Origin of the sequence: Pseudomonas sp. TH37, assembly GCF_016650735.1 — a bacterium.
Classification (GTDB): domain Bacteria; phylum Pseudomonadota; class Gammaproteobacteria; order Pseudomonadales; family Pseudomonadaceae; genus Aquipseudomonas; species Aquipseudomonas farris.
The window spans coordinates 803,736-860,782 of record NZ_JAEKFD010000001.1; the positions used below are offsets into that span (position 1 = coordinate 803,736).

54 protein-coding genes and 1 pseudogene (1 of these 55 only partly in view) are annotated in these 57,047 nt (G+C 59.3%); 34 read left to right on the plus strand and 21 right to left on the minus strand.

Annotated elements, in window-relative coordinates; translation table 11 throughout:
- Positions 1–297 precede the first annotated feature (297 nt).
- Positions 298–1,773, plus strand: a complete 1,476-nt coding sequence (locus tag JFU11_RS03805) for an inorganic phosphate transporter (RefSeq protein ID WP_123719761.1) — start codon at positions 298–300, stop codon at positions 1,771–1,773.
- A 59-nt stretch (positions 1,774–1,832) separates the two neighbouring features.
- On the opposite strand, the pseudogene JFU11_RS03810 reads toward JFU11_RS03805, so the two are convergent.
- From JFU11_RS03810 to JFU11_RS03825, 5 genes and pseudogenes are all read right to left on the minus strand, one after another.
- A pseudogene (locus JFU11_RS03810) lies at positions 1,833–3,086 on the minus strand (IS3 family transposase).
- A 257-nt stretch (positions 3,087–3,343) separates the two neighbouring features.
- On the minus strand, positions 3,344–3,457 hold the full coding sequence (gene ccoM, locus JFU11_RS28265; RefSeq protein WP_010462558.1) for a cytochrome c oxidase subunit CcoM: 114 nt from the start codon (positions 3,455–3,457) through the stop codon (positions 3,344–3,346).
- Between the two features lie 144 nt (positions 3,458–3,601).
- On the minus strand, positions 3,602–3,763 hold the full coding sequence (locus JFU11_RS03815; RefSeq protein ID WP_007906621.1) for a hypothetical protein: 162 nt from the start codon (positions 3,761–3,763) through the stop codon (positions 3,602–3,604).
- A 104-nt stretch (positions 3,764–3,867) separates the two neighbouring features.
- The gene (locus tag JFU11_RS03820) at positions 3,868–4,209 is read right to left on the minus strand and encodes an aspartate-semialdehyde dehydrogenase (RefSeq protein WP_123719762.1); all 342 of its coding nucleotides are present in this window, start codon (positions 4,207–4,209) and stop codon (positions 3,868–3,870) included.
- 4 nt (positions 4,210–4,213) lie between these two features.
- Positions 4,214–4,369, minus strand: coding sequence for a hypothetical protein (locus JFU11_RS03825; RefSeq protein ID WP_187326389.1), 156 nt, complete (start codon positions 4,367–4,369; stop codon positions 4,214–4,216).
- A gap of 69 nt (positions 4,370–4,438) precedes the next feature.
- Here JFU11_RS03825 and rapA point away from each other — a divergent pair, with 69 nt between their 5' ends.
- On the plus strand, positions 4,439–7,285 hold the full coding sequence (gene rapA, locus JFU11_RS03830; RefSeq protein WP_201059828.1) for an RNA polymerase-associated protein RapA: 2,847 nt from the start codon (positions 4,439–4,441) through the stop codon (positions 7,283–7,285).
- A 186-nt stretch (positions 7,286–7,471) separates the two neighbouring features.
- On the opposite strand, the gene JFU11_RS03835 is transcribed toward rapA, so the two are convergent.
- Positions 7,472–8,821 carry an MFS transporter gene (locus JFU11_RS03835; RefSeq protein WP_038979255.1) on the minus strand — a complete coding sequence of 450 codons (1,350 nt, stop codon included), beginning with the start codon at positions 8,819–8,821 and terminating at the stop codon, positions 7,472–7,474.
- A 288-nt stretch (positions 8,822–9,109) separates the two neighbouring features.
- Here JFU11_RS03835 and JFU11_RS03840 point away from each other — a divergent pair, with 288 nt between their 5' ends.
- Positions 9,110–11,392, plus strand: a complete 2,283-nt coding sequence (locus JFU11_RS03840) for a bifunctional diguanylate cyclase/phosphodiesterase (protein WP_123719765.1) — start codon at positions 9,110–9,112, stop codon at positions 11,390–11,392.
- On the opposite strand, the gene JFU11_RS03845 is transcribed toward JFU11_RS03840, so the two are convergent.
- A complete protein-coding gene (locus tag JFU11_RS03845; RefSeq protein WP_201121223.1) occupies positions 11,283–12,179 on the minus strand; it encodes an NAD(P)-dependent oxidoreductase in 897 nt (298 codons plus the stop codon). The genes JFU11_RS03840 and JFU11_RS03845 overlap by 110 nt on opposite strands.
- Positions 12,180–12,378: 199 nt before the next feature.
- On the opposite strand from JFU11_RS03845, the gene JFU11_RS03850 reads away from it, so the two are divergent.
- On the plus strand, positions 12,379–14,574 hold the full coding sequence (locus JFU11_RS03850; RefSeq protein WP_123719767.1) for a hypothetical protein: 2,196 nt from the start codon (positions 12,379–12,381) through the stop codon (positions 14,572–14,574).
- Between the two features lie 301 nt (positions 14,575–14,875).
- Here the strand turns inward: JFU11_RS03850 and JFU11_RS03855 are convergent, their stop codons facing one another.
- Positions 14,876–15,181 carry a DUF2288 domain-containing protein gene (locus JFU11_RS03855; RefSeq protein ID WP_038979251.1) on the minus strand — a complete coding sequence of 102 codons (306 nt, stop codon included), beginning with the start codon at positions 15,179–15,181 and terminating at the stop codon, positions 14,876–14,878.
- A 350-nt stretch (positions 15,182–15,531) separates the two neighbouring features.
- Here JFU11_RS03855 and JFU11_RS03860 point away from each other — a divergent pair, with 350 nt between their 5' ends.
- The 9 genes from JFU11_RS03860 (at position 15,532) to JFU11_RS03900 (ending at position 23,261) form a co-directional block, all read left to right on the plus strand.
- Entirely contained in the window at positions 15,532–16,659 is a 1,128-nt protein-coding gene (locus JFU11_RS03860) for a branched-chain amino acid ABC transporter substrate-binding protein (protein WP_123719768.1), read from the plus strand.
- Positions 16,660–16,892: 233 nt separating this feature from the next.
- Positions 16,893–17,816, plus strand: a complete 924-nt coding sequence (gene livH, locus JFU11_RS03865) for a high-affinity branched-chain amino acid ABC transporter permease LivH (protein WP_030128345.1) — start codon at positions 16,893–16,895, stop codon at positions 17,814–17,816.
- Positions 17,813–19,069 carry a high-affinity branched-chain amino acid ABC transporter permease LivM gene (locus JFU11_RS03870; RefSeq protein WP_201059831.1) on the plus strand — a complete coding sequence of 419 codons (1,257 nt, stop codon included), beginning with the start codon at positions 17,813–17,815 and terminating at the stop codon, positions 19,067–19,069. The genes livH and JFU11_RS03870 overlap by 4 nt, the downstream gene beginning before the upstream one ends.
- A complete protein-coding gene (gene livG, locus JFU11_RS03875) occupies positions 19,066–19,833 on the plus strand; it encodes a high-affinity branched-chain amino acid ABC transporter ATP-binding protein LivG (protein ID WP_123719770.1) in 768 nt (255 codons plus the stop codon). Before JFU11_RS03870 ends, livG begins: the two co-directional genes overlap by 4 nt.
- Positions 19,834–20,535 (plus strand): ABC transporter ATP-binding protein, encoded by a 702-nt coding sequence (locus tag JFU11_RS03880; protein ID WP_007906649.1) that lies wholly within the window; start codon positions 19,834–19,836, stop codon positions 20,533–20,535.
- 300 nt (positions 20,536–20,835) lie between these two features.
- Positions 20,836–21,141: a DUF2282 domain-containing protein gene (locus JFU11_RS03885; RefSeq protein WP_201059833.1), complete on the plus strand. Its 306-nt coding sequence runs from the start codon at positions 20,836–20,838 to the stop codon at positions 21,139–21,141.
- A gap of 25 nt (positions 21,142–21,166) precedes the next feature.
- Positions 21,167–22,021, plus strand: coding sequence for a DUF692 domain-containing protein (locus JFU11_RS03890; protein ID WP_123719772.1), 855 nt, complete (start codon positions 21,167–21,169; stop codon positions 22,019–22,021).
- Entirely contained in the window at positions 22,018–22,779 is a 762-nt protein-coding gene (locus JFU11_RS03895) for a DNA-binding domain-containing protein (protein ID WP_201059835.1), read from the plus strand. The genes JFU11_RS03890 and JFU11_RS03895 overlap by 4 nt, the downstream gene beginning before the upstream one ends.
- On the plus strand, positions 22,776–23,261 hold the full coding sequence (locus JFU11_RS03900) for a DoxX family protein (protein WP_123719773.1): 486 nt from the start codon (positions 22,776–22,778) through the stop codon (positions 23,259–23,261). Before JFU11_RS03895 ends, JFU11_RS03900 begins: the two co-directional genes overlap by 4 nt.
- 182 nt (positions 23,262–23,443) lie before the next feature.
- Here JFU11_RS03900 and JFU11_RS03905 read toward each other — a convergent pair whose 3' ends face one another.
- Entirely contained in the window at positions 23,444–24,358 is a 915-nt protein-coding gene (locus tag JFU11_RS03905) for a LysR family transcriptional regulator (protein ID WP_123719774.1), read from the minus strand.
- A gap of 106 nt (positions 24,359–24,464) precedes the next feature.
- Between JFU11_RS03905 and JFU11_RS03910 the strand changes: the two genes are divergently transcribed.
- The 3 genes from JFU11_RS03910 to JFU11_RS03920 all read left to right on the plus strand — a co-directional run bounded on the left by JFU11_RS03910 (position 24,465) and on the right by JFU11_RS03920 (position 27,533).
- Positions 24,465–25,064 carry a short chain dehydrogenase gene (locus tag JFU11_RS03910; protein ID WP_038979242.1) on the plus strand — a complete coding sequence of 200 codons (600 nt, stop codon included), beginning with the start codon at positions 24,465–24,467 and terminating at the stop codon, positions 25,062–25,064.
- A gap of 94 nt (positions 25,065–25,158) precedes the next feature.
- A complete protein-coding gene (locus tag JFU11_RS03915) occupies positions 25,159–25,824 on the plus strand; it encodes a hypothetical protein (RefSeq protein ID WP_123719775.1) in 666 nt (221 codons plus the stop codon).
- A 95-nt stretch (positions 25,825–25,919) separates the two neighbouring features.
- A complete protein-coding gene (locus JFU11_RS03920) occupies positions 25,920–27,533 on the plus strand; it encodes an NAD(P)/FAD-dependent oxidoreductase (RefSeq protein WP_052966952.1) in 1,614 nt (537 codons plus the stop codon).
- A gap of 143 nt (positions 27,534–27,676) precedes the next feature.
- Here JFU11_RS03920 and JFU11_RS03925 read toward each other — a convergent pair whose 3' ends face one another.
- Entirely contained in the window at positions 27,677–28,774 is a 1,098-nt protein-coding gene (locus JFU11_RS03925) for a PLP-dependent cysteine synthase family protein (protein ID WP_201121235.1), read from the minus strand.
- Positions 28,775–29,022: 248 nt separating this feature from the next.
- Here JFU11_RS03925 and nhaA point away from each other — a divergent pair, with 248 nt between their 5' ends.
- The 4 genes from nhaA (at position 29,023) to JFU11_RS03945 (ending at position 32,107) form a co-directional block, all read left to right on the plus strand.
- The gene (gene nhaA / locus JFU11_RS03930; protein ID WP_123719777.1) at positions 29,023–30,210 is read left to right on the plus strand and encodes a Na+/H+ antiporter NhaA; all 1,188 of its coding nucleotides are present in this window, start codon (positions 29,023–29,025) and stop codon (positions 30,208–30,210) included.
- 121 nt (positions 30,211–30,331) lie between these two features.
- Positions 30,332–31,558, plus strand: coding sequence for a colicin E3/pyocin S6 family cytotoxin (locus JFU11_RS03935; protein ID WP_201121224.1), 1,227 nt, complete (start codon positions 30,332–30,334; stop codon positions 31,556–31,558).
- A gap of 7 nt (positions 31,559–31,565) precedes the next feature.
- A complete protein-coding gene (locus JFU11_RS03940; RefSeq protein ID WP_201059961.1) occupies positions 31,566–31,820 on the plus strand; it encodes a colicin E3-like toxin immunity protein in 255 nt (84 codons plus the stop codon).
- Between the two features lie 56 nt (positions 31,821–31,876).
- Entirely contained in the window at positions 31,877–32,107 is a 231-nt protein-coding gene (locus tag JFU11_RS03945) for a hypothetical protein (protein ID WP_201059838.1), read from the plus strand.
- Between the two features lie 66 nt (positions 32,108–32,173).
- On the opposite strand, the gene JFU11_RS03950 is transcribed toward JFU11_RS03945, so the two are convergent.
- The gene (locus JFU11_RS03950) at positions 32,174–32,638 is read right to left on the minus strand and encodes a glycine zipper 2TM domain-containing protein (RefSeq protein WP_095054089.1); all 465 of its coding nucleotides are present in this window, start codon (positions 32,636–32,638) and stop codon (positions 32,174–32,176) included.
- Positions 32,639–32,807: 169 nt separating this feature from the next.
- Between JFU11_RS03950 and JFU11_RS03955 the strand changes: the two genes are divergently transcribed.
- Positions 32,808–33,044, plus strand: a complete 237-nt coding sequence (locus JFU11_RS03955) for a hypothetical protein (RefSeq protein WP_052966960.1) — start codon at positions 32,808–32,810, stop codon at positions 33,042–33,044.
- Positions 33,045–33,049: 5 nt separating this feature from the next.
- Here the strand turns inward: JFU11_RS03955 and pdxH are convergent, their stop codons facing one another.
- From pdxH to dinG, 5 genes are all read right to left on the minus strand, one after another.
- On the minus strand, positions 33,050–33,697 hold the full coding sequence (gene pdxH, locus JFU11_RS03960) for a pyridoxamine 5'-phosphate oxidase (RefSeq protein ID WP_123719781.1): 648 nt from the start codon (positions 33,695–33,697) through the stop codon (positions 33,050–33,052).
- Between the two features lie 24 nt (positions 33,698–33,721).
- Positions 33,722–34,825, minus strand: coding sequence for an OmpA family protein (locus JFU11_RS03965; protein ID WP_201059840.1), 1,104 nt, complete (start codon positions 34,823–34,825; stop codon positions 33,722–33,724).
- Between the two features lie 112 nt (positions 34,826–34,937).
- Positions 34,938–36,083, minus strand: a complete 1,146-nt coding sequence (locus tag JFU11_RS03970; RefSeq protein ID WP_201059842.1) for a serine hydrolase domain-containing protein — start codon at positions 36,081–36,083, stop codon at positions 34,938–34,940.
- Positions 36,084–36,355: 272 nt separating this feature from the next.
- Positions 36,356–38,884, minus strand: coding sequence for a hypothetical protein (locus JFU11_RS03975; protein ID WP_201059844.1), 2,529 nt, complete (start codon positions 38,882–38,884; stop codon positions 36,356–36,358).
- A gap of 96 nt (positions 38,885–38,980) precedes the next feature.
- A complete protein-coding gene (dinG, locus tag JFU11_RS03980; protein ID WP_008005800.1) occupies positions 38,981–41,125 on the minus strand; it encodes an ATP-dependent DNA helicase DinG in 2,145 nt (714 codons plus the stop codon).
- A 99-nt stretch (positions 41,126–41,224) separates the two neighbouring features.
- Between dinG and JFU11_RS03985 the strand changes: the two genes are divergently transcribed.
- Positions 41,225–41,689, plus strand: a complete 465-nt coding sequence (locus JFU11_RS03985) for a CopD family protein (RefSeq protein WP_201059846.1) — start codon at positions 41,225–41,227, stop codon at positions 41,687–41,689.
- 154 nt (positions 41,690–41,843) lie between these two features.
- Here the strand turns inward: JFU11_RS03985 and JFU11_RS03990 are convergent, their stop codons facing one another.
- From JFU11_RS03990 to JFU11_RS04005, 4 genes are all read right to left on the minus strand, one after another.
- The gene (locus tag JFU11_RS03990; protein WP_201059848.1) at positions 41,844–42,602 is read right to left on the minus strand and encodes a hypothetical protein; all 759 of its coding nucleotides are present in this window, start codon (positions 42,600–42,602) and stop codon (positions 41,844–41,846) included.
- A complete protein-coding gene (locus JFU11_RS03995) occupies positions 42,595–42,873 on the minus strand; it encodes a DUF1145 domain-containing protein (protein WP_123719787.1) in 279 nt (92 codons plus the stop codon). The genes JFU11_RS03990 and JFU11_RS03995 overlap by 8 nt, the downstream gene beginning before the upstream one ends.
- Positions 42,874–43,033: 160 nt before the next feature.
- Positions 43,034–43,747 (minus strand): OmpA family protein, encoded by a 714-nt coding sequence (locus tag JFU11_RS04000; RefSeq protein ID WP_201059849.1) that lies wholly within the window; start codon positions 43,745–43,747, stop codon positions 43,034–43,036.
- Between the two features lie 90 nt (positions 43,748–43,837).
- Positions 43,838–44,533 (minus strand): OmpA family protein, encoded by a 696-nt coding sequence (locus JFU11_RS04005; RefSeq protein ID WP_201059851.1) that lies wholly within the window; start codon positions 44,531–44,533, stop codon positions 43,838–43,840.
- A gap of 202 nt (positions 44,534–44,735) precedes the next feature.
- On the opposite strand from JFU11_RS04005, the gene JFU11_RS04010 reads away from it, so the two are divergent.
- The 4 genes from JFU11_RS04010 (at position 44,736) to JFU11_RS04025 (ending at position 46,620) form a co-directional block, all read left to right on the plus strand.
- A complete protein-coding gene (locus JFU11_RS04010) occupies positions 44,736–45,233 on the plus strand; it encodes a DUF6231 family protein (protein ID WP_123499293.1) in 498 nt (165 codons plus the stop codon).
- 4 nt (positions 45,234–45,237) lie between these two features.
- Complete coding sequence (locus JFU11_RS04015; RefSeq protein WP_123719790.1) at positions 45,238–45,714, plus strand: YchJ family protein; 477 nt, start codon at positions 45,238–45,240, stop codon at positions 45,712–45,714.
- Between the two features lie 205 nt (positions 45,715–45,919).
- Complete coding sequence (locus tag JFU11_RS04020) at positions 45,920–46,405, plus strand: LEA type 2 family protein (protein WP_201059853.1); 486 nt, start codon at positions 45,920–45,922, stop codon at positions 46,403–46,405.
- Between the two features lie 5 nt (positions 46,406–46,410).
- Positions 46,411–46,620, plus strand: coding sequence for an SEC-C metal-binding domain-containing protein (locus tag JFU11_RS04025; RefSeq protein ID WP_007906737.1), 210 nt, complete (start codon positions 46,411–46,413; stop codon positions 46,618–46,620).
- Positions 46,621–46,807: 187 nt separating this feature from the next.
- On the opposite strand, the gene JFU11_RS04030 is transcribed toward JFU11_RS04025, so the two are convergent.
- Positions 46,808–47,365, minus strand: coding sequence for a cysteine hydrolase family protein (locus JFU11_RS04030; protein ID WP_201059855.1), 558 nt, complete (start codon positions 47,363–47,365; stop codon positions 46,808–46,810).
- Positions 47,366–47,511: 146 nt separating this feature from the next.
- On the opposite strand from JFU11_RS04030, the gene JFU11_RS04035 reads away from it, so the two are divergent.
- The 8 genes from JFU11_RS04035 to JFU11_RS04070 all read left to right on the plus strand — a co-directional run.
- On the plus strand, positions 47,512–48,156 hold the full coding sequence (locus JFU11_RS04035; protein ID WP_201059857.1) for a glutathione binding-like protein: 645 nt from the start codon (positions 47,512–47,514) through the stop codon (positions 48,154–48,156).
- A gap of 353 nt (positions 48,157–48,509) precedes the next feature.
- Positions 48,510–50,960, plus strand: coding sequence for a penicillin acylase family protein (locus JFU11_RS04040; RefSeq protein WP_201059859.1), 2,451 nt, complete (start codon positions 48,510–48,512; stop codon positions 50,958–50,960).
- A gap of 342 nt (positions 50,961–51,302) precedes the next feature.
- Positions 51,303–52,334 (plus strand): ligase-associated DNA damage response exonuclease, encoded by a 1,032-nt coding sequence (locus JFU11_RS04045; RefSeq protein ID WP_123719795.1) that lies wholly within the window; start codon positions 51,303–51,305, stop codon positions 52,332–52,334.
- Positions 52,331–54,019, plus strand: coding sequence for an ATP-dependent DNA ligase (locus JFU11_RS04050; RefSeq protein ID WP_201059861.1), 1,689 nt, complete (start codon positions 52,331–52,333; stop codon positions 54,017–54,019). Before JFU11_RS04045 ends, JFU11_RS04050 begins: the two co-directional genes overlap by 4 nt.
- Before the next feature lie 396 nt (positions 54,020–54,415).
- A complete protein-coding gene (locus JFU11_RS04055) occupies positions 54,416–55,198 on the plus strand; it encodes a transporter substrate-binding domain-containing protein (protein ID WP_038979216.1) in 783 nt (260 codons plus the stop codon).
- A 56-nt stretch (positions 55,199–55,254) separates the two neighbouring features.
- Positions 55,255–55,983, plus strand: coding sequence for an ABC transporter permease (locus JFU11_RS04060; RefSeq protein ID WP_201059863.1), 729 nt, complete (start codon positions 55,255–55,257; stop codon positions 55,981–55,983).
- A complete protein-coding gene (locus JFU11_RS04065; protein WP_052966409.1) occupies positions 55,980–56,690 on the plus strand; it encodes an ABC transporter permease in 711 nt (236 codons plus the stop codon). The genes JFU11_RS04060 and JFU11_RS04065 overlap by 4 nt, the downstream gene beginning before the upstream one ends.
- A 12-nt stretch (positions 56,691–56,702) precedes the next feature.
- Positions 56,703–57,047, plus strand: partial view of a succinylglutamate desuccinylase/aspartoacylase family protein gene (locus JFU11_RS04070; RefSeq protein ID WP_123719799.1) — the start only. Its footprint extends 774 nt past the window's final position; only the first 345 of its 1,119 coding nucleotides appear in the window; the start codon lies at positions 56,703–56,705; its stop codon lies beyond the right edge, outside the window.

The following is a 57,047-nucleotide window of genomic DNA, read 5'->3' on the forward strand; positions in this document are numbered from 1 at the left end:
CTACAAGCGGGCAGCGGTCCCCCTCATCCGTTGGATGAGGCAAATGGCTCCTGTCTGACCCTCTTCCAAGATATTTCACACAAGCGTTCAAGCCTCTCGCTCCGTCGGGAGAAACCCTTGTGGCTCCGGCCTTTCCAAGTAAATTCAACGACTTGTAAAACCCCGAAAAAACCCGGGCCCAGGGGGATTTCCACGAATTAATTCGTTGAAGAATGTTACCGATGAGCAGCAAGTGCATCGATTAGCAGTCTTTTCTGGCATAATCGCGCCCCCTTACGACCGGGTCAGAAAACCTTCATGATCGATTTATTCAGCGGACTGGATGCTTGGGTGCTTGTGAGCCTCTTGCTCGCCCTGGCCTTTGTCCTCGCCTTCGAGTTCATCAACGGCTTTCATGACACCGCAAACGCGGTGGCCACTGTTATCTACACCAAAGCCATGCCGCCTCATCTGGCGGTGTTCTTTTCCGGTGTGTTCAACTTCCTCGGCGTGCTGCTGGGCGGTGTTGGCGTGGCGTATGCCATCGTCCATTTGCTGCCGGTAGAACTGCTGATCAATGTGAACACCGGTCACGGACTGGCCATGGTGTTCTCGTTGCTCGCCGCCGCCATCACCTGGAACCTGGGCACCTGGTACTTCGGTATCCCTGCCTCCAGCTCCCACACGCTAATCGGTTCGATCCTCGGTGTCGGCCTGGCCAACGCCCTGATCAACGACATTCCGTTGGCCGATGGTGTGAACTGGCAGAAGGCGATTGATATCGGTGCGTCCCTGGTGTTCTCGCCGATGGCTGGTTTCCTGATCGCAGCCCTGGTGCTGATCGGCCTTAAATGGTGGCGTCCGCTGTCCAAGATGCACAAGACACCGGAACAGCGCCGCAAGATCGACGACAAGAAACACCCGCCGTTCTGGAACCGTCTGGTGCTGGTGATTTCGGCGATGGCAGTCAGCTTCGTGCACGGCTCCAACGATGGCCAGAAAGGTATCGGCCTGATCATGCTGGTGCTGATCGGTATCGTGCCGGCGCAGTTCGTTCTCGACCTGAACAGCACCACCTACCAGATCGAACGTACTCGCGATGCGACCCTGCACTTGAGCCAGTTCTACGAGCGCAACCGCGAATCCCTGGGTGAGTTCCTGGCACTGGGTAAAAGCGTGAAAGGCGATCTGCCGGAGAAATTCCGTTGCAACCCGCAACAGACCGAACCGACCATTGCAGCGCTGCTTGGCACCCTTAAAGGTGTAGCGGACTACCATTCGTTGCCGTCGGAAAGCCGCATCGAAGTACGTCGCTACCTGCTCTGCCTGGACGACACCGCAAAGAAAGTCGCCAAGCTGCCAGGCCTCGCTGCCCGTGAAAAAGCTGACCTGGACAAGCTGCGCAAAGACCTCACCACCACTACCGAATACGCCCCGTTCTGGGTGATTCTGGCGGTCGCACTGGCCCTCGGCCTGGGTACCATGGTCGGCTGGAAACGCGTGGTACTGACCATCGGCGAGAAGATCGGCAAGCAAGGCATGACCTACGCCCAAGGCATGTCGGCGCAGATCACCACCGCGTGCATGATCGGCATGGCCAACATCTTCAGCCTGCCGGTTTCCACCACCCACGTCCTGTCTTCAGGCGTGGCCGGCACCATGGTCGCGAACAAAAGCGGCCTGCAAGGCGGTACTGTCAGAACCATCCTGCTGGCCTGGGTCCTGACACTGCCAGCTACCGTGGCCCTGTCGGCTGGCCTGTTCTGGCTGGCGTCGAAGGCACTGGGTAGCTGATACACCGCTACTGAAAAAGGCGCGTTCCGTGAGGTTCGCGCCTTTTTTATTGCCGCTGTCTAGTCCTGAAATAGGTTTACACCTGTTTCACCCTAACGCCCGATGCACCGCATCGGGCGTTTTGTATTTCAAAGACAGGTGCGGTCGCTCGCCGTTGTAGATCGATACCGACTCACTCACCATCTTCTTCGCTTGCGTCAAATCCTGCGGCCGCTGAAGCATAAGCTCTGTCTTCAGTATCCCGTTGACCCTCTCTGCCAAGGCATTTTGGTAGCAGTCATAGTCATCCGTCATTGAACATCGAATGCCGTATTTCGCGTGCAACGCTTGGTACATCCCCGAGCAATATTGGATACCTCTATCTGAGTGGTGCACCAACGGCTGCTCTGTCCGACGGTGCTTTACCGCCCAGCTCAGCGCGTGTGCTACCGACTCGGCATGAAGGCTTTCATGGACGTGATAGCCCACGATCTTTCGCGAAAAAGCATCCGTCACAAGGCTCAGATAAGCCACACCTTCCTGAGTTGGCAAATAGGTTATGTCAGCCACCCAGACTTGTTCCGGGCCGCAGGGAACAACCTGATCAGGACCTGGTTTGAGCAGGTTCGGGTGGCGGTGAAAGCGATGATGACTATTGGTCGTCTTGTGATAAGCCCGCTTGCGAGCCACCAATAAACGCCGTTCACGCAGAATCGAAAACAGCCGATCTCGCCCCACTTGCAGCTCAAGTCGAGGCTGGCATTGCAGCAAGTAATACAGCTTTCGGGTGCCCAGCCGCGGCTGCCGCAGGCGCTTTTGTTGAACGAAATCGGCAACTTTCTGATCCAGAACCAGACGAGCTGCATCGGCGCGATTGCGTTTGTAGTAAGCCTGGCGGCTTATCCCCATGAACTGGCAAGCCCTGCTGATGCTCAGGTTTTGGATTCGTTTTTGCGCGAGGACTTGCCGGGACGCTTTTTTACGACAGAGAGACCGTAGTCATTTTTCAAGACATCCACGACCGCCTCGAAAAACTGCGCTTTCTGATTGGACAGCGCCAACTGTTCTTCAAGCTCTTTGATGCGTTGTTCTGGCGTTAATGGTCGGTTTTTGTCGGGCATAGACCCCATCCTCGGCGAGCCAATGTATGTGCCTGGGCTCCAATCCTGCCGACCGTGCTTGCGTAACCACGTCAGAACGGTCGTTTTGCCTTGAATCCCGTAGCGCTCCTGAGCCTCTTTATAGCTCAGCTCGCCTTTTTCGACCTGATCGACTACCGACAATTTAAAGGTCAGCGTGTAGTCTCGCTGACTACGCCTTTTTGCTGATTCCATTACGTCCTCCTGAAAAACAGATCAGAAGGTGTAAACCTTATTCAGGACGGGACACGCAATCACACCACTGATCCCTGTGGGAGCGGGCTTGCCCGCGATGACGGCGGCAGATCCGACATTGATGTAACAGACATACCGCTATCGCGGGCAAGCCCGCTCCCACAGTAGTTCTGTACATCTGGCAGATTGTTGCAGGCAAAAAAAAGGGCGACCGAAGTCGCCCAAAATGCCTTGCGTGCTCATTGCTCCAGAAAGACCTACGGTTTGCGCTTATGCGAATCCTTCCAGATAAAAAATCCAAACCCTGCAAAAAACAGAACCATGAGGCCGACTGTCAGCACTCCGGCGATCACCACGTTGTCGAAAAACATGACTAGCCTCCTGCACTTGCCCTGTTGCGATGGGGCTAAGTTAACCAATCGGGCAGGAGAGAAAATTGACCGGGATCAATGCCGCCCTAGACGGGCGTAAAAGGAAGGGAAATAACTGACCTGCATCAACCGATGCAGGGTGTTTCAACGCTTTTTCGGTTTGTTCTTCGGTTTTTTCTTCGCTTTGCCCAACGGCATCGCCTGCTCGAACGCCTGGCGTACTTCGTTCAGGCGCTTTTCATTAAGGTCATGAACCCGCTTGGCGCGTTCGGTGTTGAGGTCAATCAGCTTGTCATCTTGGCTCATGGCGTTCAGTGCATCGCTTGGAAATGAATTCAACTGCCGGTAAAGGCGACAGGATTACGCCAATAATGCGGTCTGGCGCGGGCGCTGACCAGTGATCCGACACTTCAGATCTCGATATCGACCCACAATCCCTGACGTGGCTGATCCTCCATCAACGGCACCACCGGTACGGTGTTGTCGGCATTGAGCTCATTACCGGGGATCGCCAGGTGCTCTTCGGGATCTTCATCGGCCTCACGACGGCGCCGCTCCCGTTCCTGCTGCCGACGCTGTTCCTCGCGCAGTTGCAGGCCCGCCTCTTCCGGATCGCGTTTTTGCAGGTCGATGGTGCTTTCGTTGGAGCTTTCCTGCACCGACACCACGGGCGGAATATCCGGGCGCTGGCGAATCGGATCCTGCTGTGAAGTGATTGGTACGGCGCTCAAGGGGAGCATCGGTGGCAACATATTATTAGTCTCCTGTCAGCAGGCTGTCGGCTGCGGGGATGGCGACTTGAGCCATCGGTCGCAAACTTGTGACCCGCCTGGCACCGTAGTAGCTGGTGCAGCCTGCGATCTTTTGATCTTCATCTCCTGAAAAGTTCGCATCCTCCATCAGCGCGCGCATGTAATCCTTTGGTCCTGAAGGCTCATTCCGTTAAGATAGCCCGCTTTTTCAAGGTGGGAGTCAGGCAGCATGGCGCAGCAGTATCAACCGGGGCAACGCTGGATCAGTGACAGCGAAGCCGAGCTGGGTTTGGGCACCGTTCTGGCACAGGACGGCCGCTTGTTGACCGTGCTCTACCCGGCCACTGGCGAGACTCGCCAGTACGCGCTACGGAATGCGCCCCTCACCCGCGTGCGGTTTTCACCGGGTGACAGCATCACTCACTTCGAAGGCTGGAAACTGACCGTACAGGAAGTCGACGACGTCGATGGCCTGCTGGTCTACCACGGCCTCAACGCGCAAAACGAAGTGGTTAGCCTGCCGGAAACCCAGCTGTCGAACTTCATTCAGTTCCGTCTGGCCAGCGACCGTTTGTTCGCCGGACAGATCGACCCGCTGGCCTGGTTCTCCCTGCGCTACAACACCCTGGAACACACCAGCCGCCAGTTGCAGTCCTCGCTCTGGGGCTTGGGCGGCGTGCGTGCGCAACCGATCGCGCACCAGCTGCACATTGCCCGTGAAGTCGCCGACCGCATCGCGCCGCGCGTTCTGCTGGCAGACGAAGTGGGCTTGGGCAAGACCATCGAAGCCGGTCTGGTGATCCATCGCCAACTGCTCTCGGGCCGCGCCAACCGGGTATTGATCCTGGTGCCGGAAAACCTCCAGCACCAATGGCTGGTGGAGATGCGCCGCCGCTTCAACCTGCAAGTCGCGCTGTTCGACGAAGAACGCTTCATCGAAAGCGATGCCGCCAACCCGTTCGAAGACACCCAGCTTGCATTGGTTGCGCTCGAATGGCTGGTGGACGACGAAAAGGCCCAGGACGCATTGTTTGCGGCCGGCTGGGATTTGCTGGTGGTCGACGAAGCGCACCACCTGGTGTGGCACGAAGACCAGGTCAGCCCTCAGTACTCCTTGGTGGAGCAACTGGCCGAAGTCATTCCCGGCGTATTGCTGCTGACCGCGACCCCGGAACAACTGGGTCAGGACAGCCACTTCGCCCGTCTGCGCCTGCTCGACCCGAACCGTTTCCATGACCTGCACGCCTTCCGCGCCGAGAGCGAAAACTATCGCCCGGTGGCCGAAGCCGTTCAGGAGCTGCTGGACAAAGGGCGTCTGTCGCCTGAAGCGCACAAGACCATCCACGGTTTCCTCGGCAACGAAGGCGAAGCCCTGCTGACCGCCGTCAATGATGGCGACACCGAAGCCAGCGCTCGTCTGGTCCGCGAACTGCTGGACCGTCACGGCACCGGCCGCGTGCTGTTCCGTAATACCCGCGCCGCCGTGCAGGGTTTCCCGGAGCGCAAACTGCACCCGTACCCGCTGCCGTGCCCGGCCGAATACCTCGAACTGCCATTGGGCGATCACGCCGAGTTGTACCCGGAAGTCAGCTTCCAGGCCCAGCCGGACGCCAATGAAGAAGAGCGCTGGTGGAAATTCGACCCGCGTGTCGAGTGGCTGATCGACACCCTGAAAATGCTCAAGCGCACCAAAGTGCTGGTGATCTGCGCCCACGCCGAAACCGCCATGGACCTGGAAGACGCCTTGCGCGTACGTTCCGGCATTCCGGCCACGGTCTTCCACGAAGGCATGAACATCCTCGAGCGTGACCGCGCCGCCGCCTACTTCGCCGACGAAGAGTTTGGTGCTCAGGTGCTGATCTGCTCGGAAATCGGCAGTGAAGGTCGCAACTTCCAGTTCTCGCACCATCTGGTGCTGTTCGATCTGCCGTCGCACCCGGACCTGCTGGAGCAGCGTATCGGTCGTCTCGACCGGATCGGTCAGAAGCACATCATCGAGCTGCACGTGCCGTACCTGGAAACCAGCCCGCAAGAGCGGCTGTACCAGTGGTATCACGAAGCGCTGAACGCGTTCCTCAACACCTGCCCGACCGGCAACGCCTTGCAGCATCAGTTCGGCCCGCGCCTGCTGCCGCTGCTGGAAAACGCCGATGACGGCGAGTGGCAAGCGCTGATCGACGAAGCCCGTGCCGAACGTGAGCGTCTGGAAGCCGAACTGCACACCGGTCGCGACCGCTTGCTGGAACTCAACTCCGGCGGTGCTGGCGAAGGTGATGCGCTGGTCGAGGACATCCTCGAACAAGACGATCAGTTCGCCCTTCCGATCTACATGGAAACCCTGTTCGACGCCTTCGGCATCGACAGCGAAGACCATTCGGAAAACGCGCTGATCCTCAAGCCAAGCGAAAAAATGCTCGACGCCAGCTTCCCGCTGGGCGACGACGAAGGCGTGACCATCACCTACGACCGCAACCAGGCGTTGTCTCGCGAAGACATGCAATTCATCACCTGGGAACACCCGATGGTTCAGGGCGGCATGGACCTGGTCCTGTCCGGTTCGATGGGCAACACCGCCGTGGCGTTGATCAAGAACAAGGCGCTGAAACCAGGCACCGTGTTGCTGGAACTGCTCTACGTCAGCGAAGTGGTTGCCCCGCGCTCGCTGCAACTGGGCCGTTACCTGCCGCCGGCCGCGCTGCGCTGCCTGCTCGACGCCAACGGCAACGACCTGTCGACCCGAGTGTCGTTCGAAACCCTGAACGACCAATTGGAAAGCGTACCCCGCGCCAGCGCCAACAAGTTCATCCAGGCCCAGCGCGACCAGCTGACGCCACGGATCAACGCCGGCGAAGAGAAAATCACCCCGCGTCACGCCGAGCGCGTGGCCGAGGCGCAACGTCGCCTGGCAGCGGATACCGACGAAGAACTGGCACGCCTGACCGCGTTGCAAGCGGTCAACCCGACCGTGCGCGACAGCGAACTAGTTGCCCTGCGCAAGCAACGTGAGCAAGGCCTGGCCATGCTCGACAAAGCGGCGCTGCGACTGGAAGCGATCCGAGTGTTGGTGGCGGGTTAACAACCCTCCCCCACCGCTATAAAAAGAAGGCCTGCAGCGATGCGGGCCTTTTTTTGTCTGCTTGATTGTTGCGCTGTTGCTGATGGCCTCATCGCGGGCAAGCCCGCTCCCACAGGGATTGGTGTTGAATATGAAATCTATCAGCAACCAAATTTACTGTGGGAGCGGGCTTGCCCGCGATGGCGATTAGGCAGTCGCCGCAGAACCCACAGGCTCAACCACCGCCACCAACCCTTCCTTCATCCGCTTGGCATCCCTAACAAAACACCGCGAGGCCAAAAACAGAAACACCATGGTAAAGAACAGCGCCACCGGAATCAGGTACATCGCGTCATGCAAACCAACAGCCTTGAACGCTTCGGTCATCTGCTCGGCGCCGGCCGAGAGCATCGCCGTGTGCGCGAAGTGATCCGACAATCCGCCCACCACCACCGGCCCCAATCCCCCACCCAGCAGATATAACCCGGCAAAGAACAGCGCCATCGCCGTGGCTCGCAGGCGCGGTTCGACCACGTCCTGGATCGCCGTGTACACACAGGTATAGAAGTTGTAGGCAAACAACCACCCCAGGCTGAACACCGCGACAAATACCCCGATCTCGATCCGTCCGGCATGCAGCGCCCAAGCCGTGCACACGGTCGAAATGATCAGACTGAATGCCGCGAACAGCAGCCGACCATTGGCCACGCGCTGGTGAATCTTGTCGGCGATCCAGCCGCCGAGCGTCAGGCCGAACAACCCGGTCACCCCAACGATCACCCCGGTCGCCACTGCTGCGTCCTGCAACGGCATCAGGAAATAGCGCTGCAGCATCGGCACCAGAAACGAGTTGCAGGCATAGGTCGCGAAGTTGAAGCACAGCCCCGCCATCACCAGCCACAGGAAAGTCGGCACCGCCAGCACTCGACGGATCGGCCGGTCCACGCGCTCCTGAGACACTTGCACGCTTTCCGCTGCGCCGCGTTTCGGCTCTTTTATGAAGAACATGAAGACCGCCAGGATCAGCCCCGGCACCGCAGCGATGAAGAACGGCGCGCGCCAGCTGTCGAACGCCTTGACCATCCAGCCGATGGTGAAGAACGCCAGCAACAGGCCCAACGGCAAACCGAGCATGAAAATGCCCATGGCCCGAGCCCGACGATGAGCCGGGAACAAATCGCCGATCAGCGAGTTGGCGGCCGGCGCGTAACTGGCTTCACCGATGCCGATGCCCATGCGCACGATCAGGAAACTCCAGAAACTGCCCACCAGCCCGTTGACCGCGGTCAGCCCACTCCACGCCGCCAGACCCCAGCCCATCAATTTGCTTCGCGAACCGGTATCGGCCAATCGCCCCAGGGGCAGGCCGGCAATGGCGTAAACAATGGTGAATGCGGTCCCGATGATCCCCAGTTGAAAGTCGCTGAGGTGCCACTCCATGCGGATCGGCTCGATGATGATGGCCGGGATGGTGCGATCGAAGAAGTTGAACAGGTTGGCGAGGAACAGCAGGAACAGAATGCGCCAGGCATTCGCCGCTTGGGTCGAGTTCTGCATGGGTCCGTCTCTTTATTGTTATTGGGGCTTCACTGCCAACGCATTCGAGCCCGGAGCCGTCAATCTAGTCAGGCCCGCCAGTGCTGTCTGTAATTATTCGTAATCCTGATACCCCTCCATGGCCACCAATGCGGGCCATGAAACAATTTATTTCCAATCGTTCTAAAAGCCATTCCAAAAACATTGGCATTAATAGGCCACCACCCCTTGCGCTCCATGCAAGGCCTCTATACTGCAAGCATTCGCCAGCGTACATGGCGCAGGATGATTCAGAGATGGGGCAATGCTATGGAGTGGCTTGGTTTGCATTTCATGACCGGGCTACCGGAGAGCGGGCAGGTCATACTCGATTGCACCCATAACCCTTTTCTGGTGCTGCTGGCCTATCTGGTGGCTTGCGTGGCCGGCTTCGCCACGCTGGACATGACCGAGCGGGTCGGCCATGTGGAAAAATCCGCCTCCCAACGACTCTGGCGCTGGGTCGGTGCCGGGTGTCTGGCAGGCGGTATCTGGGCCATGCATTTCATCAGCATGCTGGCGTTCCAGGCGCCGATCGAAATCCATTACCACCTGCCCACGACCCTGCTCTCGCTGTTGTTCGCCCTGACCGCCTCATGGCTGGCCATGCACACCCTCAGCCATCCTCAGTTGAATTTCTGGCAATACCTGCGAGCCGCAGTGTGGATCGGCCTGGGCATCGCAACCATGCATTACGTGGGTATGGCCGCCCTGCGCTCGAATGCGATGGCCTACTACCAACCCGTGCTGTTCGTGCTTTCCATCGTGATCGCCATCGGTGCCAGCCTGGCCGCCCTGTTGATTTCCAGTCACCTGCGCGATGGCGCCGGCGTGTTTCATCAATTGCTCAAATACACCGCCAGCCTGGTGCTCGGAGCCGGCATCTTCAGCATGCATTTCACCGGCATGGCGGCGTTCAGCCTAGTGCTGCCCGCTGGCAGCCTTGAGCCCCTGCCCAGCGACAACAATCACCTGCAATTGGGGCTGACGGTAGCGGTCATGACGCTGCTGATCATCGGCAGCGGCATCAGCGCTGCATGGGCGGACAAGAAACTGCAACACAAAGAGCATGACCTGCAGCGGGTCAACGCCCTGCTCAGTCAACTGGATCAGGCACGCATGTCGCTGCAACAGGTGGCGCATTACGACCCCTTGACCAACCTGATCAACCGCCGGGGCTTCAACCAGATCTTCGCCGAGAAACTCATCGAGAAAACCAACGAAGGCGGCATGCTGGCGGTGATGTTCCTCGACATCGACCACTTCAAGCGGATCAATGACAGCCTCGGCCATGACGCTGGCGACGAATTGCTCAAAGTCCTGGCCGGCCACATCAAGGCCTCGGTGCGCAGTCACGAAGACGTGGTGGCGCGCTTTGGAGGCGATGAATTCTGCATCCTCATCACTCTGTACGACCTTGAAGAAGCGCGGCAAATGGCTCAACGCATCATGCTGAAAATGAAGGAGCCCATCGAGTTGTCCGGACGGCGTATGGTCATGACCACCAGCATCGGCATCAGCCTGTTTCCGGAAGACGGCAAGACCTGTGAAGAATTGCTGAAAAACGCCGACCTGGCGCTGTATCAGTCCAAGGACTGCGGTCGTAACGCCCTGCACTTTTTCAGTTCAAACCTGAAAACCCGCGCCACCCTGGAGTTACAACTCGAAGAGGAACTGCGTCACGCCCTGCGCGAAAACATCGGGTTGATGCTGTATTACCAGCCGATCTATGACCTGAGAATCGGCCAGGTCACCAAACTTGAAGCGCTGATTCGCTGGCAGCACCCGGTTCACGGATTGCTCACGCCAGATCGGTTCATCGCCATCGCCGAAGCCAATGGCCTGATCGCCGATCTGGACAACTGGGTGCTGCGCAAGGCCTGCGAAGACTTGGGCGAGCTGTCCCGGCACGACTGCGAAGAACTCCGAATCGCGGTGAATTGCTCGCCCCTGAACCTGGCGCGAGAAGAACTGGCCGATGAAATCGAACACGCCTTGCACGCCTTCGGGGTGGCGCCACACCGACTGGAACTGGAAGTCACCGAGAATGCGCTGATGGGCAATATCAGCAACACCCTGGTGTTGCTGCGGCAGATTCGCGCCCTCGGGGTCTCGTTGTCGATCGATGACTTCGGCACCGGCTATTCATCCCTGGCCTACCTCAGGCGCCTGCCATTAAACACGTTGAAGATCGACCGCTCGTTCATTCAGGACATCCCCAAGGCTACCCAGGACATGGAGATCGTCCAGGCCATTATCGTCATGGCGCATACCCTGCATTTGCAGGTCGTTACCGAAGGCGTCGAAACCTTCGAGCAATACGATTTTCTCGAACGCCATGGCTGCGATTTCGTTCAGGGCTACCTGCTCAGCCGTCCGGTGCCGCTGGCCGAGTTGCGTCCGGTGCTGGCCGAAATCAACCAGCGCAAGCACGCGCACACCGTCAATCCTTTGAGTCTGGCTCGCGGTATAACTGCACTAGCGTCGACGGATCCTTTTCCAGGAACCCCTGCCCCCCATGGAGGCGCATCAGTTGTGCGGCCAATCCGCTGATCGGCGTGGCCGAGCCTTGTTCACGGGAGAATTTCACGGCAGTGTCGAGGTCCTTGAGCAGCGTGCGCACGTGCCATTTCACCGGCTCGAAACGGCTTTCGGCCATTTGCGGCGCGAGAATCTGCAACGGTTTTGAATCGGCGAAACCACCGGCCAGCGCCTCGGCGATCAGGCGGGCGTCGACCCCGGAACGCTCGGCCAGGGCTACTACTTCGGCAATGACCAAGGCATTGCAGGCGACGATCATCTGATTGCAGGCCTTGGTCACCTGCCCCGCACCGACGGCGCCCATGTGGGTCACGCGCTGGCCAAGGGTCAACAACACCGGCCGCACGCGCGCAAGGTCTGCCGCTTCGCCCCCGACCATGATCGCCAGGCTGCCGGCCTCGGCACCGACCACTCCGCCAGAGACCGGCGCATCGAGCCAACTCATACCGGTTTTACTCGCTAATGCGCTCGCCATTTCCCCCATCGCGGTGGGTTCCAGGCTGGAAAAATCCACCAGCAACTGTCCGCTTTTCGCCCCCTCGGCAATGCCTGCCGGGCCAAACACTACCTCGCGGACAACCGCGGTATCGGCCAGACACAGCATCACCAGGTCCGCGTGCTGACACAGTTCGGCCGGTGTCGCCACTTGCCGCGCGCCGGCCTCGACCAGTGCTGCGCACTTGGCCGGGTTGCGGTTCCACACCGTCAGCGGATAACCCGCCGCCAACAGGCGTCGGCACATCGGCAAGCCCATCAGACCGATTCCGGCAAACCCCAGCGCAGGCAACGTTGCCATCATTTAGCCCCCTTTTGATTAAAGATCATCGAATATTGGCCGATTCATCATGATTAAGGAAAGGATTCCCCCGAGCGATGCTCAGGCCCAGGCCCTGATGCTTGGGCCACATTCGCGCAGCGAGAAAAGACGCGAGATCCCATTCCGTGATGACTCGATGACACTTGTCGCCGAGCCAACCAGTCCAGGTATATGGCGCACAATGACTTCTAAAAATAACCCGGCCACCGCGGTATCCGACCTGACCCTGAGCCCCGCGGCGAACAGCCCCTCATCGTCGAAGCCATTGAGCCCGTCACGTCCGCTGGCGACTCAGCAATACCTGTATTTCACCGAAACCAATACCGACCGCATCCTCGACAACCTCGACGGCCTGCGCGACCTGGTGTTCCCGCGCCCACCGCACCTGGAAGGCGACAACGAACAGCACAGCGATCAGGAATTCCCGTCGGTGTGCCTGATCGGCCTGGGCCGTTGTGGTTCGAACATCGCGCTGGACGTGGCGGAGCTTGTGTACAACGCCCGCAAGTTCTACCTCAACGAATTCAACAACGAAGACCGTCTGTCGCCGGATAAACGCTACGCCGAAAAGGGCTACAGCCCAGCGCAATGGATTCGCAATAACCTGCGCCTGGGGCCGAACAAGGCCAGCAAACCGGTGTTTCTGGTCGAACCTCTGGTGATGCTCGGCGACCTGGACAAAGACATCGCCGGTCGCATCCGCTTCTCGCGCAAAGGCGAAAAAAGCGGCTTTTTGCGCGACTACAGCAAAATGAAAATCATGGACTTGTCGGAAGTCCACGCCGGTGGCGCCGGTAACGCGCCGATCCTCGGCCAGTACCTGGCCAAGATCATCCTGAACAAGGACACCCAGCGGTTCTCCAGCCCTGACTGGAAGATGATTCACTCGTACCTGATCGACAGCTGCGGGATCAAGGCCAACCAGTCGCGCCTGTATTTCTCGATCTTCAGCGCGGGCGGCGGTACCGGTTCGGGCATGGCCTCGGAGTTCGGCCTGGCCCAGCAGCACTCGTACATGAACAAGACGTTCGACACCAAGCCGATGGACGAGCACGACAGCAAGAGCGGTCACTCCTTCGTCTTCGAGCCGATCTTCACCAGCGGTATTTGCGTACTGCCGAACATTTCCGATCACCGCAGCGAAATGTCCGAGGCGCTGCACATCAACGCCGGTCGCCTGCTGTGTAAATACCTGTCGGAAGAGTGGGACTTCTCCTACAACTTCGCCAACGAAGACAGCAGCGAAGCCAGCGTCATGGGCCGTATTCGCCCATGGAACGCGATGATGCTGATCTCTAACGACATCATGCGTTATGCCGAAGAAAGCGATGACGGCAATATCCAGAACATTGATGTCAATGCCATGGAAAAGCACGCCAACCAGTACATCTCACAGCAGATCTTCAACATTCTGACAGCGCAGGCGGTGACCACCGACTACGACCAGAACTATTTCCGTCGCGCCGGCATCGACATCGGCGAAACCATTCGCCTGGACGCCAACGACCTGTTCATGAGCCTGGCCGGCCCGGTGGCGATTGCCTACGCCGAGTCCGTGGTGCCGGAAACTCCACCGCCGAGCAGCGACAAGTTCAAGGTGTTCGAGAAAGAGCCGCAGCGCCTGAACATCGACGACCTGTTCTTCCGCTCCATCGACCTGCCGCACTTCAACAAGGTCACCCAGGCGATCGAAGGCATCAGCCTGTTGCCGATCGAGTCCAAGCGCTATCGCGCCTCGCTTGAGCAGTACAAGAATTCAGGCTATGACGCGGCTGCGTTGCACGACCTGCACTTCTTCAAGAATTGCTCGTCGGTGGTGTCGATTGTTTCGCTGCCCAAAGACTACAAGCTGTCCTACATGGACCTGAACCGGTTGAAGACCCACCTCAACAGCCTGTTCCCCAACACCACGCTCAAGCGTTATGCGCTGGTGATCGGCGCGTCGGCCAACTTGTCGCTGACTACATTGATCGCCAAGAGCCCGTGTCTGTCGGACGACTTTTTGACCCTGATCGTGGCCTTCATCAAGCGCTGTTTTGCGAAAAACCCGTACCGCTTCGACGAGACGCTGGACAACTCGATCCTGGACTTCATCATCAATGAAGACTTCGACGAAGACCGCATCAACGAACTGCTCAACGAATTCGAAAACCCGGCGAAAATCCTCGATACCAACTGGTACGCGATCAAACCGATGTACGAGAAGAAGTACCGCGAGCTGATCAACGACAAAGACAAGTTTGTCTCGATCAATGACATTCGTTTGTCCCGGGATTGCGTGAAGAAGGCGATCAAGTATCTGCGCGAGATTTACCGTCACCGGATTGGCAAGACCAAGGTTATTTCGCTTAATAATCATACCGGCAAGACAGCTTGAGCCAAGCCCGAAAAGATCGCAGCCTTCGGCAGCTCCTACGGGCTGCGGTTCACATGACATCGCAGCGCGCCTTTGTAGGAGCTGCCGAAGGCTGCGATCTTTTGATCTGATCTTTTGATCTTTTTTCCAACATTCAGAAACAATTAAGCAGCCAATCGGCTGCTCAATAAACTGTTCCCGTTACGTTTACGTCACCCTTGCCAAGACCCTTCTGTGGCCTTTCTCTACGGCAACATGCCATCACGCTACTCGGCTACACACTTTTAACCGACAAAGCCACGCACCAAATAAGTGCAAGCGCTCAGCTCGTCGCCCTTTCCTGGATCAGAATCCACGGCGAAACCACCACCGCCCAAAGCTCCGGATCGCGTTCGAAAAGATCCAGCGCCCGCGTTTCAGACAGCTTGGCGACCTTGTCGGCGGCCAGCCAGGCAGCGACTTTCTCGCCTTCATCGGTTGCCACTGCTTCTGCTGCAGCGATCAAATCCAGGCCTGGATCGACCCACAATAGGGCACCCCTGGCGAAGAACGGCTCCAACTCTTTCCAGGAAATAGATGCGGTCTCACCAAGCAGCTTGGCATAGAGGGTGCTAGGTTCTTGAGTCATGGGTTTCTGTCCGCAAAGAAAATCGACGTGAATGATAACGTCGGTATTGCGCCAGAAAAACCCGGATGCAATTGCGTTACCGATTGAAAAACGTAGGAAAGCCAAGGAATGCTGCTGAATCAAGTATTAGCCAGCTAACATCCCGCCGTGATTCTGTCTTTTTCTTTCAATAAAGCGACACCCTCAGGTTTTGCCCCCTGGCGCCAGCTTCCCAGGCTAACAATCGGCGCTCTACACTGTACCGGTACAGTTGCCGGGGGCATTTTCCGGAGGATATCAACGATATCTGACCCGGTTCTGCTGCTACGGCGCCAGGACTATAAAAACTACAACAGTAAGAGTGGAGCACTATGACTAAGGCTACTAAGCAGATTTCAAAACTGTTTGCCGCTATGGTTCTGGCCGGGGTTGCCAGCCATTCGTTCGCCGCTGACACCATCAAGATCGGTATCGCCGGCCCTAAAACCGGCCCTGTAGCCCAATACGGCGACATGCAGTTCAGTGGCTCCAAAATGGCCATCGAACAAATCAACGCCAAGGGCGGCGTCGACGGCAAGAAACTCGAAGCCGTTGAATACGACGATGCCTGCGATCCAAAACAAGCGGTTGCTGTTGCGAACAAAGTCGTCAACGACGGCGTCAAGTTCGTGGTCGGTCACCTGTGCTCCAGCTCCACTCAACCGGCTTCGGACATCTACGAAGACGAAGGCGTGATCATGATCACTCCGGCTGCCACCAGCCCGGACATCACCACCCGTGGTTACAAAATGATCTTCCGCACTATCGGTCTGGACAGCGCCCAGGGCCCTGCAGCCGGTAACTACATTGCTGACTTCGTAAAACCGAAAATCGTTGCTGTTCTGCACGACAAACAGCAATACGGTGAAGGCATCGCCAGCGCCGTGAAGAAAACTCTGGAAGCCAAAGGCGTCAAGGTTGCCGTGTTCGAAGGCATCAACGCCGGCGACAAAGACTTCTCTTCGATGGTCTCCAAGCTCAAGCAAGCCAACGTCGACTTCGTCTACTACGGCGGCTACCACCCAGAGCTGGGTCTGATCCTGCGTCAATCCCAGGAAAAAGGCCTGAAAGCCAAGTTCATGGGTCCGGAAGGCGTGGGTAACGACTCCATTTCGCAGATCGCCAAGGAAGCTTCCGAAGGCCTGCTGGTGACCCTGCCGAAATCCTTCGACCAGGATCCGGCCAACATTGCCCTGGCTGACGCGTTCAAAGCCAAGAAAGAAGACCCGAGCGGTCCGTTCGTGTTCCCGGCCTACTCGGCTGTGCAAGTCATCGCCGAAGGCATCAAGGCCGCGAAGAGCGAAGACACTGCCAAAGTCGCTGAAGCTATCCACAAAGGCACGTTCAAAACCCCGACCGGCGATCTGTCTTTCGACGAAAAGGGCGACCTGAAGGACTTCAAATTCGTGGTTTACCAGTGGCACTTCGGCAAACCTAAAACTGAAGTTTCGCCTCAGTAAGGCCTTGGCCTGACTGACTGCCAATAAAGCCCACGGCGTGCCGTGGGCTTTGTTTTACGAACGTATTGGGCCGCGCTGGCGTGATCCGCCAGTCTCCCCACCTGAAAATCTCAAAACCGTCATCAGCGGTTCGCTGGCAAACCTCGAATTCGAAGTGGATGCAGATCCACGGGGCTCGAGCGGGAAAATGACTCCACCAGTGAAATGCGTATCAGGTTTTTAGGAGCGCTGTAATGCCTGACATCTATCACTTCTTCCAACAGCTGGTTAACGGTCTGACCGTTGGCAGCACATATGCCCTGATCGCCATCGGCTATACGATGGTTTACGGCATCATTGGAATGATCAACTTCGCCCACGGCGAGGTGTACATGATCGGCTCTTACGTGGCGTTCATCGCCATCGCCGGGCTGGCCATGATGGGACTCGACAGTGTCCCGCTCTTGATGACCGCGGCTTTCATCGCGACCATCGTCGTTACCAGTGCCTACGGTTACAGCATCGAACGGATCGCCTACCGCCCCCTGCGTGGCAGCAACCGTCTGATCCCGCTGATTTCCGCCATCGGCATGTCGATCTTCCTGCAGAACACGGTTCTGCTGGCGCAAGACTCCAAGGACAAATCCATCTCCAACCTGATCCCTGGCAACTTCGCCATCGGGCCAGGTGGCGCACATGAAGTGCTGATTTCCTACATGCAGATCGTGGTGTTCGTGGTGACCCTGGTCGCCATGCTCGGCCTGACGCTGTTCATCTCCCGTTCTCGCCTGGGCCGCGCCTGCCGCGCCTGTGCCGAAGACATCAAGATGGCCAACCTCCTGGGTATCAACACCAACAACATCATCGCCCTGACCTTCGTCATCGGTGCGGCACTGGCGGCCATCGCGGCCGTGCTGCTGAGCATGCAATACGGCGTGATCAACCCGAACGCCGGTTTCCTGGTCGGTCTCAAGGCCTTCACCGCAGCAGTATTGGGCGGTATCGGCAGCATCCCCGGCGCAATGCTCGGCGGGCTGGTGCTTGGGGTGGCGGAAGCCTTTGGTGCCGATATCTTCGGCGACCAATACAAGGACGTCGTGGCGTTCGGTCTATTGGTCCTGGTGTTGTTGTTCCGGCCAACCGGCCTGTTGGGCCGTCCGGAGGTTGAGAAAGTATGACTAGGAATCTTAAACAGGCGTTGTTCAGCGCCTTACTGGTGTGGGCTGTTGCCTACCCGGTACTCGGTCTGAAACTGACCATTGTCGGCATCAACCTCGAAGTCCATGGCACCAGCACTGCAACGCTGATCACCATCGCCGTGTGCTCGGTGCTGATGTTTCTGCGGGTGCTGTTCGACCAGCAGATCAGTTCGGCCTGGAAAGCCTCGCCCAACCTGCCGGTGATGCCGGCCAAGGCCAGTACCTTCCTGACCCTGCCGACCACCCAGCGCTGGATCATCATCGCGTTGATCATCGGTTCTCTGGTCTGGCCGTTCTTCGGCTCCCGCGGGGCGGTGGACATCGCCACCCTGGTGCTGATCTACGTGATGCTCGGCCTGGGCCTGAACATCGTGGTCGGCCTGGCTGGCCTGCTCGACCTCGGTTACGTCGGCTTCTACGCCGTGGGCGCCTACAGCTACGCGCTGCTGTCGCACTACTACGGCCTGAGCTTCTGGATCTGCCTGCCGATCGCCGGGATGATGGCGGCCACGTTTGGCTTCCTGCTCGGTTTCCCGGTACTGCGTTTGCGCGGTGACTACCTGGCGATCGTGACCCTGGGTTTCGGTGAAATCATCCGTCTGTTCCTGCGTAACCTGACCGACCTCACCGGCGGCCCGAACGGCATCAGCAACATTCCCAAGCCAACGCTTTTCGGACTGACCTTCGATAGAACTGCCGCAGACGGACTGCAGACCTTCCACGAGTACTTCGGCCTGACCTACAACCCGGTAAACAAGGTGATCTTCCTTTACCTGATCGCGGTGTTGTTGTCGCTGTTCGCCCTGTTCGTCATCAACCGTCTGCTGCGCATGCCCTTGGGCCGTGCCTGGGAAGCGTTGCGTGAAGACGAAATCGCCTGCCGTGCATTGGGTCTCAATCCTACGGTCATCAAGCTGTCGGCCTTCACCCTCGGTGCTGCGTTCGCCGGTTTCGCCGGTAGCTTCTTCGCCGCGCGCCAAGGCCTGGTGACACCGGAGTCCTTCACCTTCATCGAATCGGCGACCATCCTCGCCATCGTGGTGCTGGGCGGCATGGGCTCGCAACTGGGCGTCGTACTCGCCGCCACGGTGATGATCCTGTTGCCGGAAATGATGCGTGAGTTCAGTGAATACCGCATGTTGATGTTCGGCGCCTTGATGGTGCTGATGATGATCTGGCGTCCTCAAGGTCTGCTGCCGATGCAACGCCCCCACATGGAGCTGCGCAAATGAGCCGTGAGATCCTTAAAGTAGACAACTTGAGCATGCGCTTCGGCGGCTTGCTGGCGGTCAACGGCGTAGCCCTGAGCGTGAAAGAAAAACAGGTGGTGGCATTGATCGGCCCCAACGGCGCCGGCAAGACCACCGTGTTCAACTGCCTGACCGGTTTCTACAAACCGAGCGGCGGCAGCATCCTGCTGGACGGCGAGCCAATCGAAGGCCTGCCTGGCCACAAGATCGCCCTCAAAGGTGTGGTGCGCACCTTCCAGAACGTGCGGCTGTTCAAGGACATGACCGCGGTCGAGAACCTCTTGATCGCCCAGCACCGTCACTTGAACACCAACTTCCTGGCCGGTCTGTTCAAGACGCCGGGCTTTCGCAAAAGCGAACGTGAAGCCATGGAGTTCGCCGAGTACTGGCTGGACAAGGTCAACCTCAAGGAGTTCGCCAACCGTCCGGCCGGCACCCTGGCCTACGGTCAGCAACGTCGTTTGGAAATCGCTCGCTGCATGATGACCCGTCCGCGGATCCTCATGCTCGACGAACCGGCAGCCGGTCTGAACCCGAAGGAAACCGAAGACCTCAAAGCGCTGATCAGCATGCTGCGTGAAGAGCACAACGTCACCGTACTGTTGATCGAACACGACATGAAACTGGTCATGAGCATTTCCGACCACATCGTCGTGATCAACCAGGGCACGCCCCTGGCCGACGGCACGCCGGAACAGATCCGCGACAATCCTGAAGTGATCAAAGCCTACCTGGGGGAAGCGTAAATGCTGCAGTTCGAAAACGTTTCCACCTTCTACGGCAAGATCCAGGCGCTGCACAGCGTCAACGTCGAAGTCCGCCAGGGCGAGATCGTGACCCTGATCGGCGCCAACGGTGCCGGCAAGTCGACCCTGCTGATGACCCTCTGCGGTTCGCCGCAAGCCCACAGCGGCAGCATCCGCTACATGGGCGAAGAGCTCGTCGGCCAGGACTCGTCGCACATCATGCGTAAAAGCATCGCCGTGGTTCCGGAAGGTCGTCGGGTGTTTGCCCGTCTGACCGTGGAAGAGAACCTCGCCATGGGCGGATTCTTCACCGACAAGGGCGATTACCAGGAACAGATGGACAAGGTCCTCGGACTTTTCCCACGCCTGAAAGAACGCTTCGCCCAACGCGGCGGCACCATGTCTGGCGGCGAACAGCAAATGCTCGCCATCGGCCGTGCGCTGATGAGCAAGCCCAAGCTGTTGCTGCTCGACGAGCCATCGCTGGGCCTGGCACCGATCATCATCCAGCAGATCTTCGACATCATCGAACAGCTGCGCAAGGACGGTGTAACGGTGTTTCTGGTTGAGCAAAACGCCAACCAGGCCCTGAAAATCGCCGACCGTGCCTACGTGCTGGAAAACGGCCGTGTAGTGATGACAGGGACAGGTGAAGCGCTGTTGACCGACCCGAAAGTGCGCGAAGCGTATTTGGGTGGTTGAGCCTTAGCGGTAAACAAAAAAACGGCCCTCCCGGCCGTTTTTTTATGCCTGCCACAAACTCAGCAACGATGAAAATCCCCTGTGGGAGCGAGCCTGCTCGCGAAGGCGTTTTCACCTTCACAGAGATGTTGGCTGATCTACCGCTATCGCGAGCAGGCTCGCTCCCACAGGGAATTCGTGTGTTTTGAGAATTACTGAAAAAGTTTTGGGGTGAGCTGTAACGCATCGCCCTGTCGTTTCTCTAGAGCAGTAAGCAAGCACAAACGCTTGCCAATCCAAGCTCAATTTCGGAGAAACATCATGACTGCTACCACCCGCACCCTGTCCGCCACCGCCCTGGTTCTGGCCCTCGGTTCTGCCCTGAGCATCGCCGCTGTCTCCACTGCCCATGCCGCTGACGACAACATGGAAAAATGCTTCGGCGTGGCCATGAAAGGTCACAACGATTGCGCCGCAGGCGCTGGCACCACTTGCGCCGGCACTGCAAAAACCGACTACCAGGCCAATGCCTGGAAACTCGTCCCTAAGGGCACCTGCACCACCACGATGAGCAAAACCTCGCCAACCGGTTTCGGCCAGATGGAAGCCTACAAAGCCAAGTCGTAATCAGAACCCAGCCTGAGTGTCGACCATGAACCATTCATCTTCCGGGCTCCCGCCCCGCTCCGGGCTGGGGCTCAAGACCGAGCACTTTCGTGAAGTGCACGGTGCACAACCGGACATCGGTTTCTTCGAAGTCCACGCCGAAAACTACATGGTGGCCGGCGGCCCGTTTCATCATTTTCTGGGGTTGATCCGCGAGCAATATCCGCTATCGCTACACGGCGTCGGCCTGTCCATTGGTGCCGAAGGTCCGCTGGATAATCAGCACCTGCAAAGACTTGCCGCGCTGATCGAACGCTATCAACCCCAGTCCTTTTCCGAACATCTGGCCTGGTCCAGCCATGGCCCGGTATTCCTCAATGACCTGCTGCCCCTAGCCTACGATGCGCCGACGCTGAACCGCGTCTGCGAGCATATCGATCAGGTGCAGAGCAACCTCAAACGTCCGATGCTGCTGGAGAACCCGGCGACGTATCTGGCGTTCCAGCGCTCGACCATGGATGAGGCTGATTTCATCAGCGAAGTCATTCGCCGCACTGGCTGCGGCCTGCTGCTGGACGTCAACAACGTCTACGTCTCCTGCATCAATCACCAAAGAGATCCGCTGACCTATATCGACGCGCTGCCGCTGCAGGCGGTGGGAGAGATTCATCTGGCCGGGTTTGCCGAAGACACCGACAGCCTCGGCGACCGTCTGCTGATCGACGATCACGGTGCACCCATCGATAACGCGGTATGGGCGCTGTACAGGCAGGTGCTGGATCGAGTTGGCCCGATTGCCACGTTGATCGAACGCGACAACCAATTACCGGCCTTCAGCGTGCTGCACGCCGAAGCCCGCCAGGCTGACGAGTTGCTGCATTGCGCGCGGGGCCGATCATGAGCACTCAAGCCGCGTTTGCCGCCGCCCTGCTCGATCCGCAACGGCCCTGCCCTGACGGCTTGTTCAGTGCCAACGGCGCCGATCCGGCCAGCCGTTTCGCGGTGTATCGCAACAATGTGCAGAGCTCGCTGATCAACGCATTGGCGGATAGCTACCCAGTGCTTTTGCAGTTAGTCGGTGATGATTTTTTCCGGGCGATGGCGGGGTTGTATGTGCAGCGTTGCCCGCCTCAAGGCCCACTCATCAACGACTACGGCAAGGACTTCGCCGAGTTCATCGATAGCTTTGAACCGGCAGCCAGCGTGCCTTATCTGGCCGACATGGCGCGGCTGGAGCGGTTGCGCGTTCAGGCCTATCACGCCGCCGATGCACAGCCCTTGCGCCATGAGCAGATCGCCGCCGCGCTATCGGACCCGCAGGCGCTGAGCGAGCTGACGGTGGGGTTTCATCCCTCCCTGAATCTGCTGACTTCAGCTTTTGCCGTGGTTGCGATCTGGGCCGCGCATCAACAGGACGCGACGCTGGCCGGAATCGACCTCGACCACGGGCAAAACGCGCTGGTGTTGCGCAATGGTCTGGAGGTTGAGGTCTTTGCCATCGACCACGGCGCCAGCATCTTCATTCAGCACCTGCAAAACGGCCAATCCCTGACCCAAGCGTTAGAGACAGAGCCCGCCTTCGACCTCAGCCAAACCCTGGCGCTGCTCATCAGCTACAACGTCATTACCCATTTACACCACAATCAGGTATCGCCATGAACACCCATTGGAACCCCATCGCCCGCGTCATCGCGCTGCTGGAAAAAATCCCCCACAGCCTGATCTCCTTTATCGCGCGCTTTTCCATTGCCGCGGTGTTCTGGAAGTCAGGGCAAACCAAGGTGGAAGGCCTGGCCATCGACTTGATCGACGGTACCTTTCAACTCGGCGTACCAAGGCTGGCGGACTCGACTATTCCGTTGTTCCAGAGCGAATATCACCTGCCGCTGCTCTCCCCGGAACTGGCGGCGCACCTGGCGGCCTTCGCCGAGCATTTCTTTCCGGTGCTGATTCTGATCGGCTTCGCCACACGTTTTTCGGCGCTGGCACTGCTGGGTATGACGCTGACTATTCAGCTGTTTGTATATCCCGATGCCTATCCGACTCACGGCACCTGGGCGGCGGTGTTGCTGTACTTGATGGCGACCGGACCGGGCAAGTTGTCGATTGATCATCTGATTGCCCGACGTTACGCCCGCTAATCCCTACCTCAGAACTCCAGACAATGAAGCCCCACTGTGTGAGCGAGCTTCTGTGGCGAGGGGGCTTGCCCCCGTTCGGCTGCGAAGCAGTCGCAAAGCTTTTGGGGCCGCTTCGCGACCCAACGGGGGCAAGCCCCCTCGCCACAGAAGCTCGCTCCCACAGGGGGTTGCGTGGTGAGACGTCATCGTTGAAGCCGATCCAATGCCTCGCCACTGCGCTTGAACCAACCCATCAGATGATCCGCCAGCACTTGGGTGCGCTTCGGCAAACCACCTTGATACGGGTGCACCAGGTACATCGGCATGCTGCGGGTCTGATAATCGCGCAGGAGCCAGCGCAAACGCCCGTCAGCCAATTCCTCTTGCAGCAAGTACGACGGCAAACGTGCAATGCCCGCATCTGCCAGCGCGGCTTTCTTCAAGAGGTTGTAATGGTTGCTGGCAAACGGCCCCGACACTCGCACCCGCAGTAACTCGTGCTGTTGGTGATAGAGCCATTCTTCCCGGCCGCTGTAATGGCTGTTGAGCAGGCAGCGGTGTTCCGCCAGTGCCTGAGGCGTCAGTGGTTCGCCGAATCGCTCAAGGTACGCAGGACTGGCGCAGGTCATCTCGTGCCAGGCCAACAGCGGACGGGCGACCAGGCGTTCGTCGTTAGCCACTTCCGAGCGGATCGCCAGGTCGAAACCGTCCCGGGACAGGTCACGGTAGTTATTGTTGAGCTCCAGTTCGATCTGCACCTCGGGGTACTGCCGGGAAAACTCCAGCAGCGCGCCGTCAAAGAAGGTTTCCCCCAGTGAAACCGGAACCGTCATCCGCACCGGGCCGGCCATGTCGTCTTTCAACCGCGCCAAAGCCTGACGCGCCCGCTCGACTTGAATCACCAGCGCCTGGGCTTGCGGCAACAGCGCCGCACCCGCTGCCGTCAGGCTCAAGCGGCGCGTGGTGCGTTGCAGCAACACCACAGCAAACCGCGTTTCCAGCAGGCTGATGCGTTTGGAGAGTTGCCCTTTGCTGCAACCCAGTTGCTGGGCGGCCAAGGTGAAACTGCCCGCCTCGATCAACACCGCGAATGCCGCCAAGTCGTCCATTTCGCTCATGGGATTGTTTCCATTTGAAAACCAAAGGTTGCCTATTAGCCCGCTTATCAATGGAAAAAACCACTCTAAACTTAAGTTTAAATCCAACCCATTCAGGTACAGCACGATGAAAATTCTTTTGATTGGCGCCTCTGGCACCGTCGGCTCGGCGATTGACCATGAACTGTCCCAGCGCCACGAAATCATCCGTATCGGCCGTAAAAGCGGTGAGTTCCAGGTCGACATCAGTGACAGCGCCTCGATCCGCAAATTGTTCCAACAGACCGGCAACTTTGATGCCCTGATCTGCGCCGCTGGCAGCGTCAACTTCGTGCCGCTGGCGACTATGACCGAACAAGACTTCGAGCTCGGCTTGCGGGACAAGCTGATGGGCCAGGTCAACTTGCTGCTGATCGGCCGGGAATTCGCCAATGATGGTGCGTCATTCACCTTCACCACCGGCATCCTCAGCCACGATCCGATTCGTACCGGCAGCTCGGCCTCCATGGTCAACGGCGCCCTGGACAGCTTCGTCCGTGCAGCGGCGATCGAACTGCCGCGCGGCTTGCGCATCAACTCGGTCAGCCCGAATGTGCTAGTCGAAGCAATGGGCAGCTACGCCCCGTACTTTCGTGGTTTCAAACCGGTTCCCGCCGCCGAAGTAGCGCTGGCCTACGCCAAAAGCGTGGAAGGCTTACAGACCGGTCAGACTTACCGCGTCGGCTAAACCAAACACGACCCGTAGGAACGCGAGGACATTGCAGGGTTGTGATGAGCGGTCAGGCTAAGTAACGTGGCGACACTTGTCAGGAGACTCAAAGATGCGTGTTGCCCGTTCCTTAGTGCTTGTTGCCCTGCTTCCGCTGTTCGCCGCCTGCCAGTTGCTTGATGGCCCGCGCGAAAGTGCTTCCCATGTGGGCCAGACCCGCATGCAGGGCCAGTTGACGGCGGCCGACGGCAAGTTGCTGTTCCAGCCGTGCAATGAGCAGCGCAGTTATGTGGTCAACGACACCGGCGGCACCAGCGTCCTGCAAGAGGCCGCGGCCCTGGCCGACGACCAAGGCAAGTTGTTTGCCGACGTGCGTGGCCGGATCGTTGCCGGTGGTGCCGATAGCCGGCTCGATCTGGAGCAGCTGTACCGAGTCGAACGCTCGGGCACAGCGTGCGACGATCCCAATTTCAAACAGCTGACTCTGCGCGCCGCCGGCCATGGCCCTGAATGGAACGTCAAAGTCAGTGGCAAAGGCATGGTCATCGACCGCGCCGGCCAGCCGCCCTTGGCCCTGCCGTACGTTGAAGAGCAACTGGGCGACGGCCGCTTCAACCTCAGCACCGAAGCCAATAATCAGCGCATCGAGCTCTGGGTCGCGCCGCAACGTTGTGTCGACAGCAGCACCGGCAGCGTGCAGCACATGAGCGCCGAGCTGCGCATCGATGGCCAGGTGCAACGCGGCTGTGGGTATTTTGGCGGATCGCGTAACGACTGATCGTTTTTGCCTCACGGGAATCATCCTTTGAGGCTTATAATCGCGGGCTTCAAACGCCTTGGCGCAGTTGTGCGCCCCGCGAACCGGATCCCGTCATGTTACGAATCACCGAACTCAAGCTGCCGATCGACCATCCCGAAGAAGACCTGCGCCCTGCCATCGTGCAGCGCCTGGGCATCGCCAGTGATGACCTGCTCGATTTCACCTTGTTCAAGCGCAGCTACGATGCGCGCAAAAAGTCCTCCGAACTGTGCTTCATCTACACCATCGACCTTAACGTTCGCGATGAGGCGTCGGTGCTGCACACATTCGCCGATGACCGTAACGTCAACGTGGCGCCGGATGTCAGCTACAAAGTGGTCGGCCAGGCGCCGGCTGATCTTGAGCAACGTCCTGTCGTCGTGGGTTTCGGCCCGTGCGGAATCTTCGCCGGCCTGCTGCTGGCGCAGATGGGCTTCAAGCCGATCATCCTCGAACGCGGCACCGAAGTGCGTCAGCGCACCAAGGACACCTGGGGCCTGTGGCGTAAAAGCGTGCTCAACCCCGAGTCCAACGTGCAATTCGGTGAAGGCGGCGCGGGGACGTTCTCCGACGGCAAGCTCTACAGCCAGATCAAAGACCCGAAATTCATCGGTCGCAAAGTCTTGCACGAGTTCGTCAAGGCCGGCGCGCCGGAAGAAATCCTCTACGTCAGCAAACCGCACATCGGTACGTTCCGTCTGACCGGTGTAGTCGAAAACATGCGTGAGCAGATTCGCGCCATGGGCGGCGAAGTGCGCTTCCAGCAGCGCGTCACCGATGTGTTGATCGAGGACGGCCAACTGGTCGGTGTCGAGCTCAATGGCGGCGAGCAGATCCATTCGAAACACGTGATTCTGGCCCTCGGCCACAGCGCCCGGGACACCTTCCGCATGCTCCACGGCCGTGGCGTGTACATGGAGGCCAAGCCGTTCTCGGTGGGTTTCCGCATCGAGCACCCACAATCGCTGATCGACCGCGCGCGCCTGGGCAAATACGCCGGGCACCCGAAACTCGGCGCTGCCGACTACAAACTGGTGCACCACGCCAGCAACGGTCGTTCGGTCTACAGCTTCTGCATGTGCCCGGGCGGCACCGTGGTGGCGGCGACTTCCGAGCCGAACCGCGTGGTCACCAACGGCATGAGCCAGTACTCGCGTAACGAGCGCAACGCCAACTCCGGGATCGTCGTCGGGATCACCCCGGAAGTCGATTATCCAGGTGGCCCGTTGGCTGGCATCGAGTTGCAGGAACGCCTGGAATCCCACGCCTTTGTGCTGGGCGGCAGCAATTACGAAGCGCCGGCGCAACTGGTTGGCGACTTCATCGCAGGCAAGCCATCCACTGAATTGGGCAGCGTCGAGCCGTCCTACAAACCGGGTGTCGCCTTGGGTGATTTGGCCCTGGCTTTGCCGGCGTTCGCCATCGAAGCGATTCGCGAAGCCTTGCCGGCGTTCGAGAAGCAGATTCGTGGCTACTCGTTGCACGACGCCGTGTTGACCGGGATCGAGACGCGCACGTCATCGCCGCTGCGGATTACCCGTAACGAGTCGATGCAGAGTTTGAACGTGAAAGGCTTGTTCCCGGCCGGTGAAGGCGCGGGTTATGCGGGCGGGATTTTGTCGGCGGGTGTCGATGGCATTCGGATTGCCGAAGCGGTGGCCCGAGACATTCTTGGCCTGGAGGCCTGATACACAAATACCGAAACAACACATTACCTGTGGGAGCGGGCTTGCCCGCGATAGCGGTGGATCAGTCAACATCTCTGTTGAATTTGAATCCGCCATCGCGGGCAAGCCCGGCTCCCACAAGGGTCTTCAGTGTCTGAAACATCTCAGATATTGGCGCGCAACACGCTGGCCGGCAGCGGCTCGCCGCGCTCGACGCTGGCCGCCACGGCATCCATCAACCCACTCAATTCATACCCCTGGGCCTTGAGCCAGGCCTGATCGTAATAGGTGGTGGCATAGCGCTCGCCGCCATCGCACAAAATCGCCACGATCGACCCCGACTCCCCCGCCGCCACCATCTGCTGGGCTGCCATCAAGGCGCCGATCAGGTTGGTCCCGCTCGATCCGCCGACCCGTCGCCCCAAACGCTGCGCCAGGTAATGCATGGCCGCCAGCGACAACGCGTCCGGTACTTTGACCATCGCATCGATCACCTTGGGCAGGAACGACGCTTCCACCCGCGGCCGACCAATGCCTTCAATCCGTGACCCGCAATCCAGGCGCAGGCTGGCATCGCCGGTCTGGTAATAATCGAAGAACACCGAACGCTCGGCATCGGCGCACAGCACGCGGGTGCAGTGCTGGCGATAGCGCACATAACGGCCGAGCGTCGCGGTGGTGCCGCCGGTGCCGGGGCTGGAAATCAGCCAACTCGGTTCCGGGTGCAGCTCGAAGCGCATCTGCTGGAAGATCGATTCGGCGATGTTGTTGTTCGCGCGCCAGTCGGTGGCGCGTTCGGCGTAGGTGAACTGGTCGATGAAGTGCCCGTCATGTTCGCGAGCCAGGCGTTCGGACTCGGCGTAGATCTGCGTCGGATCGTCCACCAAATGGCTCTTGCCACCATAAAAAGCGATCTGCGCGATCTTCTCCTTGGACGTGGTCGCGGGCATCACCGCAATGAACGGTAACCCCAGCAACCGGGCGAAGTACGCCTCGGAAATCGCCGTCGAACCGCTGGAGGCTTCGATCACTGGCGCACCGGGTTTGAGCCAGCCGTTACACAGGGCGTAGAGGAACAACGAGCGCGCCAGCCGATGTTTCAGGCTGCCGGTGGGATGGCTCGACTCATCCTTGAAATACAACTCGATGCCCGGCAACCCCGGCAGCGGCAAGGGGATCAGGTGGGTATCGGCGCTGCGCTGGAAGTCGGCTTCGATGATCCGGATGGCTTCGCGGGCCCACTGTCGGTTGTCGTTCATGATCGTTTTCTCGTTGAATCTGGCAATGAGTCGGCCTTGTCGCAAGGCTCAGCCCACAAGCTTAGGAAAGAAGCTACATCATGCACAGATACAGCTGAGGTCCAATACGTCCGGCAACTGCTAGGCTCAGGCCTTTGCTGACCGTCCGCGTTGTAACGGCATATAACAAAAAAGAATATAACTTTTGTTTTAACAACTAACGGTACGGGTTAGGGTGTGCCACCTTTTGAATTCATCGATGGAGAGCGACCTTGCCTCTGCGTAGCACGTTCACGCGTTTCTTTCAGTTGGAAGCTGCCAGCGGTCTGTTATTGATCGCCGCGGCCGCTCTCGCCCTGATCATCAACAATTCATCGCTGTCGTGGCTCTATAGCGGCTTGCTGGACACCCCCGTGGTGGCTCAGATCGGCGCGCTGAAAATCGCCAAGCCACTGCTGCTGTGGATCAACGATGGCCTGATGGCCCTGTTCTTCCTGCTGATCGGCCTGGAAGTGAAACGTGAGGTCCTCGACGGCCAGCTGTCAAAACCATCGCAGATCGTGTTGCCCGGCGCGGCGGCGATTGGCGGCATGGTGGTGCCGGCGCTGATCTACTGGTTCCTCAACCGCGACAACCCGTCCGCCTTGGGTGGCTGGGCCATTCCGACCGCCACCGACATCGCCTTCGCCCTCGGCGTACTGGCCCTGCTGGGTAAACGCGTGCCTGTGTCGCTGAAACTGTTCCTCATGACCCTGGCGATCATCGACGACCTGGGCGCGATCATCATCATCGCGATCTTCTATTCCGGCGCACTGTCGACCTTGTCCCTGGCATTGGCTGCGGCCTGCATCGCGGCCTTGATCGGGATGAACCGACTCGGCGTGGTCAAGCTCGGGCCGTACATGATCATCGGGCTGATCCTCTGGGTCTGCGTGCTCAAGAGCGGTGTACACGCCACGCTGGCAGGCGTGACCCTGGCCTTCTGCATTCCCCTGCGCACAAAAAACGCTGAGCCTTCGCCACTGCTGACCCTGGAACATGCCCTGCATCCGTGGGTGGCCTACGGCATTCTGCCGCTGTTTGCCTTCGCCAACGCCGGCCTGTCACTGAGCGGCGTGACCGTCGAAAGCTTCACCCACGACGTGCCGATGGGCATCGCCGTCGGCCTGCTGCTGGGCAAGACCATCGGAGTCTTCGGCCTGACCTGGCTGGCGGTAAAAATCGGCATCGCCACCCTGCCCCAAGGCGCCAACTGGGGTCAGGTTCTGGGCGTGGCGATCCTCTGCGGCATCGGTTTCACCATGAGCCTGTTCGTCGGCTCCCTGGCCTTCGTGCCCGGCAGCAGTGAATACGCCGGGATGGATCGAATGGGGATTCTGACCGGCTCGATACTGGCGGCATTGATCGGTTATGCGGTGACAGCGGCGGCGAGTCGCAAAAGCACTGCGCTGCAGTCCTGAACGATAGAGAACACTCTTAGCGACATTCAGGATTCGTCCTACAGCCACGATTAGCCACGTTCGTTAACGTCGCGCAGCCCCTCTTTCGGGGGTTGCCGATGGACGAGCGAAAGGACAATCAGTGGCTGGCAACAAGGACATTCCCCGGGTTCAAAACCCACCATCAGGCGACGGGCATTACGTCACCCACCGCTACATGCCTGCCACTGAATTGGCCGAGCGGGACGCCAGGCAAAACGCCTACGACGCCATGCTCGCCAGGCAGCAGATCTTCGAAGACAGCCTTCAAGTCACTGCGAAAAAGGACGACGTTGCCCGCGCGGGATGCGTATTCGCCAAGTCCTGCAAGCTGCCCGACGCAATCATCGACTACACGAACCCCTCCGGCGTTGTTCCGACTGACAGCCTGAAAGACTACGGCGAGCTGGTTCTGCTCGGTGCTCGCGAGGCCGATGAAAGCGGTGTCGTGCTGCTCAAGAAAATCAGTGGCACTGCGATTCCGACAGGTTTCGGCAGCTTTGCTTTGACCGGCTCAGCGTTCGCCGCACTGCCCGCAGTCGCCGCCAGCACCGCTGCGGCCACCTTGGCAGGCTTGGTGGCCCTGGTCATACCGTCGAGCCTTGGCGACAGCTCGCTCTACACCGAAGATCAACTACGCGCCCTTAAACAGGCCCGCACCCGCGTGCGCCTGCGGGTCGAGCAACAGGCTGACGGCAGTCTCAAGGGATACGGGTTCTACACCGGCAAAAACCGTGACTGGGAAATGGTCGATGTCGTGCAATTCACCTTGCGTGGCAGTCAGCATGTGGCTGACCTTGGGGACGGCGTTGAGTTGATCTGGACACCGGTCGAGGATGGTTCAAACGTCCTCGGCATCCCCGCTTTGGAAGCCGCACCACAAGCGCCGCACATCTGGGTTTATCCGCCAACTAAGGCGGCTGACAGCATCATCGTGAATCCGGTGTACCCGCCTGAGTACAAGGATTTCATTCTTGTGTTTCCGGTTGGTTCCGGAGTGTCGCCGCTATATGTTGTGGTCAGCGCTCCTCGTAAAGGCTTGCCAACAGCTGGTCACAGGTATCATCCAGCGCCAAAAACTGAGGATATCAGTGCATTTCCTGGTCTAAAAAAAGCCAAGAAAAAGAACCCCGTCGTAGGTGGTGGAGGACTTAGAGAGCGTTGGACTGATGCAAAGGGCAAAACGATCTACGAATGGGACTCGATGCATGGTGAGCTGGAGGTATATCGCGCAAGTAATGGGAGCCATTTGGGAGCATTTGACGCCGTAACGGGTGAGCGACGCGATGATGCTAAAAATGAACGAAACATCAAGAAAAAATACTTGTGAGACGAAGATGGGACTGAAGCTACGGTTGGAATGGTATGACAAGCAAACCGAAATTTGTCAGGGCGAAGAGTCCTCTAAAGATTTAGGTGACGATGAGTCAATTCTTGATGCTCTCGGCATCCCCGTCGAAAACAATATTAACAATGGAGGTTTTGATGTTGGCAGCCATTGGATCGATATTATTCAACCCCACTTTCGCCACCTAGTTGACCTAGGCACCCACGATTACCAACTATCTTTCGATTACCGCGAGAGCTGGTGATCCAGTCGAGGCACTTGGCCTACCTTTAACTGGATGTCCTCAGGAGACACCGAGTTTTGATTTATCGCGTAGAAGCGTTCGATATCGAAACCGAATTCCTCGCGTTCGAGGAAGATTTACCCGACGGATCGGATGACCAACTGAAAGTCATCATGGGCTGGACTTCAGACCAACAAGGCTGGGAAGGCTATAACCTGTCCCAGTTGCAACTGTCAGCGATCGAAGGGCTGATAGGAAAGCCCATCCACGACTCAAACCATTACTTCCAACTCACGTGCAATGCGTGAAGGCAACAGACACAAAAAACCCCGACCAGTCACCTGATCGGGGTTTTCTTTTACCCTTCGCTCCGCTTAGTGCGCAACGCGGCTCGTACCATCAACAGTGGCGATCCGCACCCGCTCACCCACACGGAACACTTCGTTTGGCTGAACTTCCTGCACGTAGGCGCGCATACTGCCATCGTCTTCGCGCACGGTGATTTCAACACCTTGCGTACGGGTCAGGCCTTCTTCGGCAGCCGAGCCCATCAGGCCGCCGGCGACAGCGCCGATGACCGCTGCGACGATACTGCCGCGACCGCCGCCGATGGCGCTACCGCCGACACCACCCACGACTGCACCGGCGGCGCTGCCGATCGGGGTTTTGGTGCCTTCGATTTTCACCGGACGCAGGGCTTCGATGGTACCCATGCGAATCGTCTGCACACGACGCGCTTCGTCACGGGAGTAGGAGTCACCGGTCAAGCTCGATTGGCAGCCAGTGAGCAACATCGCCATCGTGGAAAAGGAAGCAACCAGCAGAACAGACTTACGCATAGCATCAAACTCCATAGGACAGGTATCCATTAAACTCCGCAGCTTGACGCCTGTCACGACTTCACCCGGATAAAATTGGTTTCATTCAGGCCCGATACAGGCGCTTTTTCGAACTCACCACACAGTAGCGTCAAATTACAAAATCTGCGCCGCTGCCCCAAGGATTTTCATGGATTACTTCATCATTGTCGTCACGACCGTCGCCGGCTTGTACTTCCATTGGTGGCTGTACGTGCGGATCAAACGCTGGATGGACCGTGATCTGGCGTTGTCACTGGCGGGTAAAGACCAACAGAAAAGAGCCTTTATGCTCCAGCAACTGGCGAACGCTCAAACGCAGAAGATCAAGCGGCGGGACCTGCCTCAGTGGCTGGAGGCCGCTGCGGCAGGGTATCCCGATCGGTAGACTATTTACGGCGCCAGGCGTTCACGAACCCAGTCGGCGCCTTGCAAGCGGTAGTTGAGGCGATCGTGCAGACGGCTCGGACGGCCCTGCCAGAATTCGATGCGCTCGGGTAGCAAGCGATAGCCGCCCCAGTGCTCGGGGCAGTGAGGCTGAGTATCGCTGAAACGTTGCTCGGTGTTCTTGAGCAGCGCTTCCAGCTCGGCGCGATCAGCAATCACCCGGCTCTGGGGCGAGGCCCAGGCACCGAGACGACTGCCCAGAGGACGAACCTGATAGTAGGCGTCGGACTCTTCAGGCGTGACCTTCACCACCCGCCCTTCGATGCGTACCTGGCGCTCCAGGGCTGGCCAGAAGAACGTCATGGCCGCAAATGGATTGGCTGCCAGTTGCTGACCCTTGTCGCTTTCGTAGTTGGTGAAGAAGGTGAAGCCCTGCTCGTCCAACCCCTTGAGCAGCAGGATGCGGCAATGCGGCCGACCGTCCTGATCGACGGTGGCCAGCGTCATGGCATTCGCCTCCACCGGCACCTGCTCGGTTTTCACCGCATCGGCAAACCACTGGTGGAACAGCGCGAACGGCTCGGCCGGGGCTTGCGCCTCGGTCAGGCCATCTCGGGTGTAGTCGCGACGCATATCTGCCAAGGGCCGGGTCATGGCGCATTCCTTTTGGTTAACGAATCACTTCTTTGTGTCATCGGCGACAGCGACTTTCTTGGTGTCGACAGCGGCTTTGGCGGGCGCAGTCTTTTTCACCACTGCTTTTTTGGCTGGAGCCTTGACAGCCGCTTTCTTGGCCGGTGCCTTTTTCGTCGCCGGCACAGCCGCTTTCTTCGCTGCAGGAGCCGGGGTCACAGGCTTGGCCACTGGCTTGATGTCTTGCGCAGCGACCATAGTTTTCACCGGTGCAGGAGCCGGCATGTTGTACTTGCTCAGCAACGCGACCATGGTGTTTGCCGGTGTTACCAACAGCTCGACGCGACGGTTCAAGGCACGACCTTCAGAACTGTCGTTGGCGGCACGCGGAGCCTCACCACCCATGCCGCGCAGCATCAGGCGATCACGCTGCAGACCGCTGAGACGGAAGATCGCCGCCACTGCCTGGGCGCGTTCCTGGCTCAGCTTCACGTTGGCCGGTGCGGCGCCCGACGTATCACTGTGACCGAGTACCAGCACGGCAGTCTTTGGATCGACTTCGAGGATTTTCGCGACACGGGTGAATGGACCGAGGGTCACCGGCAGCAGCATGGACGGACGGTCAGGGTTGAACGAGCCTTCTACCGGTGCCGTGACGACCAGTACGTTCTCGCGGCGCTCAAGTTTCAGGTTGCTGTCCTTGATCGCTTCGCGCAGGCGCGGTTCGTAGTCGTCGAGCCAGGCCTGGGTGACTTTCGGGTCGGGCATCGGCACGGCCTTGGCGGTGCTCTGCTCCTTGCCGCCGAACGGCCACCACCAGTTGCCACCGGCATCGGCTTCAGCCTTGGCTGCAACGGCCGGTTTGGCTTCAGGTTTAACTTCCGGCTTCACGTCCGGTTTGGCCACTTTGTCGGCAGCGTCATCGGAACCGAACGGCCAGTACCAAGGGGATGCACTGTCAGCCTTGGCGACGGGTGCTGTTGCAGCCGGTTTTAGCGGGGCCGGGGCCGGGGCCGGCTCTTTGGTCGCAACCTTGTCGGATGAACCGAACGGCCACCAGCTGCCGCCGTCTGCGTCATTTTGTGGGGTTTGTGCGCAACCGGTGATAGCGAAGCACAGGGCCAGGGCGAGAGTTTTATTGGATGACATTGGATATCCACAAAATGAAGTAATGAAGAATCAGACCGGGTTAGCCCGGATAAACAGCGCTTTGAAACCACAAAGGCTTTCGGGTTCCAGCCCTGGCCCCCTTAAGCGTGATTTACAGACAAGTGGCCAGTACTCGCACAAGCTGTTGGGCTCGTGGATCCATCAAGACGTACGGCCCCAGGGTATTTGTTACAAAGCCGAAGGCCACATCGTATTCCGGGTCAGCAAAACCGATGGAGCCGCCGGCGCCGGGGTGACCGAACGCCCGTGGGCCGAGGCCGTAGGTGGCGTTGGGTACGTCCGGTTGATCGAGCATGCAACCCAGGCCGAAGCGGGTCTGGGTCAATAAAGTCTTGTCTTCGCCGATGCTGTGTTCGCGGGTCAGCTCCTCGAGCATTTCGCTTTCCAGCAAGCTGCCGTCGAGCAAACCGGCGTAGAACCCGGCCAGGCTGCGGGCATTGCCATGGCCATTGGCGGCCGGCTGCTGCATGCGCCGCCATTCCGGTTTGTTGGTACTGGTCATTATAGACGGCGGGTTGGTGAAGGCCCGCGTGCTCATAGCCGTCGGCTCGCGCATGGTCACTTGCAGCAAGCGTTGGGCCGCGGCGTCGCCGAAGTTGCCCTTGCCACGGGCAATATGCGCCACGCGATGGAACTCTTGGTCGGCGAGGCCGACGTGGAAGTCCAGGCCCAAAGGCTTCGCGACCCGTGCCACGATGGATTCGCCGGGCCCACGACCGTCGGCGCGACGCAGCAACTCACCGATCAGCCAGCCATAGGTGATCGCCGCATAACCGTGACCTTGACCCGGCGTCCACCATGGCGCTTCGGCAGCCAGGGCATCGACCATGGTCTGCCAGTCGTAAAGTGCTTCAGGAGCCAGCAACTCGCGCAACGCAGGCAGGCCGGCCTGATGGCAGAGCAACTGGCGCAGGGTCACGGATTCTTTGCCGGCGGCAGCGAACCCGGGCCAGTAACGGGCGACCGGGGCATCCAGTTGCAGCTTGCCTTCGGCCACCAGTTGCAGCGCGGTCACGGCGGTGAAGGTCTTGGTGCAGGAAAACAGGTTGGCAATGGTGTCGCTGTGCCAGGCTTCGGTGCCGTCCTTGTCGGAGGTACCGCCCCAGAGGTCGAGAACGGTTTCCCCGCCAATGCGGATGCACAACGCCGCGCCACGCTCCTGAGGATCGTCGAACAGCGCCGCAAAAGCTTCGCGCACCGCTTCGAACTTAAGCTCGTAATGACCCTGAATCTGCACCCGCAACTCTCCCGGATAAACGCTCTACAAAGTGGCCCGCATTGTTCCAGCCCTTGAGGGTTTTGGGAACAGGGTCGGGCCGGGCGGTCGCCCGGCCTTGAGAATGCCGCAGACATCGATGGTGCGATCCCTGTGGCGAGGGGGCTTGCCCCCGTTGGGTCGCGAAGCGGCCCCCATGTCTCTACAGATAAACCGCAAATTCTGGCTTTGCGACCGCTTCGCAGTCGAACGGGGGCAAGCCCCCTCGCCACAGGGTTTGTGGTGTATCAGACTCAATGACCATTACCCGAATGCCCACCCGCATGGCCGGCGCCCTGCTCCGCCCCCTTGTCGGCAGCGCCTTGCTTGCCGCCCTCGCCCTCATGGTTCTCGGTGGCTTTTTCCGCCTCGGCTTTGGCCTTCTCGGCCTTCTCGGCCTCTTTGCCGAGCTGATCGACAGTCTGCAAATTGCTTTTGCGCACAGTGTCGACAAAGCCCTGGAACGACAGATCAGTAATACCCACCAACCCGAAGTGACCGTTCTCGCCGTCCAGCAGGCGACCGGTCACCGGTTGATCGAGGTACTGGAACCAGTGCACCCCGACAATCGACGGTTCGCTCATCGCTTGTTTAAGGAAGTTCGCGTAGGCCGGGCCGCGGTCTTCTTCTTTCGCCAGTTGTGTCACACCGCCCCAGAACGGGCCGCGATCCGCTGAGCCGAAGTTGAATTCGGTGATCAGTACCGGCTTGTCCAGACTGCGCAGTCTGGCGAAGTCGTAACCGTCCTGGGGTTGCAGGGTGTACATATTGAAGCTCAGCACGTCGCAGTATTGCGCGCAGGACTCGACGGCTTCCGGGGTGCTGACGGCAAAACGGCCACCCAGCAGCAACTGGTTCGGCGCATGCCACTTGAGCGAATCGGAGACGGTTTTGAAGTAGGTGTCGGCGAACACTTTCTGGAAGTATTTGAAATCGGCTTCGATTTCCGGGTATTCGATGCTCGGCTGCGGCGGCACGAAGCCCGGGTCTTCCATCAATTCCCAAGCCGGCAGATCAATGCCCCAGGCTTTGGAAAGGCCCGCCTGGTTGCGGTACTTATCACGCAGCTGTTTGAGGAAGGCACGTTTGGCCGGCACATCGGTGGTCATTTTCAAGGTGCCGTAGGCCAGCGCGTAACGGGCCTTCGGGTCATCGCCTGGACCGGCCCAGGCCAGTTCATTGTCGGCGAAGTAACCGATCAACCACGGATCGTCGCGATGGTCGCGAGCGGCGATGGCCACGGCGCGTTCGGTGGCCATGGCGAAACGCGGATCGAACGGGTCAGGCATGCCGCCCCACCAATCGGTACCGGTGCTGATGCTGGCGTAATCGCCGACGATCGACAGCGGCAAGGTGTATGGCACTCGGTCCGCGTTGCCAAACACCGGGGCGCTCCAGTTGCCGAGGGTATTGAAACCCCAGGCTTGCAGGCGATCGAGGGTATGACTGGCCCAACGCTGTTCGTCGAAAACCACTTTGCAGGGTTCGGCGGCCGTTTGCTCGGCCGCTTTTTCGACTGACGCTTCAACGGCGCCGGTCTTGGCCGCGTCGGCAACACCAGCCGCGGATTCGGTCGCCGCAGGAGCGGCTGATTGCTCGGCAGCCTTATCGGTCGTCGCCTCGACCGCATCGGCCTTGGCCGCTTCGGCGACACCGGCCTTGGTGTCGCTGCCCGGTGCGCAAGGTTTGCCATACAGACGCTGCAGGTTGGCGCCGTAGAAATCGTACCAGCGACCGGCGTTGTAGGCTCGGCCCTGATCGGCGCCATTGCCGCCACGGTTGTCGCCTTCGCCATAATAGCTGGCAAGGGGCTCGTCGGGTTTGGGCAGGGACTCGAACATCGACTCGCGACCGGCGACGTAGGTCTGGTTGACACTCGGGTTCACGCTGTTGACGCCGAGGGAATAGAACGGATGCCCTTCCGGGGTCACCAGGTACCAGCGGCCGTCACGCTTTTCGGTGCGGAAAAAGCCGCTGGCCTTGAACGCCGGGCCTTTGGTCCAGCCGCCGAACTTGTCCAGCGAGGCCTTCTCGCGGTCAGCCAACCAGGTTTTCAGTTGTTGCTGTTCTTTGGCCGCGGCGGACTTCAGTTGCTCGTCGCTGCTGACCTTCTCCGGCCACTTGGCCCGGGTCGATTGGCCGTAAGCATCCACCAGAGCGCCATAAGCGGCCTTGGTGACCGCCTCGCCATCCTGCACGCCGAAGCGCTCGAGCAGGATGCTTTGGGCGACTTTCGGCTGATCCATCGACAAGGTCACCGATACCACTTGGCTGCGGTCCAGCTCACCGGTGCTGCTGGCCAGCAATATCTGCCCTTCGAAGTTGATCGGCATCGGCGGGCCGGCTTTCATGCCCTGGCTCAAAGGTGAACTCGGCTGCAGTGGCACCAGCAGGGTTTGTGCAGGGCCGGCCGGCAGATCGACGCGGCTGACCAGGGTCTTGCCGTCGTTGCTCTGGATTTTCACGTACAAGGTCACGGCCCAGTTCATCGCGCTCTGGATCCGCAGGCTCATGACACCCGACTGCGACCAGTCCCAGGCACCGGTCTGCGGCGTCAGGCGCAAGGTCGGCTGGGCGACCGGATTAAAAGTCACGCGACGCAGCACTTCGCCTTCGGCCGTTTGCTCCGCGTTCGATTGCGGCAGGCTGGCGTCTTGGGTCGCCACCTGGACCACGTCGGCGGGACGCACAAAGTTGAACAACGTTTGCTGGCCGGCAGGGGCCGCCAGCAAAGGGGCTGCGAACATCAAGGCAAAAACAGCAGGCAACGAACGGCGAATCATAGGAACGTGGATCTCCCAAGCGACCATCAATGGGCCAGTGGAAAAGCGGTGGCAGTGAGGTAGACAACGCGGTGGGCCTATTTGCCCACCGGTGCATCAGGAAATTTCACGACGGAATGGCGGCAATGCATTGAGAATAGCTTTGCCGTAGCGTTGCGTGACCAGGCGACGGTCGAGCAAGGTGATGGTGCCACGGTCTTCTTCGGTCCGCAGCAAGCGACCGCAGGCCTGGACCAGCTTCAGCGAGGCGTCCGGCACGGAGATTTCCATGAACGGATTGCCACCGCGGGCCTCGATCCATTCCGCCAGCGCCGCTTCGACAGGATCGTCGGGCACCGAGAACGGAATCTTGGCGATCACCACGTGCTCGCAGTACGCACCGGGCAAATCCACGCCTTCGGCGAAACTCGCCAAGCCGAACAGCACACTGGAATCCCCTCCATCAACCCGCGCCTTGTGCTTGTTCAGGGTTTCCTGCTTCGACAGGTTGCCTTGAATGAACACTTGCTTGCGCCAGTCGCGATCCAGACCGTCGAACACGTCCTGCATCTGCTTGCGTGAGGAGAACAGCACCAGGGTGCCACGGGAGCCTTCGACCAGTTGCGGCAGGTCGCGGATGATCGCCGCGGTATGAGCCGGCGCGTCACGCGGGTCGGCTTTCAGGTCCGGCACCCGCAGCACGCCGGCGTCGGCATGATGAAACGGGCTCGGGACCACCGCGGTGACGGCTGTTTTGGGCAGGCCGGCACGCATGCGGAAGCGGTCGAATGTGCCGAGAGCGGTCAGGGTCGCCGATGTCACCAGCGCCCCGTAGGCCACGTTCCACAGGTTGCGCCGGAGCATGTCCGCCGCGAGGATCGGGCTGGCATTGACCTCGATGTCGAACAGCGAACCGCTTTCGGCCAGGGTCAGCCAACGGGCCATGGGCGGGTTGTCTTCCGGGTCTTCCACGGTGAAAGCGGTCCACAACTCCCAGTTGCCCGAAGAACGCGACAACAGGCTGCCGAACAGCGGATACCACTCTTCGGCCTGGTTGCTGGCGATGCCGATATTGACCTCGCCGTCCATGCCTTCCTTGAGCAGTTCGGTGAGCCGGGTGAACAGGTCCGTCAGGCGGGCAAAGCCCTTCTTCAGCTCGATACCCATTTCGCGCATGTGCTCGGGAATCACCCCGCCGACGAAACGGTGACGTGGCCGCTCGCGACCTTCGACGTCTTCGCCGGGTTTGAAGTCGGCGGCTTGCTCGCAGGCACTGAACATGAACTGCTGCTGGGTCTTGATCTCCCGGGCCAGCTCCGGCACCTGCTCGATCAATTTACCCAGATCGCCCGGCAGCGGGTGCTGGGCCAACAATTTGGTGAGGTTCTTGGCGGTGGTTTCCAGCCAGTCGGCGGTGGAGCGCAGACGCGTGTAGTGAGCGAAGTGACCGATAGCCTTGTCCGGCAGGTGATGGCCTTCGTCGAACACGTAGATGGTATCGCGCGGATCGGGCAGAACCGCGCCGCCGCCCAAGGCCAGGTCGGCCAGGACCATGTCGTGGTTGGTAACAATCACGTCGACTTTGCCCATACCTTCGCGGGCCTTGTAGAAGGCGCACTGGCCGAAGTTCGGGCAATGACGGTTGGTGCACTGGCTGTGATCGGTGGTCAGGCGCGCCCAATCGGCGTCTTCCAGCGCCGTCGACCAACTGTCGCGGTCGCCGTCCCACTTATTGCCGGCGAGCTTCTCGATCATGCTGGTGAACAGCTTCTGGCTGGCCTCATCGACCTCGATCTTGAAGCCTTCTTCTTCGAACAGCTGCGCGGTGGCAGTCTGCGCATGACCTTCCTGAAGCAACATGTCGAGTTTGGACAGGCACATGTAGCGCCCGCGGCCCTTGGCCAGGGCGAAGCTGAAATTCAGCCCGCTGTTGCGCATCAGGTCGGGCAAATCCTTGTAGACGATCTGCTCTTGCAGGGCCACGGTGGCCGTGGCGATCACCAGACGCTTGCCGGCGGCCTTCGCGGTCGGGATGGCCGCCAGGCTGTAGGCCACGGTTTTGCCGGTACCGGTGCCGGCTTCCACCGCGACAATCGCGGGGTCACCACTGCGCCGGCCTTCGTCGTCGGTGTCGATGGCACCGAGGACCTTGGCAATTTCGGCGATCATCAGGCGTTGGCCGTAGCGCGGCTTGAGGCTCTTGGCTTCGAGAAAACGCGAGTAGGCGCCCTGGATCGTGGTTTTGAGTTCGGTGCTGATCATTGGTTGTCGGGCGCAAAAAACGCTGGATAAATTTTCAGTGGTTCGGATCGGCCGCTATCATACCCCGCTAATTAATCCCGCGCAGAACGGAGTACCTCAATGACACCTTTTGGCATCGTTTATACCCTGCATGTCCTGGCCGCCCTGGTGTGGGTCGGCGGCATGTTTTTCGCCTGGATGGTCTTGAGGCCCGCGGCGATGAAGGCGCTGGAAGGCCCTGCCCGATTGAAGCTGTGGGTGGAAGTGTTTCAAGGTTTTTTCCGCTGGGTCTGGATCGCCGTGGTGCTTTTGCCGATCAGCGGCGTGGGCATGATTCATCTGCAGTTCTCCGGATTTGAAACCGCGCCGCGGTATGTGCAGGTGATGATGGGATTGTATGTGGTGATGACGGCGCTGTTTATCCGGATTCAGGCGTTGCTGCTGCCGGAACTGCGCACCGCGGTGGCCTCTCAGGATTGGCCGACGGGTGCGGCGGTGCTGGGTAAAATTCGGCGGTTGGTAGGGATTAACCTGCTGGTCGGGTTGGCGCTGGTGGCGATTGCTGCGGCTCGGCCGATGTTCTGAGGAATATGTAGTCTCTGTGGCGAGGGAGCTTGCTCCCGCTCGGCTGCGCAGCAGTCGCAAATCAATCACTGCGCACGTTCTGAAAGAACAAGGTCGCCGGTTTTGGGGCCGCTTCGCGACCCAGCGGGAGCAAGCTCCCTCGCCACAGGAGGGCTTACATCCGCTGAATGCTCACCGAACCCGCCACTCCCGCAGGCCCTGGCTGGCCATCGGCGCCGGGACGACCACTCTTGCCACCATCGGCTTTATAGACGACGCAGCCCTTGGCTTTGCCACCCGCTCCCGGTTTGCCACCCGGCCCTGCCGCGCCACCAACCCCGCCTGCAACCTCGACCTTGATCTGCTCCGTCGGGTAATCACGCGGCACTTCCAGCCGAACCAGCGCCCCAGGCGCACCCGACTGGCCGTCGCTGCCATTACTGCCATCGGCGCCGCGACCGGCCTGGCCCCAGGTACAACCCGGTGCTTGACCATTAGCCCCATCAAGGCCGACAAAACCTGGAGCACCCGCGCCACCGCGAGCGTCTACGGACAATTGCGGCGCGTTCAACGCTTTGATCTGCACATCCAGATTGCGCCCGGAGCGAGCGGCCTTGAGGTAAGTCCCCGGCGCGCCCCGCGCAGTGATCTGGCTGCCTTCGGCCAACTCGGCACGGCTGACCTTCAACGCCAGAGCTTGTTCGCTCGGCACAATGGCAATCCGCGCGTCGCGTCCCAGGCGCAGTTCGCCGACAGTCACTTCGGTCACGTTCGAGGGAATCAGCAAGGTGCCGTAATCGGCGACTTCCAGCCGTTCCAGTTGCAAGGTACTGGCGGTGTTGGGCAAACGCATCAGCGAGTTGGTTTCGACGCTCACCACCTGCGCGCAGGCCAATGGGCTGATAAGTGCAGCGAGCAGACAGCGTTTACGCATGGGAGGCCTTCGAAGCGGCCGGGGCCGGAATGGTTTGCAGGTGGAAAACGCCGAAAAAGACAATCTTCAGACGATCACGCCAAGGGTGGGCTCGACCTTTGAGGCTGCGGTTGCAGAACACCAACTCCAGAAGATGGAGCCCTGCCAACAGGCTGCCTGCAAAATTGATCAGCAGGTGAAAGGGATGGATAAACGGTATGAGCAGATTGACCAGCGCCACCAACCAGAACAGCAGGGTCAATAACTTTCCCAGCCCCCAAAACACCTTCATACGCGCCCCCGTTGAGAATTATTCTTTGCGCGCACAGTAACGGCTTACGCGCGGGATAAGCCAGAGGCCAACAAAAAATTCTTCCGGAAGGTCGCCACTTGGCCGCCGGACCCACTGAATAGTCGTCCGACGGCTCTATCACAGGCCTTAGTCACGGAGCTTAACGATTGACGTGCAACTCCACGCGACGGTTTTGCGCCCGCCCTTCTTCCGTGTCGTTATCGGCCACCGGCTGGCTTTCGCCCCGGCCTTCGCTGGTGAGTTTGTTCGGCGCCAGCCCCTGACTCAACAGGTAGGCCGCCACGCTGCTGGCACGACGTTCCGACAGTTTCTGGTTATAGGCGTCCGAACCCTGGCTGTCGGTATGACCGATGACTTTAACGCTCACCACATCGGCGTTCTGCAATTTGGCCATCAGCGAATCCAGCTCACTGCGCGCTTCGGGCATCAGGTCGGATTGGTTGTAAGCGAACAACACATTACCGTTCAGGGTGATGACTTCAGATACCGGTGGTTCGACAGGTTTCACACTGGCCGGGTATTGCGGCAGCGGGCAACCGTGATGTTCGACAGGCGTATCGGCAGGCGTATCGGGGCAGCGATCACGTCGATCGAAGACGCCATCATCGTCTTCATCGCCATCCTGGGCGTAACAGATCAGGCCACCGGTCAAGATCCCGAGCGCCGCTCCACCCGCTGCCCAGGCACTGCTTTCAATTGCTCCCAAACCGCCACCGACCAGTCCGCCAATGACGCTGCAGATCGGCCACGTACGTTGATTGAGGGGGGCAGTGCCATCGCTGTGAGTCGCACAACCGGTCAGAAGACTGCCAAGCAGCAGAACCGGGAAGACGGTCCTTGTGAGAACGCTCATTGTGAATGCTCCTGTGTCACCGGCCCATACCGGTCACACAGGAGTAAAGACCCGCATCCGCGACTGTACAAGCCGCGGAGCACAAGGGATCTAGCGGTTGATTTTGATTTCCGTGCGACGGTTCAACGCACGACCGTCCGCAGTTTTGTTATCGGCCACCGGCTGGCTTTCACCGGCACCGGTCACAGTCACGAAACTGCTGCGTGGCACGCCTTGGGAAATCAGGTATTCCACCACCGAATGGGCGCGTCTATCCGACAGTTTCTGGTTGTAGGCATCGCTGCCGACGCTATCGGTATGACCGGTCACGGTCAGTTGGGCGCTGGAGGATTCCTGTTTCAGGCGCGTGGCAATGGTGTTGAGTACGTCTTTATCGGCAAGGGTGAGCTTGGCCGAGTCGAACTGGAAGTGCACATCACGGATAACGATGACTTCTTCCTTGACCACCGCAGCCTCCTCGACCACCGGCGCAGGCGCTGGTGGAGGGCAGCCGTCGGCATCGACCCGCACGCCTTTAGGTGTACCCGGGCACTTGTCGCGACTGTCCAGCACACCATCGCCGTCTTCATCTCCATCGCCGTGCACCCAGCAATAGGCGGCTGCCGTGCCGCCGACCAGCAGCGCGCCATACCCCGCCCATGCCGAGCTCTCGGTTGCGCCGAGCCCTGCACCGACGACACCACCTACCGCCGCACAGGTCGGCCAGTCGGTTTTCTGCAAACCTGCGCAACCAGTCAACACACTGGTTAGCAGAACCAAGGGTAATGCTGTCCGAATTATGCTCATCTAGTTCTTCTCCTGAGGGATCGGCTTAAAACCGATTCTAGGGAGTAAAGACCCGACTTTTAATCTCCGCCAGCAATACGCCATTGCTGTTTTGCCCCATGTTCAGGGAGGATCGCCGCTTTTTGGTTAATTGCGCGAGACAGGAACACTAGGCCCGGACGTTGGGGCAGGCTAGTCTTGGCGCTCTGATTGAGGATCTTCGATGATTGCAGGTATTTCTTCGCGCACGCCCCAGCAGGCGTTGGCCGCTTTGCTTGATCGTTATGCCCCGGCGCGTCTGTTGCTGATTGGCGCTAGCGAATTCCCCGCGCTTGAGGCATTCAAGCTCGCGCACCCGGACAGCATCGTCGCCTTTGCTGCACCCGGGCCACTGCCCGCCGAGTTGGCAGCACAACGGTTTGATCTGGCGCTGGTGGTCGATTGTCTCGAACACTTGCCCAAGCGCGACGGCCTGAATCTGCTTGGCGGCATACGTAACCTTAATGCCAGTCGTATTGCGGTACTGGCCGACTTACCGGCATGCGGTTGGCAGGAAACGGACTTTTTCTCCCTGGCGCTGCAAGCCAGTGAACGCTTCCAGCGCGACGATCAAGTACTGACCCTGTTCACCTATGATCTGCTTGACTATAAACAGGTGCCCGACTGGCTTAACTCACGCTTCTGGGCCAATCCGGAAAATTTCGGGAAATATTGGTGGTAACCCAATGAGTACATCCATTTGCCCTTGCGGCAGCGGCACGCTGCTCGATGCCTGCTGCGGTCATTACCACGCCGGCCACCCCGCTCCCAGCGCCGAAGTCTTGATGCGTTCGCGCTACAGCGCCTATGTACTGGGGTTGATCGACTATCTGGTGGCGACCACCCTGCCCGCACAACAGGCCGGCCTGGATCGCCAGTCGATCAGCGACTGGAGCGCCCAAAGCACCTGGCTGGGCCTGGAGGTCGAAAGCGCCGAGGTTTTCGGCGGTCAGCCGGAGCACGCTTTCGTCACCTTCACCGCTCGCTGGCACGACAGCAGTGGCGAACACAGCCACCGCGAACGTTCATCATTCGTACAGAACGCCGGCCACTGGTATTTCATCGACCCCACCGTGTTACTCAAGGCCGGGCGTAACGATGCGTGCCCGTGCGCCAGCGGGCAGAAGTTCAAGAAGTGCTGCGCGAGTTACTTTGGCGCTTGAGGTGATCCCTTTAGCAGCTGCCGAAGGCTGCGTTCGCTGTAGCAGCTGTCGAGCCCTAGCGAGGCTGCGTTCGGCTGCGAAGCAGTCGTCAAACCAGAACTTGCGGTGCCTCAGGCAAACCGCGTCAGCCGGATTCACGACTGCTGCGCAGCCGAACGCAGCCTCGCTAGGGCTCGACAGCTGCTACAAAGGGAGAAACACGACCATGAACACCCAGCGGCGCGCATTACAGCTGCTCACCCTGCTCCTGTTTCTGGGGCTCGGCGGCTGCGCGTCGTGGTTCGGCGACGACTTGCCGGAGCCGCAAGTGCATCTGGTCAAGGTCGAGGTGGTCCGGGCCAAAATACTGGAGCAGAAGTTCCTGCTGCACTTTCGCGTCGACAATCCCAATGACCAAGACCTGACGGTGCGCGCCCTGGAATATCGCATTCACCTCGGGGACATACTGCTGGCCGAAGGTGAGCACGAACACTGGTTCACGGTCGGCCCCAAACGCAGCGCTCATTTTAAAGTGCCGATTCGCACCAACCTTTGGCCGAAAGTCCGGGACCTGGTGAAATTGCTGAAAAAACCCGACCAACCCATTCCCTATCGTCTGGAAGGTGAACTGGAAACCGGTTTATTCATCGCGCACTACGTGCACCTGGCGCGTAATGGCGTGATAATCGCCGCCGATTTAATTCCGGAGTGACCCCGATGACTCAGCAACCCCATGTCCATGGCCCTGACTGCAACCACGATCATGACCATCACGACCACCATGATCACGACCATGGCCATGTCCACGGCCCGAACTGCGGCCACGCCCACCAGGAACCGGTGCGCAACGCCCTGAAAGACGTCGGCCGCAACGACCCTTGCCCATGCGGCAATGGCAAGAAATTCAAGAAGTGCCACGGCGCTTGATGCTTCGGGCGGATATTTTTTTCGCCTGTTGAATCGCTATCGCGAGCAGGCTCGCTCCCACAGGGATCTTTTGTGAACACACAAAATTGTGAGCACCGCCGATCAACTGTGGGAGCAAGCCTGCTCGCGATGACGGCGGCACATTAACTATCACCGCTATCGCGAGCAGGCTCGCTCCCACAGGTTTTCAGCCAGCCGTTAATATTTCTGCTGTGCCGACGACCGTCGCATATTCCCCATGCAAATTACCCAGCGACATCGCATGCACTTCCTCGGCTGAATGGGCGTTACCGAAAAAATCCGCCTTGTCGAAGGTAAAGCACGCATCCTGCGCAACCCACGCTTCAAACCCCAGATTCCCGGCCGTTCGCGCCGTGGACTCCACCGAGTTGTGGGTCGCCACGCCAACGATTATCAACTGATCGATCCCCGCCTCGCGCAAACGCGCCTCCAGCCCCGTCGAACAAAAGGCATCCGGCACTTGCTTCTGAATCACTTGCTCGCCGGTCATGGGTTGAAAACGCTCCTGAAATTCCACCCCCGATTGCTGCGGCCAGAACACTGAATCCTCTGAGCGGGACAGGTGCTGCACATGAATCACCGGCCGCCCGGTTCGGCGCCAATGTCCCAGCAATTCCAGGATGCGCTCTTCGGCTTGAGGGTTGTTTCGACGACCCAGTTTGGGATGCAGGATGCCTTTTTGTTGATCGATGATGATCAGCGCCGCGTTTGTCTTGAGCTCCATGCCGACTTTTCTCCTGCTGGGGCATTGAATTCCCCGCACTTCAGCATCACCTCTTGCTACTGGCAAGCCATCAAACGCAAACAGGACGACCTGATGCCGACGGTCGCTGTCCGTACCTGACGATGTCTCTTGATTTGGAGTACTTCATGATCGACTTGTATTACTGGACCACCCCCAACGGCCACAAGATTTCGATATTCCTGGAAGAAGCCGGCCTGCCGTACAACGTTTACCCGATTAACATCAGCCAGAACGACCAGTTCAAACCCGAGTTCCTGAAGATCTCGCCGAACAATAAAATCCCGGCCATCGTCGATCATGAGCCGGCCGATGACGGTGAACCGTTGGCACTGTTCGAGTCGGGGGCGATTCTGCTGTACCTGGCAGAGAAAACCGGCAAGTTCCTGCCCAAAGACCTGCGCGGTCGCCAACAAGCGCTGCAATGGCTGTTCTGGCAGATGGGAGGCCTGGGGCCGATGGCCGGGCAGAATCATCACTTCAGCCAATTCGCACCGGAAAAAATCCCCTACGCGATCAAGCGCTACATCGACGAAACTGCCCGCCTCTATGGCGTGCTCGACAAGCAACTGGCCAACAATGACTTTGTTGCTGGCAGCGAATACAGTATTGCCGACATGGCGATCTACCCGTGGATCGTTTCTCACAAGTGGCAGAGCCAGAATCTGGAAGACTTCCCCAACGTGCTGCGCTGGTTCAACCACATCCAGAACCGCCCGGCGACGCTGAAGGCGTATGCGTTGGTGGCCAAGATTAATCCGCCTAAATCCTGATAGAGAAAGATCAAAAGATCGCAGCCTTCGGCAGCTCCTACAGGGGATCGGCGTACACCCGTAGGAGCTGCCGAAGGCTGCGATCTTTTGGGTTTAACAATTAAATCCCGAAATAAGATCTGTACCCCGCTTGCGCGCCCACCTCCTGCTCACTAACGTAGCGCCTTTATTGTGCCCCGCCTCGGAAGTCCGTTCAGTTTTGGCGAGTGGCTAATGTTGTCAGGCAAGGCGCCGCGACGAGTCATAGCCCGCTATGGCGAGGAGCGGCAGCGCAGTCTGACGACATTAGACGCCGTCAACACTGAACAGCGACTTTCGAGGCGGGGCACCACTACCCCCGCAGGAGCTTTGCCATGGCCTCGCCAGCCCTCACACATTTTCTTCCCCGGTTCGGCGTTGCCGCAGCAGTGGCCGGTGTTTTAAGCCTGACGGGTTGTCAGACCTGGAACACTCAAGACACCCTCCCGCCGGCCTCAGGCGTGCAACCGCTCAAAGGCTTGGCGCAGAACGTTTCGATTCGACGCAATGCCATGGGCATGCCGCTGATTGAGAGCAACAGCTTCCACGATGCGCTGTTCACCCTCGGCTACGTGCATGCCAGCGACCGCATCAGCCAAATGGTCACTCTGCGTTTGCTCGCCCAAGGCCGTCTGGCGGAGATGTCCGGTTCGGACCTGCTCGACGCCGACCGCTACATGCGTGCAGTCCATCTGAAGAAAAGCGCGGGTGAGCTGTACAAGGCCTCCTCGCCACGCCTCAAGCGTTTCTTCGAAGTCTATGCCCGTGGGGTTAACGCCTACCTGTTCCGCTACCGCGACAAACTGCCTGCCGACCTCGCGGCCACTGGCTACAAACCGGAGTACTGGAAACCGGAAGATTCGGCGCTGATTTTCTGCCTGCTAAATTTCAGTCAATCGGCGAACCTGCCGGAAGAAATTTCCTCGCTGATGCTGGCCCAGACGGTCAGTACCGACAAACTGGCGTGGCTTGCGCCATCCGCTCCCGACGAAAAACTGCCAGTCGCAGAAGCGGAAAAACTTCAAGGCATCAAACTCAACGGGCAAATCCCGGGGTTGAGCGAAATCAGCAAATCCATCGGTCAACTGTCCGACCTGAACCTGCTGGGCGCCACGTCTTCGAACAACTGGGCGATTGCCCCGCAACGCAGCCGCAGCGGCAAAAGCCTGTTGGCCAGCGACAGCCATGGGCCGCTGGGCGTGCCGTCGCTGTTCAGTTACGTGCAGATTCGCGCGCCGAAATACCAGGCCTCCGGCGTGACCATTGCCGGGTTACCCATGGTGCTCGGTGGTTTCAACGGCAAAGTGGCGTGGAGCATGACCACGGTCATGGGCGACAACCAGGACCTGTTCCTGGAAAAAATCAAACGTCAGGGCAATGGCCTTTCCTACGAAGTCAGCGGCAAATGGCAGCCGGCGATCGTGCGTAACGAAACCTACTTCGTTAAAGGCCAGAAGCCGATTCGCGAAGCCGTGTACGAAACCCGTCACGGGCCGCTGCTCAACAGCGCTCAAGGCACCGCGCTGGCGAATGGTTTCGGCCTGGCCTTGCAGACGCCGAACTTCACCGACGACAAAACCCTGGACGCCTTTTTCGATCTGTCCCGAGCCCAGAGCGTCGAGAAGGCCTCGGACGCCAGCCGTGAGATCCGCGCCATTGCCCTGAATCTGGTGTTTGCCGATGCCAGCAACATCGGCTGGCAAGTTACCGGTCGCTACCCAAACCGTCGCGAAGGCGAAGGCTTGCTGCCGTCGCCGGGCTGGGAAGGTCGCTACGACTGGGACGGTTACGCCGACCCGATGCTCCATCCGTATGACCAGGACCCGGCTCAAGGCTGGCTCGGCACCGCCAACCAGCGGGTCATTCCCCATGGCTACGGCATGCAGCTGTCCAATTCCTGGTCAGCGCCGGAGCGCGGCGAGCGCATGGCCGAACTGGCGGGCGTGGGCAAGCACGACACACGTAGCCTGATCGCCATGCAATACGACCAGACCACCACCTTCGCCGCCAAGCTGAAGAAGGTGTTTGAAGCGCCGGGCATGGCTCAGCCACTCAAACAGGCCATCGAAGCGCTGCCGGTTGCCGATCGCGGCAAGGCTCGTGAGGCTTATACGCGCTTGATGGCTTTCGACGGCAAACTCAGCACGACCTCCGCCGACGCGGCGATCTACGAGCTGTTCCTGCAGGAAAGCACTAAGCAGATTTTCCTCGATGATCTGGGCCCGGAAAGCACTCCGGCGTGGAAAGCCTTTATCGCCAACGGCAAGTTGTCTTACGCGGCTCAGGCCGATCATCTGCTGGGGCGTGAGGACAGTCCGTTCTGGGACGATCTGCGCACCCCGCAGAAAGAAGACAAACCGGCGATCCTCGCCCGTAGCCTCGCGGCCGCGATCAGCGCGGGTGACAGCCAGTTGGGCGGTGATCACAAAGCCTGGCAGTGGGGCAAACTGCATCGCTACGAGTGGAAGAACGCCAGTGGCCAGACCGTACGCGGTCCACTGGCGGCCGGTGGCGACCACACCACACTCAACACCGCTGCGTTCACCTGGGGTCAGGACTTCAACACCACGCTGGCGCCGGCCATGCGCTTTATCGTCGATTTCGGCCAGGCCGAACCGCTGATGGGCCAGAACGGTACCGGTCAATCCGGCAACCCGGCCAGCCCGCACTATCTCGACAGCGTCGATCCATGGCTCAAGGGGCAATACATGAGCCTGCCGATGCAGCCGCAGAACTTTGACAAGGTGTATGGCAAGACGCGGTTGACGCTGACGCCTGGCAAATAACCTCGAGTGGGACCGGGCTTGCTCGCGAAAGTATGCTGTCGGTCCCATTGATGCTGAATATCCATTGTGGCGAGGGCGCTTGCTCCCGCTCGGCTGCGAAGCAGTCGCAAAACCGACGCTGGTGTTCTATCTGGATTCCCTCGGTGGCAGATTCGGGGCCGCTGCGCGCCCCAACGGGAGCAAGCTCCCTCGCCACAAGTACGATGTTCCTCTCTAAAAACCTTAACTGGCTTGTTCGCGAAAGCGGCCTGATTAACGCCTCCATTCTTCCTCGAAAATAAATAGAACTTCTCGTCTCGCGTAAACCTCCTAGCTAGCAGGCCTCTCCATTTGGGTAACAATATGGACCTTGTTATCGCCCGTCCTGAAGGTTTGTACTGCCCGCCTGGTGATTTCTATATCGACCCATGGCAGCCGGTCGAACGCTCCGTAATCACCCATGCCCACAGCGACCATGCTCGCCGTGGCAATCAACATTATCTGGCGGCGGCACCGGGTGCAGGCATTCTGCGCGCGCGTCTGGGCCAGGACATCAATCTGCAAACTCTGCCCTATGGCGAGCCATTGCTGCACCGCGGCGTAAAACTGAGCTTTCACCCCGCGGGCCACGTGCTCGGCTCGGCCCAGGTGCGCCTGGAATACGACGGAGAAGTCTGGGTCGCCTCGGGGGATTACAAAACCGAACCCGACGGCACCTGTGCGCCGTTCGAACCGGTGCGTTGCCACACGTTCATCACGGAATCGACGTTCGGCCTGCCGATTTACCGCTGGCAACCCCAGACGCAAATCTTTGCCGAGATCAATCAATGGTGGCAGACCAACGCCGCAGCCGACAAAACCAGCGTGCTGTTCTGCTATTCCTTCGGCAAGGCTCAGCGGATTCTCCACGGCATCGATGCCAGCCTCGGTCCCATTCTGGTACATGGCGCAGTTGAACCCATCAATCGGATTTATCGCGAGAGCGGCATTTATTTACCGCCAACGATCTATTCCGGCGACGTAAAAAAACATGACCCGATGATGCGCAAAGCCTTGGTTCTCGCGCCGCCTTCGGCGGGTGCCAGCCCTTGGGTACGGCGTTTCGGTGACTACAGCGATGGCTTCGCCAGCGGTTGGATGCGCTTGCGCGGAACACGGCGGCGGCGCGGCGTGGACCGCGGTTTCGTGCTGTCCGATCACGCCGACTGGCCCGGCCTGCTCTGGGCTATCGAACAAACCGGAGCCGAACACGTGATCGTCACCCATGGTTCGATTGGAGTGCTGGTGCGCCATCTGCGCGAACTAGGCCTCGATGCCATGAGTTTCAGCACCGAATACGGCGATGATGAAGACACCACAGTCCTCGAACCCGAGAGCGCTGAGGTGCTGGCATGAAAGCCTTCGCCGACTTGTATGCCGAACTCGACGCCACCACCTCGAGCAACGCCAAACTGACGGCGATGCAGAACTATTTCGCCCAGGCCGCGCCTGAAGATGCCGCCTGGGCGGTGTACTTTCTGTCCGGTGGACGACCTCGGCAATTGGTGCCGGTACGAATGCTGCGGGAAATGGCAACAGCGTTTTCCGGACTCTCGCCCTGGTTGTTCGAAGAAAGTTATCAGGCCGTCGGTGATCTGGCGGAAACCATCTCGCTGGTGCTGCCCGAAACGCACCACACCTCTACCGACGGGCTGGCGGTGTGGATTGAAAACAAACTGCTGCCGCTGCGTAACGCGCCCCCGCTGACCCTCGCCGAATGCTTGCCCGCCCTGTGGGCGCAACTGGATCGCCAGAGTCTGATGCTGTGCATCAAATTGATCACTGGCAGTTTCCGTGTCGGAGTCTCCAAATTGCTGGTCACTCGCGCGCTAGCGGCGATGGCTGGGCTCGATAGCAAGCGCGTGGCCCAGCGGCTGGTGGGTTACACCGATCTGTCGAACCGCCCAAGCGCCGCCAGTTACCTGAAGCTGATCGCCCCCGAATCACCCGATGAACATGCCCACCGAGGTGGCCAGCCGTACCCGTTTTTCCTCGCCCATGCGTTGTCGCACCCGGTCGAGCAGTTCGAAACCCTGCTCGGACCGGCCAGTCAGTGGCAAGTGGAATGGAAGTGGGACGGCATCCGCGCCCAAGTGGTCAAGCGCGATGGGCGCCTGTGGATCTGGTCGCGAGGTGAAGAACTGGTGACCGAACGCTTCCCCGAACTGGAAAGCCTGGTTCATGGCTTACCCGACGGTACGGTGATCGACGGAGAAGTCGTCGCCTGGAAAGCCACACAACCAGGCACCAAGGACGCCTTCGACCCACAATCGCCGTCGTCCCCTTCCGTGCAGCCTTTCGCCCTGTTGCAACAGCGGATCGGCCGTAAAATGCTGAGCAAAAAAATCCTCGATGAAGTGCCCGTGGTCGTCCAGGCCTATGACCTGCTGGAATGGCAGGGTGAGGATTGGCGTAACCAGACTCAAGCCACGCGCCGCACTCAGCTGGAACAACTCATCCTCACCTGCGCAAACCCGGTGTTACTGAGCTCGCCCGTGCTGACCGGTGAAAACTGGTTCGACCTCGCCCGCCAACGAGAAGCCTCCCGCAGGTTGGGCGTCGAAGGCATGATGCTCAAGGCCCGCGATGCGCTGTATGGCGTCGGGCGGACCAAGGACATGGGGGTGTGGTGGAAATGGAAAGTCGACCCGTTCAGCGTCGATGCGGTGCTGATCTATGCCCAGCAGGGTCATGGCCGCCGGGCCAGTCTCTACACCGATTACACCTTCGCTGTGTGGGACGGCCCGCCCTCTGCCCGCGGGCGAACGCTGGTGCCTTTCGCCAAGGCCTACTCTGGGTTGACTGACGAAGAAATGCGCCAGGTCGATAGCATCGTACGCAAGACCACGGTGGAAAAATTCGGACCGGTGAGCAGTGTGAAGCCGACCCTGGTGTTTGAGCTGGGATTCGAGGGCATTGCCCTGTCGAAACGACACAAGAGCGGGATTGCGGTGCGGTTCCCGAGGATGCTGCGTTGGCGGCAGGACAAGTCGGTGGAGGACGCTGACAGCTTGGCGACGTTGCAGGATTTGCTCGCCTGACCTGATTTCTGTGGACTGATCAGCTGGCGAAGCCTGCTGTAGCAGCTGTCGAGCCCCAGCGAGGCTGCGTTCGGCTGCGAAGCAGTCGTGAACCGGTTAACGCGGATTGCCTGACGTACCGCAGTTTCTGATTTTACGACTGCTGCGCAGCCGAACGCAGCCTCGCTGGGGCTCGACAGCTGCTACAGCGGGCAAGCCGCTACGCACCACCCTGGCGCAGGAATTTGGCGATGCCCATTTTCGTGCACACATCGCGCTTTGCCACTTCTTGTATTACCTTTTAAACGCTTGTTCGGGACTCTGGTTCGGAAATTGCTACTTTGAATAGGTCTTACGCTTTCCAGTAACAGTACTTCTGCGCCACAAGCGCTCATATTGGTTCTTAGGGATTGAATAATGAAAAAAGCATTGCTGACCCTTTCTGCACTGGCGTTGTGCATGGCTGCCGGCTCCGCGCTGGCCAAGGAATACAAAGAATTGCGTTTTGGCGTTGACCCATCTTATGCGCCGTTCGAGTCCAAAGCAGCTGACGGCAGCCTGGTAGGTTTCGACATCGACTTGGGCAATGCAATCTGCGCCGAACTGAAGGTCAAGTGCAAATGGGTCGAAAGCGATTTCGACGGCATGATTCCGGGCTTGAAAGCCAATAAATTCGACGGTGTGATCTCTTCGATGACCGTCACCCCGGCCCGCGAAAAAGTCATCGACTTCTCCGACGAGCTGTTCTCCGGCCCAACCGCTTATGTCTTCAAGAAAGGTTCCGGCCTGAGCGAAGATGTCGCTTCGCTGAAGGGCAAGACCGTCGGCTATGAGCAAGGCACCATCCAGGAAGCCTACGCCAAGGCCGTGCTGGACAAGGCTGGCGTGAAAACCCAGGCCTATCAGAACCAGGATCAGGTGTATTCGGACCTGATGTCCGGTCGCCTCGACGCAGCAATCCAGGACATGCTGCAAGCCGAACTGGGCTTCTTGAAGTCACCAAAAGGCGAAGGCTACGAAGTCAGCAAGCCGGTCGACAGCGAATTGCTACCGTCGAAAACAGCTATCGGTATCTCTAAAGGTAACAAAGACCTCAAAGACCTTTTGAATAAAGGTATCAAAGCGTTACACGACGATGGCACCTACGCCACCATTCAGAAGAAACACTTTGGCGATCTGAATCTGTACAGCGGCAAATAATGCCCGGCGCCCATCTCGCGATGGGCGCTTTTTTTACCCGATCAGGTTGCTGATTTATGTTCGAAAACCTATTACAAAACCTGGGGCTCTCTGCCTTCAGCCTCAAGGGCTTCGGTCCGTTGCTGATGGAAGGCACCTGGATGACCATCAAATTATCGGTGTTGTCACTTTTGTTGGCCGTATTGCTCGGTCTGCTCGGTGCCAGTGCCAAGCTGTCAAAAGTCAAACTGGTGCGCGTACCGGCCCAGATCTACACCACCCTGATTCGCGGGGTGCCGGACCTGGTGCTGATGCTGCTGATTTTCTACAGCCTGCAAACCTGGCTGACCTCTTTTACCGATTTCATGGAATGGGAATACATCGAAATTAACCCGTTCAGCGCCGGGGTCATCACCCTGGGCTTCATTTATGGCGCGTACTTCACTGAAACTTTCCGTGGCGCGATTCTCGCCGTACCGCGGGGCCAGGTCGAAGCCGCCACCGCCTATGGCCTAAAACGCGGTCAGCGTTTTCGTCTCGTGGTGTTCCCGCAAATGATGCGCTTCGCCCTGCCGGGCATCGGCAACAACTGGATGGTGATGCTCAAGGCCACCGCGCTGGTTTCGATCATCGGCCTCGCCGATTTGGTCAAAGCCGCACAGGACGCCGGTAAAAGCACTTATCAACTGTTCTACTTCCTGGTGCTTGCCGCATTGATTTACCTGCTGATCACCAGTGCCTCCAACGTCGTCCTGCGCTGGCTCGAACGCCGCTACGCCGCCGGTTCCCGGGAGGCGCTACGATGATCGAACTCTTGCAGGAATACTGGAGACCCTTCCTTTATACCGACGGCTACAACATCACTGGCCTGGCCATGACCATGTGGCTGCTCAGCGCGTCGATCTTCATCGGTTTTGTGGTGTCGATCCCGCTGTCCATCGCCAGGGTTTCGCCCAAGGTCTACGTCCGCTGGCCGGTGCAGTTTTACACCTACCTGTTCCGGGGTACGCCGCTGTATATCCAGCTGCTGATTTGCTACACCGGCATCTACAGCCTGGCTGCCGTGCGTGCCCAGCCAATCCTCGATGCGTTCTTTCGCGATGCGATGAACTGCACGATCCTGGCTTTCGCCCTGAATACCTGCGCCTACACCACGGAGATCTTCGCCGGGGCGATTCGCAGCATGGCGCATGGTGAAGTCGAAGCGGCCAAGGCCTACGGTCTGACAGGCTGGAAGCTTTATGCCTACGTCATCATGCCGTCGGCCCTGCGTCGCTCGTTGCCTTATTACAGCAACGAAGTGATTCTGATGCTGCACTCGACCACCGTGGCGTTCACCGCGACTATCCCGGATGTATTGAAAGTCGCTCGTGATGCGAACTCGGCGACCTTCATGACATTCCAGTCGTTCGGCATCGCCGCGCTGATCTACCTGACCGTTACCTTTGCGCTGGTCGGCCTGTTTCGCCTCGCCGAACGCCGATGGCTGGCCTTCCTCGGGCCGACTCACTAGGACAACTCGTACATGCGCCACCAGATTCATGACCTGCTGGCCCCGCTGCCGGGGACCGTGCGACAGATTCACAGCTTCCACTTCGGCCCGCAGTCGGCCAAAGGCAAGATTTACATCCAGTCCTCCCTGCATGCCGATGAATTACCCGGCATGTTGGTGGCCTGGCACCTCAAGCAACGTCTGGCGGAGCTGGAAGCCGCCGGCCGGCTGCACAGCGAAATAGTGCTGGTGCCCGTGGCCAACCCGGTCGGCCTGGAACAGGTGTTGATGGACGTTCCACTGGGCCGCTACGAGCTGGAAAGCGGGCAGAACTTCAATCGCTGGTTTGTCGATTTGAGTGAAGAAGTCGGCAACGAA

Coding starts and splice junctions, on each gene's coding strand:
- JFU11_RS03805 (WP_123719761.1), top strand. CDS start 298: ATGATCGATTTATTCAGCGGACTGGATGCTTGGGTGCTTGTGAGCCTC.
- ccoM (WP_010462558.1), bottom strand. CDS start 3,457: ATGTTTTTCGACAACGTGGTGATCGCCGGAGTGCTGACAGTCGGCCTC.
- JFU11_RS03815 (WP_007906621.1), bottom strand. CDS start 3,763: ATGAGCCAAGATGACAAGCTGATTGACCTCAACACCGAACGCGCCAAG.
- JFU11_RS03820 (WP_123719762.1), bottom strand. CDS start 4,209: ATGTTGCCACCGATGCTCCCCTTGAGCGCCGTACCAATCACTTCACAG.
- JFU11_RS03825 (WP_187326389.1), bottom strand. CDS start 4,369: ATGCGCGCGCTGATGGAGGATGCGAACTTTTCAGGAGATGAAGATCAA.
- rapA (WP_201059828.1), top strand. CDS start 4,439: ATGGCGCAGCAGTATCAACCGGGGCAACGCTGGATCAGTGACAGCGAA.
- JFU11_RS03835 (WP_038979255.1), bottom strand. CDS start 8,821: ATGCAGAACTCGACCCAAGCGGCGAATGCCTGGCGCATTCTGTTCCTG.
- JFU11_RS03840 (WP_123719765.1), top strand. CDS start 9,110: ATGGAGTGGCTTGGTTTGCATTTCATGACCGGGCTACCGGAGAGCGGG.
- JFU11_RS03845 (WP_201121223.1), bottom strand. CDS start 12,179: ATGATGGCAACGTTGCCTGCGCTGGGGTTTGCCGGAATCGGTCTGATG.
- JFU11_RS03850 (WP_123719767.1), top strand. CDS start 12,379: ATGACTTCTAAAAATAACCCGGCCACCGCGGTATCCGACCTGACCCTG.
- JFU11_RS03855 (WP_038979251.1), bottom strand. CDS start 15,181: ATGACTCAAGAACCTAGCACCCTCTATGCCAAGCTGCTTGGTGAGACC.
- JFU11_RS03860 (WP_123719768.1), top strand. CDS start 15,532: ATGACTAAGGCTACTAAGCAGATTTCAAAACTGTTTGCCGCTATGGTT.
- livH (WP_030128345.1), top strand. CDS start 16,893: ATGCCTGACATCTATCACTTCTTCCAACAGCTGGTTAACGGTCTGACC.
- JFU11_RS03870 (WP_201059831.1), top strand. CDS start 17,813: ATGACTAGGAATCTTAAACAGGCGTTGTTCAGCGCCTTACTGGTGTGG.
- livG (WP_123719770.1), top strand. CDS start 19,066: ATGAGCCGTGAGATCCTTAAAGTAGACAACTTGAGCATGCGCTTCGGC.
- JFU11_RS03880 (WP_007906649.1), top strand. CDS start 19,834: ATGCTGCAGTTCGAAAACGTTTCCACCTTCTACGGCAAGATCCAGGCG.
- JFU11_RS03885 (WP_201059833.1), top strand. CDS start 20,836: ATGACTGCTACCACCCGCACCCTGTCCGCCACCGCCCTGGTTCTGGCC.
- JFU11_RS03890 (WP_123719772.1), top strand. CDS start 21,167: ATGAACCATTCATCTTCCGGGCTCCCGCCCCGCTCCGGGCTGGGGCTC.
- JFU11_RS03895 (WP_201059835.1), top strand. CDS start 22,018: ATGAGCACTCAAGCCGCGTTTGCCGCCGCCCTGCTCGATCCGCAACGG.
- JFU11_RS03900 (WP_123719773.1), top strand. CDS start 22,776: ATGAACACCCATTGGAACCCCATCGCCCGCGTCATCGCGCTGCTGGAA.
- JFU11_RS03905 (WP_123719774.1), bottom strand. CDS start 24,358: ATGAGCGAAATGGACGACTTGGCGGCATTCGCGGTGTTGATCGAGGCG.
- JFU11_RS03910 (WP_038979242.1), top strand. CDS start 24,465: ATGAAAATTCTTTTGATTGGCGCCTCTGGCACCGTCGGCTCGGCGATT.
- JFU11_RS03915 (WP_123719775.1), top strand. CDS start 25,159: ATGCGTGTTGCCCGTTCCTTAGTGCTTGTTGCCCTGCTTCCGCTGTTC.
- JFU11_RS03920 (WP_052966952.1), top strand. CDS start 25,920: ATGTTACGAATCACCGAACTCAAGCTGCCGATCGACCATCCCGAAGAA.
- JFU11_RS03940 (WP_201059961.1), top strand. CDS start 31,566: ATGGGACTGAAGCTACGGTTGGAATGGTATGACAAGCAAACCGAAATT.
- JFU11_RS03950 (WP_095054089.1), bottom strand. CDS start 32,638: ATGCGTAAGTCTGTTCTGCTGGTTGCTTCCTTTTCCACGATGGCGATG.
- JFU11_RS03955 (WP_052966960.1), top strand. CDS start 32,808: ATGGATTACTTCATCATTGTCGTCACGACCGTCGCCGGCTTGTACTTC.
- pdxH (WP_123719781.1), bottom strand. CDS start 33,697: ATGACCCGGCCCTTGGCAGATATGCGTCGCGACTACACCCGAGATGGC.
- JFU11_RS03965 (WP_201059840.1), bottom strand. CDS start 34,825: ATGTCATCCAATAAAACTCTCGCCCTGGCCCTGTGCTTCGCTATCACC.
- JFU11_RS03975 (WP_201059844.1), bottom strand. CDS start 38,884: ATGATTCGCCGTTCGTTGCCTGCTGTTTTTGCCTTGATGTTCGCAGCC.
- dinG (WP_008005800.1), bottom strand. CDS start 41,125: ATGATCAGCACCGAACTCAAAACCACGATCCAGGGCGCCTACTCGCGT.
- JFU11_RS03985 (WP_201059846.1), top strand. CDS start 41,225: ATGACACCTTTTGGCATCGTTTATACCCTGCATGTCCTGGCCGCCCTG.
- JFU11_RS03990 (WP_201059848.1), bottom strand. CDS start 42,602: ATGCGTAAACGCTGTCTGCTCGCTGCACTTATCAGCCCATTGGCCTGC.
- JFU11_RS03995 (WP_123719787.1), bottom strand. CDS start 42,873: ATGAAGGTGTTTTGGGGGCTGGGAAAGTTATTGACCCTGCTGTTCTGG.
- JFU11_RS04000 (WP_201059849.1), bottom strand. CDS start 43,747: ATGAGCGTTCTCACAAGGACCGTCTTCCCGGTTCTGCTGCTTGGCAGT.
- JFU11_RS04005 (WP_201059851.1), bottom strand. CDS start 44,533: ATGAGCATAATTCGGACAGCATTACCCTTGGTTCTGCTAACCAGTGTG.
- JFU11_RS04010 (WP_123499293.1), top strand. CDS start 44,736: ATGATTGCAGGTATTTCTTCGCGCACGCCCCAGCAGGCGTTGGCCGCT.
- JFU11_RS04015 (WP_123719790.1), top strand. CDS start 45,238: ATGAGTACATCCATTTGCCCTTGCGGCAGCGGCACGCTGCTCGATGCC.
- JFU11_RS04020 (WP_201059853.1), top strand. CDS start 45,920: ATGAACACCCAGCGGCGCGCATTACAGCTGCTCACCCTGCTCCTGTTT.
- JFU11_RS04025 (WP_007906737.1), top strand. CDS start 46,411: ATGACTCAGCAACCCCATGTCCATGGCCCTGACTGCAACCACGATCAT.
- JFU11_RS04030 (WP_201059855.1), bottom strand. CDS start 47,365: ATGGAGCTCAAGACAAACGCGGCGCTGATCATCATCGATCAACAAAAA.
- JFU11_RS04035 (WP_201059857.1), top strand. CDS start 47,512: ATGATCGACTTGTATTACTGGACCACCCCCAACGGCCACAAGATTTCG.
- JFU11_RS04040 (WP_201059859.1), top strand. CDS start 48,510: ATGGCCTCGCCAGCCCTCACACATTTTCTTCCCCGGTTCGGCGTTGCC.
- JFU11_RS04045 (WP_123719795.1), top strand. CDS start 51,303: ATGGACCTTGTTATCGCCCGTCCTGAAGGTTTGTACTGCCCGCCTGGT.
- JFU11_RS04050 (WP_201059861.1), top strand. CDS start 52,331: ATGAAAGCCTTCGCCGACTTGTATGCCGAACTCGACGCCACCACCTCG.
- JFU11_RS04055 (WP_038979216.1), top strand. CDS start 54,416: ATGAAAAAAGCATTGCTGACCCTTTCTGCACTGGCGTTGTGCATGGCT.
- JFU11_RS04060 (WP_201059863.1), top strand. CDS start 55,255: ATGTTCGAAAACCTATTACAAAACCTGGGGCTCTCTGCCTTCAGCCTC.
- JFU11_RS04065 (WP_052966409.1), top strand. CDS start 55,980: ATGATCGAACTCTTGCAGGAATACTGGAGACCCTTCCTTTATACCGAC.